Below are 57,671 nucleotides of genomic sequence, written 5' to 3'. Positions count from 1 at the left end.
GGTGAGGGTCACCGTCGCGTTGATCTCCCGGCGCGTGAGCAGCAGCCCGATTGAGCGGCCGATCGTCACGCCACGACCGACGACGACGACGTGCGCGCCGTTCAGGTCGTAGCCGTTGCGCAGCAGCAGCTCGATCACGCCGCGCGGCGTGCACGGCAGCGGAGTGGTGATCGGCGCGTTGACGTTGAGCACGAGCCGACCGAGATTCGTCGGATGCAGGCCGTCGGCATCCTTCGCGGGGTCGATCCGCTCCAGGACGGCGTCGGTGTCGAGGTGCTTGGGCAGCGGCAACTGCACGATGTAGCCGTGGCAGGTCGGATCGGCGTTGAGCGCGTCGATGGCCGCCTCGACGTCGGCCTGGGTCGCGTCGGCCGGCAGCTCGACCTGGATCGAGTTCATGCCGATCGCCTCGGACTCGCGGTGCTTCATGCCGACGTACAGCTGCGAAGCCGGGTCGGCGCCCACGAGCACGGTCGCGATGCCCGGCACGACGCCCTTCTCCGCGAGCGCCGCGACGCGCACGCGCAGCTCGTCTTTGATCTCGGCCGCTGCGGCCCTGCCGTCGAGTATGTGTGCCGTCATGGGCGTTTCCTTCCGTGAGAAACCCGCCGGCGCCTGAGAAACCCGGCATCGCCGGGTTTCTCAGGCGAGCGGGGGATTCTCGGCACGCTGCGAGCGAGCGGGCAATCGAGCAAGCGCTACTGGGTCAGGCCGGGGTACAGCGGGAACGCGGCCGTGAGCGCGGCGACACGGGCGCGGAGCGCCTCGATGTCGGCACCGGGCAGGAGCGCCAGCGCGATCACGTCGGCGACCTCGGTGAACTCGGCGTCGCCGAAGCCGCGGGTCGCGAGCGCGGGCGTGCCGATGCGCAGACCCGACGTGACCATCGGCGGACGCGGGTCGTTGGGGACCGCGTTGCGGTTGACGGTGATGTGGATGTCGTGCAGGAGGTCTTCGGCCTGCTTGCCGTCGATCTCCGCATCGCGCAGGTCGACGAGCACGAGGTGCACATCGGTGCCGCCCGAGCGCACGGCGATGCCGGCATCCTTGACGTCCTGCTGCGAGAGGCGCTCGGCGATGATGTGCGCACCGCTCAGCACGCGCTCCTGGCGCTCCTTGAACTCGGGGGTGGCCGCGAGCTTGAAGGCCGTGGCCTTCGCCGCGATCACGTGCATGAGCGGGCCGCCCTGCTGACCGGGGAACACAGCCGTGTTGAGCTTCTTGGCGAGGTCGGCGTCGTTCGTGAGGATGAAGCCCGACCGCGGGCCGCCGATCGTCTTGTGCACCGTCGACGAGACGACGTGGGCGTGCGGCACTGGCGAGGGGTGGAGCCCGGCGGCGACGAGACCGGCGAAGTGCGCCATGTCGACCCAGAGGATCGCGCCCACTTCGTCGGCGATGGCGCGGAATGCGGCGAAGTCGAGCTGGCGCGGGTACGCCGACCAGCCGGCGATGATGACCTTGGGCTTGTGCTCGATCGCGAGGCGGCGCACCTCGGCCATGTCGATGACCGAGGTCTCGGGGTCGACGCCGTACGCGACGATGTTGTAGAGCCGGCCCGAGAAGTTGATCTTCATGCCGTGCGTGAGGTGACCGCCCTGGTCGAGCGAGAGCCCGAGCAGCGTGTCGCCCGGGCGGGCGATCGCGTGCAGAACGGCCGCGTTGGCGGTCGCTCCCGAGTGCGGCTGGACGTTGGCGAATTCGGCGCCGAACAGGTCTTTCGCGCGCTGGATCGCGAGCTCCTCCGCGACATCCACCTCTTCGCAGCCGCCGTAGTAGCGGCGGCCCGGGTAGCCCTCGGCGTACTTGTTCGTCAGCACCGACCCCTGCGACTGCAGAATCGAGACAGGCACGAAGTTCTCGGAGGCGATCATCTCGAGGTAGCCGCGCTGACGCTCGAGCTCGCGCTCCAGCACCTGGGCGATCTCGGGGTCGACCTCTGAGAGGGGGGCGTTGAAGTACTGATCGGTCATGACGATCTCCTTGACGACGGCGAGGTGGTTTCGCGCACCCGCGGGTGCAGAACATCGGCCCAGGCGCGCGGTCGAATGCCGTAGTCAGCCGCTCCCCGGTGGTGGTCCACCTCAACGCCAGTCGCGACTCGTCGAGCATATCCGATGTGCCGCTGATAGGCTTTCGCCATCCCTTTTGTTAAGGATCCTTACATGAATGGTCGACGCATCGCCGCGGTCGCCGCCGTCACCCTCGCGGTGGCTCTGGCCGCGTGTGCTCCCCCCGACCAGAATGGAGACACCGTGACCGTTCCCTCCGTCGTTCCCGCCCCCGCCGCACTCGAGGCGAGCGGCGCCGCGCCGTTCGCGCTGACCGCTGCGACGTCGGTGACGGGCGATCCGGATGCCGTCTCCGCCCTCGCCGGACTGATCGGCGCGCGCACGGGCATGACGCCGGCGGGCACAGGGCCGGCGATCGAGCTGCGGATCGACCCCTCGACGGACTCAGGGACCGAGGCGGCCGCGGAGTCGTATCGGATCGTGGCCGGCGAGGCATCCGTCGCCGTGACCGGAGCCGATGCGGCCGGTCTCTTCTACGGCGTGCAGACCCTCGGGCAGCTGATCTCGCGCGACGGTGAGGGATGGTCGATCCCGGCGGTGCGGATCGACGACGCACCGCGCTTCGCGTACCGCGGGGTCATGCTCGACGTCGCCCGCCACTTCCACGGCGTCGACACCGTCAAGGCCTACATCGACCGCGCGGTGACGCTCAAGTTCAACGCGCTGCACCTGCACCTGAGCGACGACCAGGCCTGGCGGCTCCACCTGGACTCGCGCCCGGAGCTCACCGCGGTCACGGCCGGCAACGCGATCGGCGGCGACCCGGGCGGCTTCTTCACGAAGTCCGACTACGCCGAGCTCGTCGCCTACGCGTCCGCCCGCCACATGATCGTCGTGCCCGAGTTCGACACCCCCGGCCACACGCACGCCGTCGGCCTGGCGTATCCCGAGCTCGTCGAGGCCCCCGTGCTGTCGGAGCACATCGCAGAGGTCGTGCGCGTCTACGGCGGCGATCTCCCGACCGCCGGCGAGCCGTACCAGGGCATGGCGGTCGGGTTCTCCTCGCTGCGGATCCACGACGAAGCGACCTACGACTTCCTCGCCGACGTCTTCGGCGAGCTCGCCGCGATGACCCCGGGGCCCTACCTCCACGTCGGCGGCGATGAGGCACTGGGCACCGACCCGGCCGACTTCGCGCACTTCATGGAGCGCGTCACGACTCTCGTGGAGCGCCTCGGAAAGACGCCCGTCGCGTGGCACGAGGCGGGCTCGGCCCCGGGCCTCGCTCCGACCACGGTCGGGCAGTACTGGGGCTTCGTGACCCCGACCGACGGCATGGACGACAAGGCCCGGGCGTTCGTCGCCCACGGCGCGGGGCTCATCCTGTCGCCCGCCGACGCGATCTACCTCGACATGAAGCACTCCGCCGACTCTCCGCTCGGCCTCACGTGGGCGAACGGCGTCACGTCGGTCGAGCGCGCCTACGCGTGGGAGCCGTCCGACGTCATCGCCGGCATCGACGACGCCGACATCCTCGGCGTCGAGGCGCCGATGTGGACCGAGACGATCCGCGACCTCGGCGACATCGATGAGATGGCGTTCCCCCGCATCGCGGCCGCCGCCGAGGCCGGCTGGTCGCCCGCGACCGGCACCGGCGGCCTCCGCACGTGGGAGTCGTTCCGCACGCGTGTCGGCGCCCTCGGCCCCCTGTGGACGAGTCTCGGCATCGCCTTCCACCCCTCGACGGAGATCCCCTGGGAGCACGAATGACCCTCGTCATCCATTCGGTCCGCCTCGTCTCGCCCGCGGGCATCGTCGACGACGCGTGGGTGCGCGTCGACGGGGAGCGGATCGCGGCCGTCGGCACGGGACGCGGCTGGACGGATGCCGGCGCCGACGAGGTCGTCGACGGCTCGGCCCTCGCCGGGGCCGGTGCTCTGCTCGCTCCGGGGTTCATCGACATCCACGGCCACGGCGGCGGCGGGTTCGCGTTCGACGACGGGCCCGACGAGATCCGCGCGGCACGTGCGGTGCACCGCGCACACGGCACGACGCGCGCCGTCGTCTCGCTCGTCACGGCCCCGCTGGAGACGCTGGAGCGGCGGGCCGCGATGGTCGCGGACCTCACCGCGACGGATGCCGACATCCTGGGATCCCACCTCGAAGGACCGTTCCTCGATGTGGCGCGCAAGGGCGCGCACGACGCCGCGCTGCTGCGCGCACCGGCCGCACAGGCCGTGTCCCGACTGCTCGACGCGGGCCGGGGCTCGGTGCGCCAGATCACGATCGCGCCCGAGCTCGAGGGCGGGCTCGACGCGATCCGCCTCATCGTCGCCGCCGGCGCCGCGGCGGCGGTCGGGCACACGTCGGCCGACTTCGCGCAGAGCGTCGCGGCGTTCGACGCGGGCGCGACGATCCTGACGCATGCCTTCAACGCCATGAACGGCCTGCACCACCGCGATCCCGGCCCGGTCGCCGCGGCCGCCGCGGATCCGCGCGTGACGCTGGAGGTCATCGCCGACGGCGTGCACCTGCACCGCGAAGTCGTCCGCCTCGCGTATGCGGCCGCGCCCGGCCGGGTCGCCCTGATCACCGACGCGATGGCCGCCGCGGGAAGCGCCGACGGCCGGTACGAGATCGGCGCCCTCGAGGTCGACGTCGAAGGCGGCACGGCCCGGCTCGTGCACGGGGGCGCGATCGCGGGTTCGACCCTCACCCAGGATGCCGCCCTGCGGTTCGCGGTCGCCGCGGGGATCCCGCTCACGGAGGCGCTCGCGTCGCTCACGTCGATCCCCGCGCGCGCGATCGGCCGCGCGGCCGATCTGGGCGCGCTGACGGAGGGACGACTGGCGGATGCCGTGCTGCTCACCGCCGGTCTCGACGTGCGCGGCGTCTGGGCCGCCGGCGTCGCCGCCTGACGCGGCGCGGGCTCGACGCCGGATGCCGGCGGAGCGTCGACGGGGGTGGGCGGCCGCTGCATCCCCCACGGTGCAGCGGCCGCAGATTCCCCCGTTCAAGAGATGGTGGATTCGGAAGTCCCTCCCCCGAGTTCCTTCCGAATCCACCTCACGGTGTGGCGGTCTTTCGACCGAACCCCCATCCACCGCTGCTCGCCCTCAGCCCCCCGGAGAGGACGAGCATTGTCTCTTGGTGATGAGACGACGTGCCCCCCGATCTATTACGCCGTTCTTCGGAACTTTTTCGAGGAGTTTTCCGCGGATGCCGGGATCTGACCGCCGATCAGGTGATTTCACATGCGCGGCGCAGCGGACCCTGTGAGAATGGGGAGAGGCGCGTAATGAATCCCCGACATCCGCGTCTCTTGGATGACGACGGAATCGTCCGTCGCACCACCGTGCCCCGGAGTTGCTGTGACTGAACAAGACGCTGTGCCAGGAGGCCTCGGCGAGATCGCCGACGCCGATCTCGTGCTGCGCACGCGCTCCGGCGACAGTGCCGCCTTCGGCGAGCTGTGGCGGCGTCACTATCGTTCGGGCATCACGGTCGCACGATCCGTCACGACGAGTCTCGACGCCGACGACCTCGTGCAGGAGGCGTACGCGAAGATCTATCAGTCGATCCTCAAGGGCGGCGGGCCCACCGGCTCGTTCCGCGCGTACCTCTTCACCAGCATCCGCAACACGGCCGCCGGCTGGGGCCGTGCACGCCGCGAGAGCACGATCGACGAGCTCGAGACCGTCGAAGACCCGTCGACGAACGAGCAGGCGACCTCCGACGCGCTCGACCGCAGCATCACAGCCCAGGCCTTCCGGAGCCTCCCCACACGGTGGCAGGAAGTGCTCTGGTACTCCGAGATCGAGCAGATGAAGCCCGCCGAGATCGGGCCTCTCCTCGGCATGAAGGCGACCGCCGTCGCCCAGCTCGCGTTCCGCGCCCGCGAGGGCTTGCGCGAGGCGTGGATCCAGGCGCATCTGCGCTCCGTCGAGGACGGCTCCGACTGCCAGTGGACCATCGAGCGTCTCGGCGCCTACGCCCGCGACAACCTCGGACCCCGCGACAAGGGCAAGATCGATCGGCACCTCGCGGACTGTGCGCGCTGCACGATCGTCGCATCCGAGGCGAAAGAGGTCTCGAACCGGCTCGCCCTCGTGCTCCTCCCGCTCACCATCGGCATCGCCGGCACCGCCTCGTACCTGGCCACGCTGCAGGGCGGCGGCGCACCGATCGTCGCGCTGGCGGCCATGCCGTCGTCCGTCGTGCAGGGAGCCGTCACCGTGCTCCCGGGCGACGGCGGTGCGACGCTCGTCGCGGCCTCCGGCGCATCCGGCGCCGCCTCGGGCGGCGCGGGCTCCGGCGGCGCAGCCGGCTCCGGCGGCGCCGCCGCGGGAGGCGCCGGCGCGAGTGCCGGCGGCGCGGGGGCAGCAGGCGCAGCCGCCGCGGGCGCAGCCGCCGCGGGCGCAGCCACCGCCGGCGGTGTGCTCTCCGGCGCGGGGGCCACGATCGCCCTCGTCGCGGCGAGCGTGCTCGTGGTCGGCGGAGTCGTCGCGGGAGCCGTCGTGCTCCCCGGCCTGGTCTCCCCGCCCTCCGCCGTCGAAGCATCCGACGACACCGTCGCCGAAGAGACCGAGACGGTCGACGAGCCCACCACGATCCCGGATGCCTCGTCCCCGTCGCCGAGCGACATCCCGGCTCTTCCGCCGATCGTCGCTCCGGTCGTTCCGCCGGCCGAGCCGATCACGCAGCCGGAGTCGAACCCGGGGCCCGCGCCCACGACGCCGCCCGCTCCGCCCGCGCCGAGCCCGCCCGCGCCGACCCCGACGCCGACGCCGACCCCGACGCCCACCGATCCTGCGCCGACCCCGACGCCGACGCCGACCGATCCCGTCGACCCGCTGCCCGAGGGCACGCCGGGGGTCACGACGGTGACCGGGCGCTGGGTGCCGGAGGACGACGGGTTCAGCTACTGGGTCGTCGAGCTCGAGCTGACGGGCGAGCCCGGTGCGACCGTGCAGCTCTCCATCGGCGGCGACGTGCGCGACACGACCACGGCCGACGAAGACGGCACCGCGTCGTTCTCCTTCTATCCGACCTGGCCCGACGTGCGACTGGGCGTGGGCGAACTGCGGTACGCGGTCGACGACCGCACCGGCGATGCCACGACGTTCGAGATCCCGTACCCGTTCGGCGCGATCGACCCCGATCCGCCGGTCGAGGTCGTGCCGCCCGCCGACCTGGCCGCCGCCGCTGACGTCGCGGTCGAAGACACTCCTCCCGCCGACACCGCCGACCGCACGGGCGCTCCCGCCGACCCTGCAGCGCCCGCTGACGTCGCGGCGCCGGACGACGCCGCAGCTCCCGCCGACGTCACGGAGCCCACGGGCACCGCGGTCCCGGCCGACGCCGCACCTGCCGCCGATGTCGCGGGCGGCACCCCGCCAGCCGAAGCCCGCGGAGCTGCTCCCGACGCCGTCGGAGCCGAGGATGCCGCACCCTCTCCCGCGGCTCCGGAGCCCGCCACGGCCGACGCACCGGCGGCCGAACCCGCACGCCCGGTCGAGCCGCAGACACCGTGATCCTCGCCGGCGACCGCCGGTAGAATGGGCGCCATGTCCGAACTCCCCCGTGTCGCGCCGCAGGCCCCTGCCGAACCCGCACCCGGCACGCGCGCCCCGCTCTCGGGGATCGACATCCTCGCGTTCGTCTGCGAGCTCTTCGCGTTCGCGACGCTCGCCATCTGGGGCTTCGCCTCGTGGCCCTTCCCGTGGAACATCGTCGCCGGCATCGGCGCACCGCTGGCCGCCATCCTCGTGTGGGCGCTGTTCGTCTCGCCGCGTGCGGTGTTCGCCGTGCACCCGTTCGTCCGCGGCGCCGTCGAGCTGCTCGTCTACGTGTCGGCGACGATCGCCTGGTGGGCGATGGGTCAGGCGTGGATCGGCCTCGCGTTCGGTGTGATCGCCGTCACCACGGGCGTGTTCGCCGGGCGCCGCCGGTTCGCGTGACCTCCGACGTCGTCGCGCTCCTGCGCGACGCGCTCGGCACCCGTGTCGACACCACGCCGGCCTCGCTCGACGCCGCCCGCGCCGACAAGTCCGGGCACGCGGCATCCGGAACCCCCCTCGCCGTCGTGCACGCGCGCACCGTCGACGACGTGCAGCAGACGATGCGCATCGCCACCGCGACGGCGACGCCCGTCGTGACGCGCGGCGCCGGAACGGGCCTCGCCGGAGGGGCGAACACCGGCACGGGCGAGATCGCCCTCTCGGTGCGCGCCATGGACCGCATCCTCGAGGTGCGCGCCGACGACCTCCTCGCCGTCGTGGAGCCGGGCATCCTCAACGCCGATCTCAACACCGCGCTCGCCCCGCACGGTCTGTGGTGGGCTCCCGATCCCGCAAGCCGCGCGATCTCCACCGTCGGCGGCAACATCGCCACCGGCGCCGGCGGCCTGCTCTGCGCGAAGTACGGCGTCGTGCGCGACGCCGTGCTCGGCCTCGACGTCGTCCTGGCCGATGGACGCCTCGTGCGCCTCGGGCACCGCACCGTGAAGGGCGTCACCGGCCTCGATCTCACGTCGCTGCTCATCGGGTCGGAGGGCACTCTCGGCGTGGTCGTCGGCGCGACCCTCAAGCTCCGCCGGCTGGTGCCCGGCGAGGTCTGCACGATCGCGGCGGTGTTCCCCGACGTGCGGTCGGCCGCCGAGGCATCCGCCGCGGTGACCGCGACCGGGGCGCAGCCCGCGATCATGGAGCTCATGGATGCCGCGAGCCTGGCGGCCGTCCACGCGCTGCTCTCGCTCCCCGCGCCGACGCCCGGTGCGGCGCAGCTGACGATCCAGACCGACGGACCCGTCGCGGCGTCCGAGGCCGAGCTGATCGCCGACGTGCTGCGCACGCGCGGCGGCACGGTGGCCGTGTCGCACGACCGTGAAGAGGGCGAGCGGCTGCTCGCGATCCGGCGGTCGATGCATCCCGCGATGGAGACGCTCGGCACGACCCTGATCGAAGACGTCTCGGTGCCGCGCAGCGCGCTGCCGGCGATGTTCGACGAGATCGCCCGCATCGAGCGCGCGTACGGGCTGGTGATCCCCGTCGTGGCGCACGCCGGGGACGGCAACCTGCATCCGAACTTCGTGTTCCCCGGTCCCGACGTGCCGCCCGCCGTGTGGGACGCCGCCGGGGAGCTGTTCCGTGCCGCGCTCGACCTCGGCGGCACCCTCACCGGCGAGCACGGAGTGGGCGTGCTCAAGCGCCGCTGGCTGGCCGACGAGCTCGGCGACGACCAGTGGCAGCTGCAGCGTCAGATCAAGGCGGTCTTCGACCCGCTCGGCATCCTCAATCCCGGCAAGGTGTTCACCGATTGACCTCCGCGCCCACGGAATTCGGAGAATCTCACCGAATTCGGAGCCCACGTCCGCGCGGCATCCGGATTCGGTGCAGGAGTCCGAAGATCGGACCGCGTCAGATGCCCTGCCAGGCCGGCTTGTTCGCCAGCGCGTAGCGGTAGTAGTCGGCGCTCGCGAGCTGCGATGCCGCCGCCTCGTCGACGACGACCGTGGCGTGCGGGTGCAGCTGGATCGCCGAGCCGGGGAGGGATGCCGTGACCGGCCCCTCGACGGCGCCCGCCACGGCGGCCGCCTTGCCCTCGCCGAACGCGAGGAGTACGAGATGGCGCGCGCGGAGGATCGTGCCGAGCCCCTGCGTGATGCAGTGCATCGGCACATCGTCGATCGAATCGAAGTAGATCGAGTTGTCTTTGCGGGTCTGCTCGATGAGCGTCTTCACGCGGGTGTGCGACGCGAACGACGAGCCGGGCTCGTTGAAGCCGATATGCCCCGACGTGCCGATCCCGAGGATCTGCAGATCGATTCCGCCTGCCGCGAGGATCGCCTCCTCGTAGTCCTCCCCGGCGTGCTCGATGCCCTCGAGTGCGCCGTTCGGCGTGTGGATGAGCTCCGGCGTCAGGCCCAGGGGCTCGACGACTTCGCGCGTGATGACGGAGCGGTACGACTCCGGATGGGCCGGATCGATCCCGACGTACTCGTCGAGCGCGAAGCCGCGCACGCGCGACACGTCGACGCCCTCGAGCCGCGAGCGCAGGGCCTCGTACACCGGCACGGGGGTCGAGCCCGTCGCGAGCCCGAGCACGGCGTCGGGAGTGGCGCGGATGAGGCGCACGATCTCGTCGGCGACGAGGGCGCCGGCTTCGGCCTTCGACGGGACGATGATGATCTCAGCCATGGGCGAGCGCCTCCTCGGGGTCGCGGGCCGCGCCGATGAGCGCAGCTCCCAGCGCCGCCGCCGGGGATCCCGCCGGCAGCAACTCTACGCGCTCCTCCAGCGCGAGTGAACGGAGGAACGGGGATGCCGCGGCGCTCGCGGCGAGCTCCGCGCGCACGTCGTCGAGCAGTCGCGCGCCGAGCGCCGAGACGCCTCCGCCGAGCACGACGGAGTCGACGTCGGTCGTGAGCACGAGCACCCGCACGCCTGCGGCGACGCCGTAGGCCAGGCCCGCCCGCAGCTCGATCGCCCGCGGATCGCCCGCGTCGGCGGCGTCGAACACGTCGCGCACGGGAAGCGCGCCGGGCCTCCCCCACCGCGCCTCGATCGAGCCTCCGCCCGCGAACGCCTCGATGCAGCCGTGCTGGCCGCAGCGGCAGAGCGGTCCGTTCGGATCGACCGACACGTGGCCGACCTCGCCGGCCGTCCCCCGCGTTCCGCGCGAGAGCACGCCGCCGTCGACGACACCGGCTGCGATGCCCGTGCCGAGGTTGAGGTAGGCGACCGAGCCCGAGCCGCCGTGCAGCTCGTAGGCGCCGAGCGCCGCCGCCTTCACGTCGTTCTCCACGCGGACGCGCACGCCGAGCGCGGGCTCGACGGCCGCCGCCAGCTCGAGGGAGGCGACGCCGAGGTTGACGGCGTGCTCGACGCGGCCCGTGCGCACATCGACCTGTCCCGGGATGCCGATGCCCACCGAGCTGATCGCGTCCAGACCGATGCCCGCCTCCGGGCCGAGCGATCGCACGGCGGCGATGATCGTCTGGATGACGGCATCCCCGCCCCAACCGGTGGCCAGGCGCACGCGCCCCCGGATCTGCCCCGACTCGTCGACGGCGATCGCGGCGGTCTTGGTGCCTCCGACATCCAGCCCGACCCTCATCTGCCGCCCTCTCCGTGAGAAGCGGCTCGACAACGCGCGCGCATCAGCCCTTGACCGCCCCGGAGACGAGGCCGCCCGTCATCCTGCCCTGCACGATGAGGAAGAAGATGACGACGGGGATGGCGATGAGGGTCGATCCGGCCATGACGGCACCCCAGTTCGTGGCCGACGTGGCCGACTGGAAGGAGTTGAGCCACGTCGGGAGCGTGAGGTTGTAGCCCTTCATGAGGAGCAGCGCCATCGTGAACTCGTTCCACGACTGGATGAAGGCGAAGATGCCGGTGGAGACGAGCCCCGGCGCGAGCAGCGGGAAGGTGACCTTCCAGAACGCCTGCGACTTGGTGCATCCGTCGATCATCGCGGCTTCTTCGAGGTCGGCGGGGACGCCGGAGACGAATCCCCGGAGGGTCCAGATCGTGAACGGCACGACAGCGGCGACGTAGACGATGCCGAGGCCGAGCATCGTGTTCATCAGGCGCCAGTCGTCGATCATGCCGTAGATCGTGAACATCATCGCTTCGCCGGGGATCATCTGCACGATGAGCACCGCCACGATGAACCCGACGCGGCCCTTGAAGTGGAACCGTGCGACGGCGACCGCGGCCAGGAAGGCGAACAGGAGGGTGACCAGGATCACGCCGCCGGTCACGATCGACGACGTCATCAGCGCGTGCGGGAAGTCCGTCTGCCCCGGGGCGGCTTCGCGCGTCCAGGCCGTGACGTAGTTCTGGAACGTGAACTCCAGCGGGATGAGGCTCGGCGTCCGGCTGATGATCTTGTTGCTCGGCGTGAGCGACATGTTGACCATCCAGTAGACCGGGAAGACCGAGGCCACGACGACGATGAACGCGCAGATGTTGAGGACGAGCCGTCCGAGCGGCTTGCGGGGGCCGGGGCGGCGCGATCGCGGCCGGGGCGTCTCCTCGAGCTCCTCGACGCCGACGGTGCTCAGCTGGGTCGCAGCGGTGACCTGGGTGCTCACAGCTCCTCCTCCTTGAGTGTGTTGCGCACGTAGCCCCACGACATGGCCAGCAGCAGGATGACCATGACGACGCCGATGGCCGCGGTGATCCCGAACTCGCCCGGCCCTTGACGGAACAGATACGTGCCCATGACGTTGGTGTCGGCGGCGATCCCGCCGCGCGACTGCAGGGCGTACACCTGCGTGAAGATGCGGAGGTTCCAGATCACCTGGAGCACCAGCACGACCGTGAGGACGCTGCGCAGGTACGGGTAGGTGATGAACCGGAAGCGGCGGAAGCCGTTGGCTCCGTCGAGGGATGCCGCTTCGAGCACCTCTTCGGGCACCTGGCCGAGCGCGGCGTAGGTGGTGAAGGCCACGAAGGGCACCGATTGCCACACGATGATGATCGTGAGCACCATGTAGAACGACCACGGGTTGATGAGCCACGAGTGGTTCGACCAGTCGGTGGTGCCGGTGACCGTGTTGAGCAGCCAGTTGACCAGGCCGTACTGGGTGTCGAAGATCCAGCCCCAGACGACCGTCGCCGACAGCGGGGGCATCGCCCAGGCGAGGAGGAGGCCGACCGACACGGCGATGCGCCATCCGCGGCCGAGGCGGGTCATGAGAACCGCCACCAGCATGCCGAGCGTCATGTTGAGCACGGTCAGCACGACCATGAGCGCGAGGCTGCGCACGAGCACGATCGGGAAACCGGAGGTCGTGAAGACCTCGATGTAGTTGTCGAACCAGACGAAGTTCGGGAGCGTGCCCTGGACCTTGTTCTTGATCGTGTAGTCGGTGAACGACTGGATCACCATGAGCACGGCGGGGTAGCCCACCATGACGCCCAGGATGATGAGCGACGGTGCGAGCAGACCCCATCCGGCGCGGCTCTGCGCGCGGCGGCGGCGCTTCTCTCGTTCGGTCTGCACGCGCGGCGGGGTCTTCCGCGGCGCGCGACGGCGCGTGTCCGGCTCGCGGGGTTCGGCGACGGTGACGCTCATGCCGGCTCCTCGGGTGGTGTGTTCTGGCAGGGGAAGGGGGTCCCGGGTCGCCTGTGCGTCCCGGGACCCCCGGGGGATCACTTGTTGAGGATCGCTTCGATCGCCTCGTCGAGGCCGGTCGCGATCTCGGTGACGTCGCCGCCCTGGGCGATCTTCACGAGCGCGTCCGGGATGATCAGCGAGCTCTCGACCTCGGCCCAGTTCGGGCTGGTGGGCGTGAACTTCGAGTTCGCGAGCGCCGTGGCCTGCGCCTGCGTGATCGCGTCATCCGGCAGGTACTGCGCCGCCGAGATGAGCGCCGGGGTCAGTCCACCCTCGGCGAGGAGCTTCTGGTAGCCCTCGGAGAGGAGAACCTTGAGCGCGGCCTTGGCCTTCTCGGGGCTGTCGCTCTTCGTGGCGACGGCGACGTTCGAGCCGCCCGCGAAGATCGGCGCGGTCTCGCCGGCCTTCACGCCCGGGAGCGGGAACGCCGACAGGTTCTTGCCGTAGGTGTCGGGGCATCCGGGGTTCTCGGCGTCGGTCGGTGCGAGGATCGACCACTTCACCCAGCCGGGTGCGGAGAGGTACGCGACCTCACCGGCGCAGAACGGCACCTGCGGCGACGACTCGTCACCGTCGGCGGGGGCGTTCGTCGCGTTCTGGTAGACCTCCTGGAGCTTGGTCAGACCCTCGACCGACTCGCTGCTGGAGAACTGCGCGTCCCAGGTGTCGCCGTCCTGCACGGCGATCTCTCCGCCGTAGGCCCACACGTAGGCGAGGGCGTTGTACCAGTCACGGCCGGGGGCGTAGATGCCCGACACCGTGTCGGTGGTGAGCTCGACGCCCTTGGCGACGTACTCGTCGAGAGTCGCGGGGGGCGTCTCTCCGGCGATCGCGGGGTCGTAGAAGACGATGCGTCCACCGGCGTAGTACGGAGCGGCGTAGAACGTGCCGTCGTACGTGCCCGCGTCGACCAGGCCCGGGAGCAGGTCGTCGCCACCGAGATCGGCCTTGATGTCGGAGATGTCGGCGAAGAGTCCCTGGTCGGCGAAGCCGATGGCCTGCGTGTTGCCGACCTCGACCACGTCGGGAGAGTCGTTCGACGACAGGGCGGCGACGTACGCCTCACCCGTGTCGGCCCAGGTCTTCTCCTCGACCTTGAGCGTCCAGCCCTCGTTCTCGGCTTCGAACGTCTTCTTGAGGTAGTCGCGCGCCGTGTCGGGCGTGTCGGTGCCGACGAGCCAGACCGTGATCTCGCCGGTCTCGGCCTCGGGGGCCGCACCGCCACCGCCGGCGCAGCCGGCGAGGACGACGGCGGAAGCGCCGATGAGCCCGAGGGCTCCGAGCTTCTTGTTCATGGTTCTTCCTTTGCGTTCTCTTGATGGAGGGCCGGGTGACCCATCCGGGGGGAGTTGTTCACGGGAGTCCTGGTGGATGCCCCGTGGCTGCGGGCGTCGCGCTGTGGCTACGACACCCCGAGTTGTCCCGACAGGACCATGACGGCGGCTCCGCGCAGGACGATGTCCTGGCCTTGCTCCGTCATCCGAACCCGCACACCGTCGTGGAACTCGGCGAGCGTGCGTGCTCGGAGGGTCTCGACGGTCGCCTGCGCGAGTGGTCCGTCGAGAAGTTCTTGAGGGCCGGAGAGAACGATCTCCGACACGTCGAGGGCGCCGACGATGGGCGCCAGCGCGATGCCGAGGCGCTCCCCCGCGTCGCGCAGGATGCTCTCGCGCGCGGCGTCGTCGGTCGCGGCGGCCAGGCGCGCGGAGAGCGCGGGCACGGCGAGCCACGCCTCGAGGCATCCGACCTTGCCGCACACGCAGAGCGGTCCGCCGTCGGTGCCGACTGTGACGTGGCCGATCTCGCCTGCGGCGAAGTGCGCACCGCGCATGGGCTGGCCCGCGGAGAGCAGACCCGAACCGACACCGCGGCCGACCTTGACGAGCAGCACGTCGTCGCCGGCACCGCCGAAGGTGTATTCCGCGAGCACCGCGGCGTTGGCGTCGTTCGCGACGAGCACGGGAAGGCCCAGCGCCGTCTCGAGCGCGGACTCAAGGTCGAAGCCGGCCCAGCGCAGGTTGGGTGCGGTGAGGATCACGCCGCGGTCGTCGACGACACCGGGCGTGCCGACGCCGATGCCGAGCACGGGGGCGTGCGAGTCCGCCACGAGGGCGCGGGCGAGTTCGACGACGGCGTCGAGGAGCGTGTCGGCGTCGGGCACCGGCACCTCGCGGCGCACGACGATGTCGCCGTCGAGCGTGAGGACGGCACCGCGGAACGCGTCGCTGCCCGACAGGTCGAGGCCCACGATGCGGTGGCCGTCGCGGTCGAGGTCGATCAGCATGGCGGGCTTGCCGGGGCCGGATGCCTCGCGCATGCCCATCTCGGCGATGAAGCCGTCGGCGATCAGGTCGGCCACCAGGTCGGAGATCGTGACGCGGGTGAGGCCGGTCTCGCGGGAGAGGTCGGCCCGGCTCATCGCGCCCTGGTGGAAGAGAGTCTGCAGCAGGAGTGCGCGGTTGTGACCGCGGGCGTGCTCGGGCAGGACCTTGCCGCCCTGTCGCAGCGCGCGACCCGAGCCGAAGGAGCGCCCGTGGGCGGTTCCCGTCGTGGCGTGCGCAGGCTCGAGAGTGGAAGAGCCGCGCTGCACATCCGATGCCGTCATGTTTGTTAGTAGAACTTACATACAGGCGTTCCGCAAGCTCTCAGCGAGGTTTGCTCGGCGGGTTTACAAAACCGTTACATTCTCGACATCCGGTGCGAGCGGATGCCGCGCGCCGCCCACACCTCGGCACTACGGTGGGTGACGTGCCCTTCGCTCTCGCGCTCACCGCTCTGCTGGGGCTGCTGGCGGTGTTCCAGACGGCGCTCATCTTCGGCGCTCCCCTGGGCGCTTTCGCGTGGGGCGGCCGGCATCGAGTGCTGCCGGCCCGGCTGCGCATCGGCAGCGCGGTGTCGATCCTCGTGTACGCGCTGATCGCGACGATCGCCTGGGATCGCGTGGGCGCGATCGACGTCTTCGGGGGATGGTTCTCCGACGTCGCGGCGTGGGTCGTCTTCGCCTACTTCATGCTCGGCATCGTGATGAACGCGATCTCGCGCAGCAGACCCGAGCGCTACACGATGACTCCCCTGTGCATCGTCCTCGCCGGACTCTCCTTCTTCATCGCGATGGGCTACGGCGAGCTCGCATCGGCGATCTGAGCGGCCCGCCGGCGATCCCGACCCCGGCTTGCGCGTCACGAACGTTGTGCGCTCCGATACGCTCGGCAGGATTGAGTGTTACCGGGAGACAGGGAAACAATGGAGTTCGAGGATCGACTCGCGTCGCTTGCGACGAAGGTCAAGAACCAGGCCACGGCTATCGGCACTGAGGAAGCGACGAAGAACGCATTCGTTATGCCGTTCATTTCGACGATCCTGGGGTACGACGTCTTCGATCCACTCGAGGTCGTGCCCGAGTTCACCGCAGACGTCGGTACGAAGAAGGGCGAGAAAGTCTACTACGCCATCGTTCGCGATGGCGAAGTCCAGATTCTCATCGAGTGCAAGGCATCGATGGGTCAGCTGAAGATTGAGCACGCATCGCAGTTGTTCCGCTATTTCTCTGTCACCAATGCGCGGCTCGCGGTCCTGACCAACGGTGTTGTTTGGCAGTTCTACACAGACTTGGACGCGCCGAATCGGATGGACTCCAAGCCGTTCCTAGTGCTGGACCTCCTCGACATCGATGAGACGCTGATCCCTGAGATTCAGAAGCTCAGCAAGGACAGCTTCGATCTTGACTCAATCATCAATGCCGCCGAAGAGCTCAAGTACGTCGGTGCTCTCAAGCGCGAGATCGCAAAGCAATTCCGCGAGCCTTCTGACGAGTGGATCAAGTTCTTCACTGTTCGCGTCTACGACGGATCTTTCACCCAGAAGGTCCGCGAGCAGTTCACTTCTCTCGTCGGCAAGGCCTCCCGGCAGTTCTTGACAGAGAGCGTCAACGACAGGCTGAAGAGCGCACTCGGGGTGACCACGATGCCGATCGCGGATGCAACCGTAACGAGCGAACCTGTCGTGGTCGACGATCTGGACCGAGACACGGAGATCGAGACCACGCTCGAGGAACTCGAGGGATATCAGATCGTGAAGGCGATCGCCTGCGGCGAGGTGAAGCCCCAGCGCATCACTCAGAGGGACGCGAAGAGCTACTTCGCGGTACTCCTCGATGACAACAACCGCAAGCCCGTCGCACGCCTTCACTTCAACGGCAAGCAGAAGTACCTCGGACTGCTGGACCCGGAGAAGAACGAGACGCGGCATGCGCTCGACTCGCTCGAAGACATCTACCAGCACGCTGATGCCATCCGCGAGGCTGTCCGTCGTTACGCCTGACCCCGGCGCGACGACGTCTGGGAGGCGCGACACACGTGCGGCAGCGCGGCGACTTGACGAACGTCATCGCGCCGCAGGCGAGCGCGGAGATCAGGTGCGTGCACGCACCCTACGACGCGCCGAGATCCGGCACCGCCGAGTGCATTGCCACATGCGGGTGCCGGGTGCATAGTCGAGAGCGCCACCCCCCAGACAGCAGAAGAGCCGCGCCATGCAGAACACCAACAAGCCCGCAACCCCCGCGATCGAAGCACAGAATGCGGCATTGCTGTCCGCACTCCCCTTCGACGACACGAGGGACTTCGACGACGCCGATCGCGGCTTCATCGCCACGATCGAGCCCGCCGTGATCGCGACAGCCGACGGACGGACGATCTGGGACGCCGACAGCTACTCCTTCCTCCATGGCGACGCACCCACCTCGGTGAACCCGAGCCTGTGGCGCCAGTCGAAGCTCGCGGCGCGACATGGCCTGTACGAGGTGGTCGAGGGCATCTACCAGGTGCGCGGCTTCGACCTCTCCAACATCACGTTCGTCGAAGGCGACAGCGGTGTCATCGTGATCGACCCCCTCATCTCGACCGAGACGGCGGCGGCCGCCCTGGCGCTGTACCGCCGACACCGCGGCGAGCGCGCGGTGGTCGCGGTCATCTACACGCACAGTCACATCGACCATTCGGGGGCGTGTTCGGAGTCGCGAAGCAGGACGACGTCGACGCCGGCCGCATCGCCGTCATCGCCCCCGAGGGGTTCGTCGAGCACGCCGTGTCGGAGAACGTCTACGCCGGAATTGCCATGGGGCGTCGCGCGGGCTACATGTACGGTGCCGCGCTGGCCCGCGGCCCGCTCGGCGCCGTCGGCGCCGGTCTCGGGCAGACCACGTCCACCGGGGAGGTCGGGCTCATCGTCCCGACCGACTACGTCCGCACCACCGGCGAGACCCGTGTGGTGGACGGCGTCGAGATCGAGTTCCAGATGGCGCCGGGTACCGAGGCGCCCTCGGAGATGCACTTCTACTTCCCGGGCAGGCGTGCGCTGTGCATGGCCGAGAACGCCACCCACACTCTCCACAACCTGCTCACCCTGCGCGGCGCCCTCGTCCGCGATCCTCACATGTGGTCGCAGTACCTCACCGAGGCGATCGACACCTTCGGCGCCCGCACCGATGTCGCGTTCGCATCGCACCACTGGCCGACCTGGGGCCAGAAAGAGGTCATCGCCTTCCTCGCCACCCAGCGCGACCTGTACGCCTACCTCCACGATCAGACCGTCCGGTTGATCAACCAGGGATACCAGGGCGCCGAGATCGCGGCGATGATCCAGCTGCCGCCGGCCCTCACCTCGGCATGGAACGCACACGGCTACTACGGTTCGGTCAGCCACAACGTCAAGGCGATCTACCAGCGCTACATGGGGTGGTTCGACGGCAACCCCGCACGCCTGTGGCCGCACGCACCGGCGGAGCAGGCCGAGCGCTACGTCGCCGCGATCGGCGGCATCGACCGCGTGGTGGAGATCGCCCGGACCGCGTTCGACGACGGCGACTTCCGTTGGGCGGCGACGCTGCTCGACCAGGCGATCTTCACCGACGAGGATCACGCCGATGCGCGCGCCCTCTATGCCGACACGCTGGAGCAGCTCGCCTACGGCGCGGAGAACGGGACGTGGCGCAACTTCTTCCTCTCCGGCGCGACCGAGCTGCGCGAGGGCAACTTCGGCACTCCTGCCGTAGCCTCGGCGCCCGCGCTCGTGGCGCAGCTCAGCGCGGAGCAGCTCTTCGACTCCCTCGCGATCTCGGTCAACGGTCCCCGGGCCTGGGACCTCACCATCGACATCGACGTGACACTGACCGACCTCGATGCCGGCTATCGTCTGACGCTCCGCAACGGGGTCCTCGTCTACCGCTCCCGCGCAGCGTCCGGCGACGCGGACGCGACCCTCACTCTCACGAAGGCGCGCCTGATCGCCCTCGCCGGGGGCGACCTCGAGAGCCCGGGCTTCACGCTCGCCGGCGACGCCGGGGCACTTCACGCCCTGCTCGGCGTCCTCGACAAGGGCGATCCCGGGTTCAACATCGTCACGCCGTAGCAGAGTGGTCGGGAGCCTCCGCGCCGGATATCGGCAGGTACTCTGCGCCGACGTGCGAGCATACCGGCGGGGGGCCTCGCGCGGCGTGCGCAGTCGCAATAGTGTCGTGGGATGAGCGACACCGCCGTCGAGCCACGAGTCACCGTTGCACGCACGCCGTTCTGGCGCAGTCGGACAGCGCTTCTCCTCGCCGGGGTGTTCGTCGTCCCGAGCCTCCTCGCACTCGCCCTCAACAGCTACGGCGCCCTCACCGCCGACAGCGCCATCCGCATGGCCTTCGCCACGGTCGCGGGTCAGACAATCGCGATCCTCAGTGGTCTCGGGGCACTCGTGATGACGGTGGTGCGCCGGGCGCCCTGGCCCGGCATCCTGTTCTTCTCGGCGCTCGCGGTGATCATCGCCGCCTGGGCCGTCGTCGGCATGGGCGACGCAGCCGCACTTCTCCAATCGCGACTCGAGCTCGTCGCCGAGACCGACCTGCTCAACGGCTGACCGCACCCTCGCATCCGGCCCGTTCGACCGGGTGAACTCCTCCTCCTCGCGCGTCAGGCGTCGGGGAGGTCGGCGCTGGCGATGACCGTGGCGGTGTCGTCGCGGATCTCCAACCGCACCGCCTGTTCCCGCAGCACGGCGGCGTTGAGGCGGCAGTGGATCGGGACCGATGATCCGAGCATCTCGCCCGCCGCGTACTCGGTGCCGTCCTCCCCGATGAACACGACCCGGTAGGTCGCATCGACGGTGAGTCCGCGCACGTCGAGGATCGCCTCCGTGCCCCACGTGTGGGCGACGAGATCCGCCTCGAGGTCGATGCCGCTCCCCTCCTCGACCACGAGCGGCTCGTGCGCGCCGAGGGTGCCCGGCGGGCCGGACGGCGGCAGCGAGGTCACGGCGGGAACGGCTGCTCCGATCGCGAGTCCGACCACGAGGCATGCGGCGCCGACGAGCGGATGCAGCCACGCGCGGCGCAGCCGGACCACGGGTGCCGCCTGCGCCGGGATCCCCCCGAGGATGCGCTCGCGGAGCGCCTCCGTCACGACGGTGTCGGTCCATCCCGGGTGCGCGTCGCCCACCCGCGCGGCGACATCTCGGAGGCGGTCGATCTCGACCTCGATCCAGGGGTGTTCCCGGGAGAGCCGGCGCAGCTCCTCTCCCTCGCCAGCTGAGAGGTCTCCGGCCACCGCGGCCGCGATGAGTTCCTCGATGCGATCGTCAGGCGTGTGCATCGGCTTCCTCCGTTCCTTCGAGATAGCCGCGGAGTGCGCGGAGGGCATGGAAAGCGCGTGTGCGCCAGGTCGCGACGGGCACGCCGGTGGCATCCGAGAGCTCCTGATAGCTGCGCCCGTGCACATGGATCGCGACGACCACCTCGCGGTGGGGCGCGCTCAGCCGTGCAAGGCCCTCGACGATCCGCAGCCTCTCCAGGGGGTCTGCCGTGTCGGCACGGAGGCCCTCGAGCTCGTCGTCGCCGCCGATCCGGGGCATCCGGGAGCGCGCGCGAAGCGCGTCGGCGATCACATTGCGTGCGATGGCGAACAGCCAGGTGCGCTCGGTGGCCCGATCGCCATCGAAGCGATCCCGCGCGCGCCAGGCGCGCAGGAAGGTCTCCTGGACGCAGTCCTCCGCGAGGTGGCGGTCGCGCAGCGCGTTGACGGTGAAGCCGAGGAGCGCCGACGCGTGATCGTCGAACGCGCGCGTCGCGTCGAACGCGGGCGCAGAGCTCGTCCGGGCCCTGTCGGGGTCGAGCGGTCGCGGCCGTCGGGCGGCGTGCATGGCGCCTCCCAGCGTCTTCGTCGTCGACAAGGCATACGTCGGTGACGCCCGTGACGTTCATTCGAGATTCGGAACGAATCGATGAACGGATGCCGCATCCGCGACGTATGCCCCGTCAGCGGATGCATCCGGCGTCCCCGACGAAAGGTCCACTCATGCTGAAGAAGACATCGCCGCTCGCCGTCACGATCGGGGCCGCCGCAGCCTTCGGGCTGACCCTGATCGCCGCGCCCGCTCATGCCGACACCGAAGTCGACGAGCCCTCGTCGTTCACGAGCGCGTTCACCGTGATGGCCACGCCGGATGCCGTCGTCAACACCGACGGTGTCGCGACGCCCGGTGAGCCCGGAGCGACCGGCACCTTCTCCTTCCGGGTCAACTCCGACCTCGACATCATCTGCTACGACATCGAACTGACGGGTGTCTCGGGCGACTATCAGAGCCCCGCCCGCACGGCGACGCACATCCACCAGGCGAACGCCGGGCAGTCCGGCCCCCCGCGCATCGCGTTCCCCAACCCGACGCCGATCGGCGACGGCCCCCGCACGAGTTCGGGCTGCCTCCAGGGTCCGTTCACGACGGGTGTCGTCGCAAACGGCGCCGACACCGGATCCGGCTTCACGCTCGCTCAGCTCGAGGCGAACCCGGCCGGATTCTCGGCTGACTCGCACACGGTCTCGTACACGGCCGGTGTCGTGCGCGGCCAGCTCACGCAGGTGCCGGTCGGCGGCGTGGACACGGGTGCCGGCGGAACCGCCACGGCCGCGAACCCGGCGGCCGGAGCCGACATCGGCATGGGCATCGGGATCGCCGCCGGCGCCGCCGGACTCCTCGCCGCGGCGGGCGTCGGACTCCACCTGCGTCGTCGAGCCGCGACCCGATGACCCCCCTCCGCCACCCGTCTCGGCGTCGTGCGCTTCACCGCACGAGGTCGAGATGCGTGGCCCTCGCTCTGGCGGCCGCACTGCTGTCGGGGTGCGGGACGGTGGTGGCCGATGCGGCACCGACTGCTCCGCGCGAGACGCCACCGCCGACCCCCGCTGCGTCGCCGACCCCGACTCCGACCCCGACGCTCACGCCCTTTCCGATCGGCGTCCCTCCGGCCCGCGTGGCGATTCCCCGGATCGATCTCGACTCACCTCTGATCGATCTCGGACTCGCCGCCGACGGCGGCATGGAGGTGCCTTCCGACTTCGACGACGTCGGGTGGTACGCACCCGGCGGGCGCCCGGGCGGGCGTGGACCGACCGTGATCGCGGGTCACGTCGATTCGGCGACCGGTCCGGCGATCTTCATGCGGCTCCGCGAGCTCGACGTCGGCGACACGGTGAGCGTCACCGACACAAACGGCACGGTACACACCTATCGCGTGACCAAGGTCGCCGATTACGCCAAGGCGGCTTTCCCGACGATGCCGGTGTTCGGTGCCACGACGGCCGACGAGCTGCGGCTCATCACGTGCGGCGGAGAGTTCGACTCCTCCGTCGGTTCGTACGAGGACAACCGCGTCGTCTTCGCCGTGCGCGCCTGACGGACGCCGTCGAGGTCCGCCCTTCACCGATCCTGCGAGCCGACGGCCCGGGTTGAGGGCCTGCACACGCTGACGTAGCCTCGAAGAATGGCGAACCCCCTGGTGCCCGCGGCGTACGACGTCTGGTGGTCGGTCGCGGTCTTCGTGGTGCTCGCGCTGCTCGGGGCGGCGCTCGTGTCGATCGCCCGCACCTCGAAGTCGCTCACGCCGGTGGTCGTGCTGGTGTGGACCCTCGTGGTGCTCTTCGTGCCGGTCGTGGGGCCGGTGAGCTGGTTCGCCATCGGTCGCCCGTCGGCTCTCACCAAGAATCCGACCGACCTGACGCACTGACGGACGGATGGCCGGGATGCGGGCACTCTCCGCGGCGGTCAGCGCAGCGTCATCACGGAGTGCGCGCCGGTCTCCGTGTCGCACGTCGTTATGCGCCATGCGGGCGCGTCGCGCTCCATGACGCGCGTCATCTCGATGATGAGCGGTGTGGGCCAGGTCTCGCCGGAGAGCTGAGCCGCCTCGAGGGCGCCGATCCCGGCGGTCTGCTGCTCCGCCTCCGTCAGTTCGATCTGGCGGCTGGCGACGAGTCCGAGGGTCCGGACGTCGACGATCGACTCCTTGCCCACGCTCGGATCATCCACAGCCTCACCGAACGCGTCACGCGCGGTGTCGGCGCTCCTCAGCCGCCACACCCACGCGGAGTCGCTGTACTCCAGGCGCAGGCCGACGATGCGCCCCCCGACCGCGCGGGACTCCCCCGGCAGCGACTCCAGGAAGTCCGTCGGCCATGACAGCTCCGCCGGCAGGCATGTTCCGGGGTAGCCCTCCCCGACCACGTCGGGCGCACCGGGAACCGTCGAACAGCCGGCAAGAGCGAGCGCCACCACCATGGCGAGCGCACCGCGCAGCACGCGACGCTCCATGCCCACCCTCCCCCCGCGATCCGGGAGACGAGCCTAACCCGGGGCGGCGGCGGATGCCGGGCGCTCCTCCCCGCCGCGGGGGAGGAGGATCAGCCCACGGGGGGATGCCGCGTCGGAGCAGATCGGGTTGCCTGGAGCGATGGATGCTTCACGATCAACTCTGACCGCGACCACCCCGACCCGACGGCGCACCGCCGCGGCGCTGGCCAGCGCCGCGATCGCGGTCGGCCTCCTCGCCGGATGCTCACCCGCTCCGGCCGCGACGCCGACGGCATCGGCCAGCGCCGTCGCCCCGTCGGTGGCGCTTCCTGACAGCGTGCTCGGCGAGCAGGCGCAGTGGGTGCTCGACTCGATCAACGGTGAGGTGGACGACCCCGCTTCCGAATCGAGCGGGCGCCTCTCCCCCGTTCTGCTCGAGCAGATCAGCGCGGCGGACCTCGCCGCGGTCTTCGCCCAGCTCGCACCGCAGGGCCCCTGGGTGCCGACCGCTGTCCAAGATGCCGGAGACTCGGCGCTGATCACGATCAGGCCGGCGTCGGGCGACGCGCTCGATATGCAGATCGCGGTCGATGCCGACGGGCTCATCGCCGGGCTGCTGTTCTCCGCCTCCGCCGCCGACCGTGTCCCCGCAGCCTCCTGGTCGGAGCTCGAAGACGCCGTGGAGGGCTTCGCCGCCGACACGACACTGACCGTCACGGATGTCACCGACGGGGCAGCCGACCGCGTCGCCGCAGCCGGGGCGGGAAGTGCCGTCGGCGACACCTCCGCGAAGCCGTCGGGTTCGATGTTCAAGCTCTACGTGCTCGGCGCGGTGGCGCACGCGGTCGCTGACGGAGAGCTCACCTGGGACACGCCCCTCACGGTCACCGACGACCTCAAGAGCCTGCCGTCGGGGGAGCTGCAGAACGTGCCGTCCGGCACGACGGTGACGGTGCAGGAAGCGGCGGAGCAGATGATCGCGATCAGCGACAACACCGCCACCGACATGCTGATGGCCGCGGTCGGACCCGACGCCCTGGAGCAGTCTCTCGTCGACCTCGGTCACCATGATCCGGCGCTCAACACCCCGATGCCGACGACGCGTGCGCTCTTCCAACTCGGCTGGGGCGAGGGCGGTGACGGCGGACAGGCCCGCGTCGCGTGGAATGCCGCGACGACCACCGCCGAGAAGCGCGCCGTGCTCGGCGCGCTTCCGGCCGGGCTGCTGGATGTGCCGGTCTCGGCGGTCACCACCCCCGTCTGGCAGGACGGACTCGACTGGTTCACGACACCCGACGACCTCGCCGCCGCACACCTCGCACTGCAGGAACTGACGAAGACGGATGCCGGCGCGCCGATCCGCGACATCCTCGCCGCCAACAACGGTCTCGGCGACCTCGGCGACGAGTGGACCTACGTCGCGTTCAAGGCCGGCAGCTCGATCGGGGTGCTGGGCGGTTCGTGGTACCTCGAGCGGGCAGACGGGCGCGCGTTCGTGATCACGATCCAAGGGGCGACAGCGCAACCGGGCGAACTCGGCGATCAGGCGACCTTCTTCGGCCAGGTCGCCGACGCGGTCGCGCTGCTTGCCGACGAGTGAGAGGGATCAGTGCGGGTCGTCCCGGACGCGTCAACTGCAACGTGACGCATCCGGGGCGACTTCCGCAATGAAGCGGAGAAGTGAATGGCCCCAGGCCCTTCCCCAGTGGAGTGACAGCGGCTGACCTTCCCCAAGATCCCCAGCGCCGTTCTCAGCTCCGAGTACGAACATAGCCGTCCCCCACATGGTGGACAACGCACTAAAGCGCGTCTTGAGCGGATCCTGAGGATTCGTGTCGCAGAGCCGCCGGAGAGGTGCTCGACGCGGCGACGCCCGGACCCGACGGTCACGTACGGTGGAAGGCAGGAGGCCTCGTCATGAACCGCAGAATCACCGCACTCACGCTCGCCGCCGTCGCGCTGTTCGGGCTCACCGCCTGCACGGCTCCGACCGTGTCGCCCACGACGAGCACGAGCGCGGGCGCCGGAACGGATGGCGGCTCCTCGGGCGACGGGCAGACCGTGGCCGAGGCGTGCGCGCTCGTGCAGCAGACGATCACCGAGGCGACGAGCGAGTTCGAGAGCGCCGCGAGCGCCGATCCGGCCTCGGTCGTCGAGGCGATGCGCAATGCCGCCGACAGCATCGCCGGCGCGGCGTCGCAGGTGTCGAACGACGAGGTCGCAGCCCTCCTCCCCTCGCTCCAGGAGATGTTCGGCAAGACGTCCGAGATCATGCAGGCGCTCGTCGACGGCGACGTGTCGAAGCTCGGCGAGATGGCGGAGATCGGTCAGAGCTTCCAGGAGACGACCGAGACGTTCCAGGAGCTCTGCGCGGGCTGACGCCCCGTCGCCCGGCGAACGCGTTTCGCGAGAGCGTCACGCGACCGTTACCTGGCAGCGCTGTTGCGGCCGACCCATCCCTTACCATGGAGTGACGTGTTTCGCTGAATTCCGGGGGGTGATGGCGTGACTGATCTGGCAACGAGACCTGGCGCCGACGATGCGGCATCCGATGCCGCCGATACGGCGGTCATCGCCGACGGCGCGGGCTCGCCTCCTGTGGAGTGGGCACCTGCCGAGCCGAAGCCGAAGAAGCGCCGCCGCTGGCTGTGGATGGCGGTTCCCGCCGGCATCGCCGTCGTGGGCCTCGTCGCCGCGTCGCTCATCCTGATCGCCCCCGGCACCGCCGTCGCCGGCGTGCAGGTCGGCGGACTGACCGCCGGTGCCGCAGCCGACGCCATCGAGCAGCGCCTGGCCGAGACCACCGTCGTGCTCACGGGCGACGGCGGAGACGTCTCGCTGACCGGCGCCGAGTTGAGCGCATCGGTCGATGCGCGCGCCCTCGCCGACGCCGCCTTCGCCCAGCACCCGATGTGGAACGTCGGCGCCTGGAACGCCGATGCCGCACCCGCCGTCGTCGCGATCGACGCCGAGAAGGCGACCGAAGCCCTCCGGGCGGCCGCACCCTCGCTGTACGTCGACCCGGTCGACGCGACCGTCGACTTCGACGCCGCCACCGCGGCCTACGTCGCCACGCCCGCCGTCGAAGGCACCGGCGTCGACGTCGATGCCCTGCAGGCGGCACTCCAGAGCGCGTTCGTCGCCGGCGACACGACGGTCGACTTCGACGTCGTCGCCGCGCCTGTGGAGGCCCTCACGACCACGGCATCCGCCGACGCCGCCGTCGCACAGCTCAACGGCATCCTCGACAGCGTGGGCTTCTACGTCGGCACCGAGCGCACGGTCCCCGTCGACCGCACCGTCGCCGCATCGTGGCTGACCGTCGCAGCCGACGACGAGGGCGTGTTCGAGATCTCCGCCGACCAGGCCGCGATCCAGGCCGTCGTCGACGGTCTGCCCGCCCTCGTCGACCGCGCTCCCGTCAACTCGATCGTGATCGCCAACAAGGGCGGCGACATCCTGAGCACCCCCACGGTGGGCGTGACGGGACGCACCCTCGACTCGACGAGCGGCATGGCCAACTCGTTCGCCGACCAGCTCGAGACCGGCATCGGCGTGTACCAGCTCCCCCTCACCGAGGTGCCGTTCACGACCGCCACCGTCATCCGCGTCGTCGAGGTCGACCTGAGCGACCAGATGCTGTACCTCAAGGAGAACGACGTGGTCGTCGACAGCTGGAAGATCTCCAGCGGAAAGTCGAACACGCCGACCTTCACGGGCAACTACACCGTCGGCTGGAAGTCGCCGCTGCACACGATGAACGGCACGGAGCGCGACGCCGCGGGCAACCCGATCGGCACGTACTCGACCCCGAACGTCAAGTGGTCGTCGTACTTCAACGGCGGACAGGCGTTCCACGGTGTCTACTGGCACAACAACTTCGGCAACCGCATGAGCCACGGCTGCGTCGGCATGCCGGAGTGGCGGGCCGAGCAGGTCTACAACTGGGCCCCCAAGGGCACCGACGTCTACATCCACAACTGACGCCTCACCGCGAGGCTCACACGACGAAGGGGCGGATGCCGAAGCATCCGCCCCTTCGTCGTGTCCCGCCTACAGGGCGTCGATGATCTCGTTGAACGTCTGCGACGGGCGCATCACGGCCGTCACCAGGGCGACGTCGGGGCGGTAGTAGCCGCCGATCGGGGCAGGCGATCCCTGCACGGCGATGAGCTCGTCGACGATCTGCTTCTCGTGCGCGGCCAGGGCCTCGGCGACGGGCGCGAAGGTCGCCGCGAGCTCGGCGTCGGCCGTCTGCTTCGCGAGCTCCTGCGCCCAGTACAGCGCGAGGTAGAAGTGGCTCCCGCGGTTGTCGATCGTGCCGAGGGCCCGCCCGGGCGACTTGTCCTCTTCGAGGAACGTGCCGGTCGCGGCATCCAGCGTGTCGGCCAGCACCTTGGCCTTCGCGTTGCCCGTGTACTCGGCGACGTGCTCGAGCGAGGCCGCGAGCGCGAAGAACTCGCCCAGCGAGTCCCAGCGGAGGTAGTTCTCCTCCACGAGCTGCTGCACGTGCTTGGGGGCCGAGCCGCCCGCGCCCGTCTCGAAGAGTCCGCCGCCGGCGAGCAGCGGGACGATCGAGAGCATCTTGGCGGACGTGCCGACCTCGAGGATCGGGAACAGGTCGGTCAAGTAGTCGCGCAGCACGTTGCCGGTCACCGAGATGGTGTCGAGGCCGTGGCGCATGCGGGCGAGCGTGTACCGCGTCGCCTCGGCCGGCGCGAGGATCGAGATCTGCACGTCGTGGGTGTCCATCGTCGCGAGCGCCTGGTAGACCTTCGCGATGACCTGCGCGTCGTGCGCGCGGTTGACGTCGAGCCAGAAGACCGCGGGCGAACCCGTCGCCCGGGCCCGGCTGACCGCGAGGCGCACCCAGTCCACGACCGGGAGGTACTTGGTCTGCGTCGCACGCCAGATGTCGCCGGCCTCGACGTCGTGCTCGATGACGACCTCGCCGTCACCGTCGACGATCTGCACGACGCCGGCGGCGGCGATCTCGAACGTCTTGTCGTGGCTGCCGTACTCCTCGGCCGCCTGGGCCATGAGTCCGACGTTGGGCACGGTGCCGATCGTGGCGGGGTCGAGCGGACCGTTCGCAATGACGTCGTCGATGACCGCCTGGTAGACACCGGCGTACGAGGAGTCGGGGATCACGGCGAGCGTGTCGTCCTCGCCGCCGTCGACGCCCCACAGCTTGCCGCCGTTGCGCACGAGCGCGGGCATGGAGGCGTCCACGATGACATCGGAGGGCACGTGCAGGTTGGTGATGCCCTTGTCGGAGTTGACGTACGACAGGCGCGCGCCGTGCTCGAGATCGGCGGCGATCGCCGCGGCGATCTCGTCTCCGCCTTCGACGGCGCCGAGGCCGGAGAGGATCGAGCCGAGTCCGTTGTTGGGCGTGAGGCCCGCCGCCGCGATGCGGTCGCCGTAGCGCGCGAACACGTCGGCGAAGTAGGCCTTCACGACGTGGCCGAAGATGATCGGGTCGCTGACCTTCATCATCGTGGCCTTGAGGTGCACCGAGTACAGGAGGTTCTCGGTGCGGGCGGTTTCGAGGGTGTCGGCGAGGAAGGCGTCGAGGGCGGATGCCGACAGGAACGTCGCGTCGATGATCTCGCGCGGCAGCACCTTCAGGCCGCTCTTGAGCACCGTGACCGTGCCGTCGGCGGCGGTGTGACGGATCGTGAGCACGTCGTCGTGGGCCGCGACCCACGACTTCTCGTTGCTGCGGAAGTCGTCGTGGCCCATCGTGGCGACACGCGTCTTCGAACCCGCCGGGAAGGCCTTGTTGCGGTGCGGGTGCTTGCGCGCGTAGTTCTTCACCGAGAGGGGCGCGCGGCGGTCACTGTTGCCCTCACGGAGCACCGGGTTGACGGCCGAGCCCTTGATGCGGTCGTAGCGGGCCTGGATGTCCTTGTCCTCGAGCGACTGCGCGTCGTCGGGGTAGTCGGGGATGTCGAAGCCCGCGGCCTGCAGCTCGGCGATCGTCGCCTTGAGCTGCGGGATCGATGCCGAGATGTTCGGCAGCTTGATGATGTTCGCCTCGGGAAGGGTGGCGAGGCCGCCGAGCTCGGCGAGCGCGTCGTTCACCTGCTGCTCGGGGGTCAGCTTCTGCGGGAAGGCCGCCAGCACGCGGCCCGCGAGCGAGATGTCGCGGGTCTCGATGTCGACCCCCGCCTGCCGGAGGACCGCCTGCACGATCGGGAGGAAAGAGGCGGTCGCCAGGGCCGGCGCCTCGTCGGTGTAGGTGTAGATGATGGTCGAATCGGTCACCAGTATCGCCTTCGTTCGGAGTCGTGAACCAGCCTAACGCACCGGTGAAAGTATCTCGACGTCAAGATATTTCGGCATCGAGCAGATCGCGTGCCCACCGGGCCTGGGCCTCCCACTGGAAGCCCTGCCCGCCCTCGTGCTGATTGAAGGGGAACACCTCGACCTGGACGTCTGCGCCGTAGTGGTTCGCGGCCGCGAAGACCGTCGACGGCGGGCAGACCTGATCGTGCAGCGCTGTGCTGATGAGCGCCGGTGCCGTCGCCCGCCGGGCGAAGTTGACGCCGTCGAAGTACGACAGCGTGCGGAACGTCTGGGCGACGAGATCGCGGTGCACCGACAGGTACTGCACGATCTCCTGGTAGGGGTAGGCCTCGGTGAGACCGACGGCGCGCTCGAAGTGGCAGAGGAACGGGACATCCGCCATCACTCCCCGGAGCCCCTCGCACAGGCCCGCCGCGGCGAGCGCGATGCCGCCACCCTGGCTCCCGCCCGTCACGAGCACCCGCTCCGGATCGACGAGTTCGAGCCCGCGCACCTCGTCGATGAGCCGCACGGCGTCGGTGAAGACGCGTCGGTAGTAGTAGCCGCGGGGGTCGTCGATGCCCCGCGTCATGAAGCCGGGGGCCGACGGCCCCGTGCCGTGCGGATCCGCGGTCGCCCCGCCGGTGCCCCAGACGCTCCCCTGTCCGCGCGTGTCCATGAAGACGTATGCGTACCCGCTCGTCGCCCACTGGATGCGCTCGTGCGGGAGGCCGCGGCCGCCGCCGTAGCCGTTGTACTCCACGATCGTCGGGAGCGGACCGGATGCCCCGGCGGGCGCGAGGTACCACGCGCGCACCTCGTCTCCCCCGAAGCCCGTGAACGTCAGGTCGTGCACGTCGACGAGGGTGAGCGGCGAGTCGATCCGGACGATGCGCGTGGGTGCTGCCAGCGCACGGGACTGCGCGAGGGTCTCGGCCCAGAACGCGTCGAAGTCGGCCGGCTCGGCCACCTCGGGTCGGTAGGTGCGCAGCTGCTCCAGGGGCAGATCGAAACGCGGCACGGCTTCTCCTTCTTCTCAGGTGTGCGGGATGCCCCGGGCGGGGGCGATCAGGGTCGGATCCGCTCCGGCCTCCGGCGCGGGCAGGCGCTCGCCCGTGCCGCGTTCGATGATCCAGGTGGGCAGGGTGATCTGCTGGATGAAGCCGGACGGGTCGGCGATGCGCTCGATGGCGAGGCGTCCGGCCCGCCGCCCGAGCTCGAGCGGGTCGTAGGAGATCACCGACACCCCCAGCACGTCCGCGGTGTCGAAGTCGTCGAAGCCGATCAGTGCCGTGCGTCCGTCGTCGCCGCGCTCGCGGAGGGCCTGCAGCGCGCCGATCGTCATGCGGTTGTTGCCCGTGATGATCGCGGTCGGCGGGAGCGGCGTGTCCATGAGCTCGCGCATGAGGTCGAGCGCGGGCAGCGACAGGTCGTCGCGCAGCACCTCCCACGCGGAGGTGTCTGCCACCCCTCCCTCGGCCATGGCCTGGCGGTAGCCGCCGAGGCGCTCCACCTGAGTGTAGACGGATGCCGGGTTGCAGACGTAGGCCACGCGGCGATGACCGAGCCTCACCAGACGCCTCGTCGCCTCGAGGACGGCGGTCCGGTTCTCCAGCACGATCGAGTCGGCTGCGAGGTTGCGCGCCGGACGGTCGATCGAGATCACGGGGGTGCCCAGCTGTCGCTCGCCCTCGAGGTAGGACTGGTCCTCACCCACGGGCACGAGCAGCAGCGCCCCGACGCGCTGAGCGAGCAGGGCGTCGGCGACGCGGCCCTCGCCCTCCTCGGTGTCGTCGGTCGTGGCCACGACGAGGCTGTACCCGTGCGCCGACAGCTCCTTCTCGAGACCCGCCGCGACCTTGTAGTAGAAGGGGTTGCTCAGCTCGCCGATGATGAAGCCCACCGTCTTGGTGCCGCCTCCGCGCCGCAGGCCCTGCGCCAGCGTGTTGGGTCGGAACCGCAGGCGCTTCGCTGCGCCCAGAACACGCTCCACCGTCTGGGGGGCCACGAGCTCGCGCTGCGTGAAGACGCGCGACACCGTCTTCGAGCTGACTCCCGCGAGTCGGGCGACGTCATCGAGCGTCGCGCGCTGTTGAACCGTCATCGGTCCTCCTGTCACGCTCAGAATACCAGCGGATCGTCGAAATGACGACGTAGGACATTCGCGAGACATCTGGCGATCGATTGACGGGGAATCGAGAATATAAAGCCCAGTCCAAGCCGATTTTCATCGAATCTGGGAGTCATCGGACAGGGTCAGACAGCGTTGACATCGGGGCCTTGTCAAGCCGCTACGAGCGGGGTTACTGTGGGCCGCGCGGGCCCCCCTCGACGATGGAGCAGGCGCGGCGCGTAGCGGTTTCAAGGGTGAACCTGACAAGGAGAAAGAACATGGCACGCACACGACTCGCAGGCCTGGCGGTGCTCGCCGTCGCGGGTGTCGCACTCGCCGGATGCTCCGGCGGCGGCGGGGGCGGCGACGCCTCCAACACGATCGACGGCGAGGTGACGGGCGACATCAAGGTCGTCACCTGGCGCACCGATCTCGTCGAGGACGGCACCTTCGACAAGTACGCCGAGGAGTTCAACAAGAAGTACCCCGACGTGAATGTCACGTTCGAGGGCATCACCGACTACGCAGGCGAGATGCTCACCCGGATGTCGACCACCAACTACGGCGACGTGATCGGCATCCCCGCCATCAAGCCCGACCAGTTCGAGCAGTTCCTCGAGCCTCTGGGCGAGACGGCCGACTTCGCCGACACGTACCGCTTCCTGCCGGCCGCGAGCTTCGACGGCACGCAGTACGGCATCGCGTTCGGCGGCAACGCGAACGGCATCGTCTACAACAAGAAGGTCTTCGAAGAGGCCGGGGTCACCACGCTGCCCACGACCGAGGACGAGTGGCTCGACGCACTTCAGAAGGTCGCCGACAACACCGACGCGATCCCGATGTACACGAACTACAAGGACGGCTGGCCCCTCACCCAGAGCTTCGGCAACCTGGGCGTCGTGACCGACGACCCCGACGCGCCGATCACGATGGCCGAAGACCCGGCACCGTGGACCGAGGGCACGGATGTCTACGCGATCGACTCGCTGCTGTACGACACCGTCGCTGCGGGCCTCACCGAGCCCGACCCGCTCACCACGAACTGGGAGCAGTCCAAGGTCGATCTCGGCACGGGCAAGATCGCGACGATGCCCCTCGGCTCGTGGGCGATCTCGCAGATGCAGGCCGCGGCGGAGGAGAACGGCGGCTCGGCCGACGACATCGGCTACATGGCCTTCCCGGCCAACGTCGACGGCACGCAGTTCGCGGTCATCGGCGGCGACTACAACCTGGCCGTCAGCAAGCACTCCGCCTCCAAGGCGGCAGCGTGGGCGTGGATCCAGTGGGTCGTGGAGGACTCGGGCTACACCGAGGCCCAGGGCATGATCTCGCCGGTGCTCGACAAGGAGCTCCCGCCGAACCTCGCCGGCTTCACCGACGCCGGTGTCGAGCTCATGGAGATCAACCCCGCCCCCGCGGGCAAGGAGGGTCTGATCAACTCGATCGCCGACGACTCGCAGATCGACCTCTACGGCCCGATCTACCGTCAGAAGCTCGTCGACATCGCCCGCGGCGCCGCCGACGGCGACAAGGAGAGCTACTTCGCCGAGCTCAACGAACGCTGGGGCGCTTCCGCCGCGAAGCTCGCCGGCTGATCACGTACGACGAAAGGACGCGAACGATGGCGATCGCAGCACCCGGATCCGCACCCGCGGATGCCCCTGCGGTCCTGTCTGCACCCGTCCGGGCCGGTCGGCTGCGCGGTTTCCGCCGCGCAGCCGGCCGCTCCGGCCGAGGAGCACGCGGGACAGCAGGACGCTCGTTCCTGCAGAAGCTGACCCCCTGGCTCTTCCTGGCCGGAGCCGTCGGGCTCCTCCTGCTGTTCACCTACTGGCCGGCGCTGAACCTGTTCTATTACAGCGTCACCGACTGGGACGGCATCGACCTGACGAAGAACTTCGTCGGACTCGACAACTACATCCAGGTGTTCACCGATCCGCGCATCTTCAGCGTGTTCTGGGTGAGCCTGTACTACTTCGTCGCGTCGTTCGTGCAGATGGCGATCGCCCTCTACTTCGCGGCGATCCTCAGCTTCTCGACGCGGTTCTCGAGCCTCTTCCGGGGCATCCTGTTCTTCCCGTACCTCATCAACGGCGTCGCGGTCGGCTTCGTCTTCCTCTACCTCTTCCAGCCGGGCGGCACCCTCGACACCGTGCTGGCGTGGTTCGGCGTGGCCGAGCCGCCCCAGTGGCTGGGCAACCCCGACATCGTCAACTGGTCGCTCGCCGGCACTTCCGTGTGGCGCTACACCGGCCTCAACTTCGTGCTGTTCCTCGGTGCGATCCAGTCGATCCCGCACGAGCTGTACGAAGCGGCGGAGCTCGACGGCGCCAACAGGTGGCAGCAGTTCTGGGCGATCATCTTCCCCGGCATCCGTCGCATCATCGGACTGTCGTTCATCCTCGCGATCGCCGGAAGCCTGTCGGTGTTCGAAGTGCCCTTCATCATGACCGGCGGCGCGAACGGATCGGCGACGTTCGTGATCCAGACGCTGCAGACCGCCTTCAGCTTCCGGCAGGTCGGGCTCGCGTCGGCGATGGCCGTCGTGCTGCTGGCGATCGTGCTGATCGTGACCGTGATCCAGCGAAAAGTCTTCCCCGACGAGAAGGTGGATCTGACATGACCGCCACGTCCCTGCCCCCGCGCCGCGTCGCGAAGGGCCGCTCGGTCGGCGAGCGCCTGGGCGGCATGACCGCCACGACGGCGAAGTACGTCAGCCTCGTCATCGCCGCGATCGTGACCCTCCTGCCGCTCTCGGTGCTGCTGTTCGCGAGCCTCAAGACCAAGACCGAGTACGCGCAGACCGGACCGTTCGACCCGCCGTCGGACTGGCTCAACTTCGACAACTTCGTCACGGCCTTCACCAGCGGCAAGATGCTGGAGGGGTTCTTCAACACCACGATCGTGCTCGCCGTCTCGATCGTCGGCACGATCTTCCTCGGCACGATGGCCGCCTACGCCCTCGATCGCTTCGCGTTCCGCGGCAAGAAGCTCGTGTTCGGCCTGTTCCTCCTGGCCACGCTCATCCCCGGCGTCACGACGCAGGTGGCGACGTTCCAGCTCGTGAACGGTCTCGGCCTGTACGACACGAAGGCCGCGCTGATCCTGCTCTTCATGGGCACCGACATCATCGCGATCTACCTGTTCATCCAGTTCATGCAGGGCATCCCGATCTCGCTCGACGAGGCCGCGATGATCGACGGAGCGAACCGCTGGACGATCTACTGGCGCATCGTACTTCCCCTCCTCAAGCCCGCCATCGCGACCGTCGTGATCATCAAGGGCATCGCGATCTACAACGAGTTCTACGCCCCGTTCCTCTATCTGCCGTCCGAGGGACTCATCTCGACGTCCCTCTTCCGATTCAAGGGTCCGTTCGGGGCGCAGTGGGAGGTGATCGCCGCGGGCACGATCGTCGTGATCATCCCGACGCTGATCGTGTTCCTGCTGCTGCAGCGCTGGATCTACAAGGGCCTCACCGCAGGAGCCGTCAAGTGACCTCTCTCTCCACCCGCACGCTTCACGACGGATGGACCGTGCGCGCCGCCGCGGGTCCGGCTCCCGCCGAGATCGCATCCGCCGTCGTTCCGGCGACGGTTCCGGGCACGGTGCACGTCGATCTCCTCGCCGCCGGACTCATCCCCGATCCCTTCCACGGGGTGAACGAAGCCGCCGTGGCGTGGATCGGCTTGGTGGACTGGACCTACCGCACAACGTTCACGTGGGAACCCGACGGCCGCACACGCCAGGACCTCGTGTTCGAGGGACTCGACACCGTCGCCGCGGTGCGGCTGAACGGAACGCTGCTCGGCGAGACCGCCAACCAGCACCGCTCGTACCGCTTCGATGTCGGAGCTCTGCTGGTCGACGGCGACAACGAGCTCGAGATCGCGTTCTCCGCGCCCGTGCCGTACGCGAACACGCAGAGCCTCGCCCTCGGCGCCCGCCCACGCCCGTATCCCCTGCCGTACGAGGCGATCCGCAAGTCGGCCTGCAACTTCGGCTGGGACTGGGGCATCGCGACGTTCACGAGCGGTCCGTGGCAGCCCGTGCGCATCGAGTCGTGGTCGGGCGCCCGACTCGCCGAGGTGCGGGTGACCGCCACGCCCGAGGGCGACGGAGGGTTCGTCGAGGTCGACGTCGTGATCGAACGGGATGCCTCGGACGCCGACGTGTCGGTGTCGCTCGCCGCGAACGGCCCCGGTCTCGACGCGGATGCTCTGCCCAGCGCGGCCGTGCACGTCGACGGCGACCGCGCGCGCGTGCGTCTCGACCTCGCAGTAGTCGAGCGCTGGTGGCCCGTCGGCTACGGCGAGCCGGTGCGCTACGTCGTCGACGTGCGCCTCCATGCGGACGACGTGATCGACGCGACGCACCGCGCGGTCGGGTTCCGCACCGTCGAGTGGGATCAGAGCCCGGATGCCGCCGGCAACGCGTTCACGCTCGTCGTCAACGACCAGCCCGTCTTCGTGAAGGGCGTCAACTGGATCCCCGACGACGCCCTGCCCGTGCGCGTCGACCGCGCCCGCGTGGAGCGCCGCTTCCGCCAGGCCCTGGACGCGAACCTGAACCTCATCCGGGTGTGGGGCGGAGGGCTCTACGAATCCGACGACTTCTACGACCTGGCCGACGAGCTGGGCCTGCTGACCTGGCAGGACTTCCTCTTCGCGTGCGCGGCCTACCCCGAGGAGGAGCCGCTGCGCTCGGAGGTCGAGGCCGAGGCGCGCGAGAACATCGTGCGCCTGGCCTCCCACCCCTCGCTCGTGCTGATGACCGGCAACAACGAGACGCTCGAGGGGTTCGCCGATTGGGGCTGGCAGCGCCGACTCGACGGCAGGACGTGGGGCGCGCACTACTACTACGAACTGTTCCCCGCCCTGATCTCCGAGCTCGCACCGCACGTGCCGTACATCCCCGGCAGCCCGTTCAGTGCCGGCATGGGCTGGGACCCCACTCTGTCGGCCGACGCGCCGAGCGGCACCCAGACAGGGCCGCACCCCCTCGATCCGGGCTCGGGCACCGTGCACCTCTGGCGCCAGTGGAACGACCGCGACTGGACGACCTACCGCGAGCACACGCCGCGCTTCGTCGCAGAGTTCGGCTGGCAGGGCCCCCCGACGTGGACGACGCTGACGGAGTCGCTCGACGACGACCCGCTGACGCCCGAATCGCCGGGCATGATCGTGCACCAGAAGGCGATGGAGGGGAACGTCAAGCTCACCAACGGCCTGCTGCCGCACTTCCGCCTGCCCGACGACATGGAGACCTGGCACTGGGCGATGCAGCTGAACCAGGCGAACGCGGTCGGAGCCGCTCTCGACCACTTCCGCTCATGGGCGCCGCACACGATGGGCGCCATCGTGTGGCAGCTCAACGACTGCTGGCCCGTGACCTCGTGGGCGGCGATCGACGGCGCCGAGCGGGCGAAGCCGCTGTACCACGCACTGCGCAACGCGTTCGCGCCCCGGGTGATCACGGTCCAGCCCCGCGACGGCGGCCTGGCCGTCGTCCTGGGCAACGACACCGGCGACACGTGGAGCGGCCGGCTCGAGATCCGGCGCCTGTCGTTCGACGGGCGGGCCCTCGCGGGCATCGTCGTCGAGGTCTCGGTGGCGCCGCGCAGCACGCTCGTCGTGCCGATCGAGGCGGGCGTCGCCGCCGCGGGCGATGCGGCGGGCGAGCTGCTCGTGGCCGAGGCATCCGGAGTCCGCGGGTTCTGGTTCTTCGCCGAGCCGCGCGACTCCGCTCTGCCCGCGCACGACCTCGCGCTGACCACGACGGCCGTGCCCGGCGGCACGGAGGTCACGATCTCGGCCCGCGTGCTGACCCGCGACGTCGCCCTGCTCGTGGACAAGGTGCACCCCACGGCGCACGCCGAGGACGGACTCCTGACTCTGCTCCCCGGCGAGTCGGTGCGCGTCCTCGTGCACCACGACGGCGAACTGGATGCGTCGTCGCTCGCCGATCCGCGGGTGCTGCGCAGCGCGAACCAGCTGGTGACCTCGTGAGCGCCCTCGACGCACCCGTATGCGGGATGACGTGGGGGTGGACCGGAGTGCGAGGCACCTGGGCGACGCCCGGAGCCGCGGACTCGATGGCGAAGATGGCCGATCACGCCGTGACGTGGACGGCGATCTCATACGCCGCCCTGCAGGCGACCGCGTTCTCCACAGACATCCCGTACGGCGACGCTCCGACCGTGACCGACGATGAGGTCGTATGGGCGATCCGCGAGGCGCGCGCTCTCGGCATGAAAGTGTGCCTGAAACCCGTCGTGAACGTCGCCGACGGAACATGGCGCGCGCACATCGGCTTCTTCGACTGGGATGTGGCGAACGAGCCCAGCTGGACGCAGTGGTTCGCGGCGTACCGCGCGTTCATCCTGCACTCGGCCCGGATCGCCGAGGCCGAGGGCGGCGAGATGCTCTGCATCGGCTGCGAGATGGTGCGCGCCGACGGGCAGGATGCGCACTGGCGAGCGCTCATCGCCGACGTGCGGGCGGTGTACTCGGGCCTCGTGACGTACAACTGCGACAAGTACCAGGAAGACCACGTCACGTGGTGGGACGCCGTCGACGTCATCTCGTCGAGCGGCTACTACCCCCTCGGCACGTGGGAGGAGCACCTCGACCGCATCGAGCGCGTCGTCGAGGCGCACGGGAAGCCCTTCGTGTTCCTCGAGGCCGGATGCCCGTCGCGGGAGGGCTCGCCGGCGATCCCGAACGACTGGAGCCTGCCGGGCGACCCCTCGGGTGCCGCGCAGCTCGCCTGGTACGAGGACATGTTCGCCGCGTGCGCGCGCCGCCCGTGGGTCGGAGGGTGGTTCCTGTGGGACTGGCCGCCGCGCCTCTACGACCTCGCCGACGCGGAGACGAACGACGACTATTGCCCGTACGGCAAGCCCGCGGGAGCATTCCTGCGCACCACCTATTCCGCGCTGGGAGCAGGACGCCCCCGCGCACGAGCCGAGGAGCAGTCGTGACCCCGAGGAGCGTGCTCGCGATCGACGCGGGCCAGACGGGCATGAAGGTGCGCCTCCAGACGCCGGGAGGCCGCGACGACCTCGTGTTCCACGGCATCGACACGCACGAGTCACTCCTCCCCCAGTTGGCCGCCGTCGTGCGCGCCTCGCTCGAGCGCACGCACGCGACACCCGAGATCCTCTCCGCCGGCATCTCCGGGCTCACGGCGCGGGATGCGGATGCCTCGGCGCTCCTGTCACTCGTGCACGACACGGGCCTGCGGGGGGTGACGCTCGCGCACGACTCCACGACGTCGTTCCTCGGCGCGCTGGGCGACCGTCACGGCGCCGTCGTCGCAGCCGGCACCGGGGTCGTGACCCTCGCCGTCGGACCGCACGAGATCTCGCGCGTCGACGGCTGGGGCTACATCATGGGCGACGCCGGAAGCGGCTACTGGATCGGACGCGAGGCCCTCGACGCCGTGATGCGCGCGTACGACGGCCGTGGACCGGCCACGGGCCTGACCGACATCGTTCGGGCCACGTGGCCCGATCTCTCGCAGGCCTACATGGCGCTGCAGGCCGACGAGAACCGCGTGCGCATCGTCGCCGGATTCGCGGCCGACGTCGCCGTGCTGGCGGCCGACGGCGACGAGGTCTCGCTCGCGATCACGCGTCGCGCCGCGGCCGAGCTCGCGACCAGCGCGTCGACGGCGATCGGCCGGGTGCGCGCCGACGACGAGGTGTTCGCCGTGTGCGCGATCGGCGGTGTGTTCCGCTCGAGCGCGCTGCGCGCTGCGTTCGCCGAGGAGCTCACCGCCGGGCGCTCCGACGTCGAGATCGTGGCGCCGCGGGGGGCCGGGATCGACGGGGTCGTGGCGCTCGCCGACCTGGCTCCGACGCATCCGCTCACCACGGCAGTGCAGCGGGCCGGCACGGCATGACGGGCCGGCGCCTGCTCTTCGGCGGCGACTACAACCCCGAGCAGTGGGACGAGGATGTCTGGAGTGAGGACATCGCCCTCATGCGCGATGCGCACGTCACCACGGTCACCCTCGGGGTGTTCGCCTGGGGCTTCCTCGAAGTCGACGACGACGTCTGGGACTGGGACTGGTTCGACCGCATCATCGGGATGCTGGCCCATGCCGGAATCGGCATATACCTCGCCACCCCGACCGCCGCTCCCCCGACCTGGCTCCACCGGGCCCACCCCGAGATCATCCCGGTCGATCGCCGCGGGATCCGCTTCCATGCGGGCGGGCGCCTGGGCTGGTGCGCGAGCCACCCGACGTGGCACGAGTACTCCACCCGCATCGCACGTCGGCTGGGCGAACGGTACGCACGGCATCCCGCCGTCTCGATGTGGCACGTGGGCAACGAGTTCGGCGGCGGCAACCGCCTCTGCTACTGCGAGGAGTCCAGCGCGGCGTTCCGCGCCTGGTGTCGCGCGCGCCACGGCACCATCGATGCGCTGAACCGCGCGTGGGGCACGGCCTTCTGGGGCCTGCGGTACCGCTCGTTCGACGACGTCAGCGCGCCGCTGGCGAGCGAGTCGGGCACGAACCCGTCTCTGCTCCTCGCCTACGACCGCTTCGCCTCCGATGAGCTGCTCGGACAGTTCCGCCGCGAGCGCGACGCCCTCCGCTCGGCCGGCGCGACGCAGCCCATCACTACGAACCTCATGCTCGCGGTCGGCGGCAGCGTCGCGGACTACGCCCAGTGGACAGACGACCTCGACGTCGTCGCGATCGATCACTACGCGCAGGCCGCCGACCCGCACCGTGAGCGCGAGATCGCCTTCGTCGCCTCGCGCGCCCGAGGGCTCGACCGTTCGGCGCCCTGGCTGCTCATGGAGCACGCGGCATCCGCGGTGAACTGGCAGCCGCGCAACACCCCGAAGGCGCCGGGCGAGATGGCACGCCACAGCCTGCAGCACATCGCGCACGGATCCGACGGAGCCCTCTTCTTCCAGTGGCGGGCCTCCGCCGCCGGGGTCGAGCAGTTCCACTCGGGGATGGTGCCTCACGCCGGCACCGACACGCGGCACTGGCGCGACGTGGTGGCGCTGGGGAGCCTCGTGGACCGCCTCGGTGAGGTCGCGGGAAGTCTCGTCGCCCCCACGCGCACCGCGATCGTCGCCGACATCCCCGCGAAGTGGGCCTGGGAGGAGGCGCAGCCTCCGCTCCCCGGCCTGCCGATCGAGGCGGAGAGCCGACGCTGGCACGAAGCACTGTCGGCACGGGGCCTCGTTCCCGACGTCGTGGCGCCGCAGGCGGATCTCATGGCCTATGAGCTGCTCATCGTGCCCGGCATGTACGCCGTGTCGGATGCCGTCGCGGATTCCATCGCGGATGCCGCGACGCGCGGTGCGACGGTCGTCATCGGGCCTCTGTCGGGCATCGTCGACGAGGAGAACCGCGTGCGTGTCGGCGGGTATCCCGCAGCCTTCCGTGCGCTGCTGGGCGTGTTCGGCGAAGAGCTCCACCCGCTGCAGGAGGGCGATGCCGTCACCCTCAGCTCGGGGGCGGTCGTCGCCGACTGGGCGGAGCGGCTGCGGGTCGTCGACGCCGAGGTGGTCGACCGCTACGCCTCCGGCGTGCTCGCCGGATGGCCCGCGATCACCCGCCGCAACGTGGGCGACGGTTCGGCCTGGTACGTGTCCGGCCTCGTCGTCGAGGGCTTCGACGATCTCGTGGGCGCCGTCGTGTCCGCCTCCGGCGTCGGCGCCGCCGTCCCGGTGCTCGACGGCGTCGAGGCGGTGCGGCGCGTCGGCGACGGGGCATCCTGGCTCTTCCTGATCAACCACTCCGCAGCCCCTGCCCGCGTGCCCGCCGTCGGCGTCGACCTCGTCTCCGGCGACCGTGTGGAGGGCGACATCACCCTCGCCGCCGGGGCCGTCGCGGTGGTGCGCGAGGATGCGACGTCGTGAGCGCTCCGCGCACGGGTCGGATCTCGCTCGTCGATCCCGAGGGCCTCCTGACCGCGAGCATGCGGCGGTCGCAGCCGCTGCGCTCGCTGCTGCGGATGCTGCGCCCCCACCGCATCGGCATGTCGCTCGCCGTCGGCGCCTTCGTCATCAAGGACAGCGCGGTCTGGGTGCTCCCGCCCGTCACCGCGGCGATCATCGACATCGTCGTCGCCGGCGGCCCGGTGACGAACATCGGGTGGTGGGCGCTCGTCGCCGTCGCCGTGCTCGCCCTGAACTACCCGTTCAACATGATCGTCGTCCACCTCACGAGCACGGCGAACCGCAGTCTCGCCTACACGGTGCGCGCCGGGCTCGCCGCCAGGCTGCAGCGACTCTCGCTCGGCTTCCACAACAGGCAGAGCGCCTCGATCGTGCAGACGAAGATCGTGCGCGACGTCGAGAACCTCGAGCTCATGCTCGCGCAGCTGTTCCCCACGGTCGTCTCGGCGCTGTCGACGCTCGTCGGGGCGGTGCTCATCACGGCGCTGACCGTTCCGCTCTTCGTCGGCGTCTTCGCAGTCGCGATCCCCATCGCGGCATCCCTCATCGTGTACATCCGCCGCCGCGCGGCCACCCGCAACGAGGCGTTCCGGCTCGAGGTCGAGCAGCTCTCGGCCCACGTGAGCGAGATGGCCGCGCTCATGCCGATCACCCGCGGCCACGGGCTGGAAGACGTCGCCACGGCACGGATCGCCGAGCGCGCCGACTCCGTGCGACGAGCCGGACGCGACCTCGACGTGCTCAACGGCCGGTTCGGCGCGCTCTCGTGGATCTCGTACCAGGTGCTGGGGCTCCTCTGCCTCGTCGGTGCGGCGACGCTCGCCGTGAGCGGCATCGTGCCGATCACCCCCGGTCAGGTCGTGCTGCTCAGCACCTACTTCGGGATGCTGACGAACGCCATCGTGATGCTGATGAACGCGGCGCCGATCTTCACACGCGGGATGGACGCGATGCGCTCGATCGCCGACGTCGCCGAAGAGCTCGACGTGGAGGACAGCCGCGGCAAGGCGGAGGTCACCCGCGTCCGGGGAGACCTTCGGCTCGAGCACGTCGTGGTGCGCTACGCCGGCGACGAGCATCCCGCCCTCGACGGCGTCGACCTGGAGATCGCCGCCGGGCAGACCGTCGCCTTCGTCGGCCCGTCAGGATCGGGCAAGTCGACGATCCTGAACACCGTGCTGGGGTTCGTGCGCCCGGAGTCCGGAGTCGTGCGCGTCGACGGCCGCGATCTGGCCGAGCTCGATCTGCGGTCGCTCCGGCGCTTCGTGTCGATCGTGCCGCAGGAGACGGTGCTGCTCGCCGGCTCCGTGCGCGAGAACGTCGCCTACGGAGCCCCGGACGTCACCGACGTCGACGTGTTCGCCGCCCTCGCCGAGGCCAATGCGCTCGACATCGTCGCGGGCTCGCCGGACGGGCTCGACACCGTCGTCGGCGAGCGGGGCTCCCGGCTGTCCGGCGGCCAGCGGCAGCGCCTGGCGATCGCGCGGGCGCTCATCCGCGACCCCCGCATCCTCGTGCTCGACGAGGCCACGAGCGCCCTCGACGCGCACTCCGAAGCCCGCGTCACCGAGGCCCTCGACCGCGCCCGCCGCGGACGCACGACGCTGATCGTCGCACACCGACTGTCGACCGTGCGCGGGGCCGATCTCATCGTCGTGGTCGAGGACGGGCGCGTCGTGGAGACCGGGTCGCACGCCGAGCTCACCGCCGCCGGTGGCCTGTACTCGCGGCTGGCCCTGCTCCAGGCCGGATCGTGATTGTCCCGGCCGCGGACAGCGGGCAGAGGTCCGGATTCCGGGATACCCTGGGCGCTATGGGTGAACTGCGACTGGTCGAACTGTCCGCCGCGACGATCGTCGCGGTCAACAATCTGTCACTCAAGCCCGGGCAGGAGCAGTACCTCGCCCCCGTCTCGTACGCCCTCGCCGGCACCGTCGCGAACCCCGTGACGGCCTGGCAGCGCGTCGTCCTCGACGGCGACGAGGTCGTCGGGTTCGTCAGCGCGAACTTCGACGACGATGCCCCGCAGGAGCATTTCCGCTCCGTGCTGTGGCGCATCAACGTCGACGCCGACGACCAGGGCCGCGGCGTCGGCCGCTTCGCGGTCAGCAGTCTTCTCGACGAGGCCAAGAGCCGCGGCAAAGACCACGTCGACGTCATCTACGAAGCGGGCGACGACGGCCCCGGGGCCTTCTTCCAGCGGGTGGGCTTCACGCCGGTGGGAGAGACCGAGTACGGTGAGGTCATCGCGGAGATCCGCCTCTAGCGGACCTGGGGACGCGAAGCGCAGCTGATCGGCCGCTCGCGGCCCACTCGATCCGGCGGCGGGGCCTCGGATTCCCCTCCCCCACCGAGGCCTCGTCGCCTTCGGTGTGGCAGCGCGGGTTCGGCGCGGTCTCGACCCTCGCCTCGATTTCGGAGAATCGCACAGTTCTCGGATCGAGAGCAGCTCGACATCCGAAATTCGTGCGAAACTCCGACTTCCCGAGGCGTCGCGCGTCCTCCCCACGCGCGGACGAACAGTGGTTGTGCACGGGAGGCCAGATGCCGGTCAGCGCGCGCGGCTCATGGGGGATCATCGAGCGATGCGGACGCACCTCTCCCTCCCCGGCTGGATCTCAGCCAGCGGGGGCATCGCGCATCGGCAGGCTGCCCTCGCGGCGGGTTTCACGATCGCGGCGCAGCGGGCCGCCGTACGCGCCGAGCAGGTCGCACGCCTACGACGGAACTGGCTGGCGACGGATGCCGCGCCGCCTGATCTGCGCGCCGCCGCGCTGAGCGGAGGACGGTTGGCCTGTGTCTCCGCCGCGCGCCGGCGTCGCTGGTGGATTCCCGAGACGGCTTCCGCTGAGCTGCACCTTCACGTCGATCCTCACGGCGCATCACCCGTCATGCCCCCCACCGACACGGACACGCCACCGATGGTCCATTGGACCAGGGCGATCGCCCCTCCGCCCGGATACGGATTGCTGGAGTCGGTCGAAGACACCCTGGCGCACGTCGCCGTGTGCCTCCCACCCGAAGACGCACTCGTCGTCTGGGAGTCGGCGGTGCGCAGCGAGCGGCTGGATGTCGAGGCCCTCCGGCGGGTCCGCTGGAACTCGCTGCCCGCCCGTGCTTGCGCCGACGCCGTGCGGGGTCTGTCCGACTCGGGCCTGGAGACGATCTTCGTTACTCGTTTGTTCCGCTGGCAGCTGACCATCGTGCATCAGGTCATGATCGCCGGGCATCACATCGACTTCCTGATCGGCACCCGTCTCGCGGTTCAGATCGACGGCTACGCATTCCATTCGAGCGCGACCCAGCGCTCCCGCGACGTCGCTCTCGACGCCGAGCTCACGCTGCGCGGCTACACGGTTCTGCGATTCACCTACGCGCAGGTGGTCCACGACTGGCCCGCTGTGGAGCGGGTGCTCGCGCGAGCGGTCGCGATGGGCGCGCACCTCGCGTGACACCTGAGCACCGCTGCCCGAGGCATCCGAAATTCGGACAATCACTCGAAACTCGGAGGAATCCCTTCCACAGCTCCGAGGATCGTGCGAATCTCCGATATTCGGATGCGATCGCGCGATGCCGGGGCTAGACGAGCGACTCTCGCCAGGCCGCGTGCAGCTGGGCGAATTTGCCCGTGCCGCTGATGAGCGCCTCGGGGGTGTCGTCCTCGATGATGTCGCCGTGCTCCATCACGAGCACGCGATCGGCGATCGCGACCGTCGAGAGGCGGTGCGCGATGATGATCGCCGTGCGGTCGGCGAGGAGCGTCTGCAGGGCATCCTGGATCTGACGCTCCGACGGGATGTCGAGAGAGGCAGTCGCCTCGTCGAGGATCAGCACGGCGGGATCGGCGAGGAACGCCCGGGCGAACGAGATCAGCTGACGCTGCCCCGCCGAGACCCGGCCGCCGCGCTTGTTGACGTCTGTGGCGTAGCCGTCGGGCAGAGCCTCGATGAAGGCATCCGCCCCCACCGCGCGGGCCGCGGCCTTGATCTCCTCCAGCGTCGCGTCGGGCTTGCCGAGCGCGATGTTGTCGGCGACCGTGCCGCTGAACAGGTAGGCCTCCTGCGTCACCATGACGATCGCGCGGCGGAGGTCCTTCGGGTGCAACAGGCGCAGGTCGACGCCGTCGAGCGACACCGAGCCGCGCGACGGGTCGTAGAACCGCGACACGAGCTTGGCGAGCGTCGACTTGCCCGCCCCCGTCGTTCCGACGAGCGCGATCGTCTGACCTGCGGGGATGTCGAGCGAGAAGTGCGGGAGGATCGTGCGCCCCTCGGCGTATCCGAACGTCACGTCGCGGAACTCGACGTGCCCCTTCGCCGCCCAGAGGTCGACCGGCTGCGTGGGATCCGGCACCGTCGGCCGCTCCTCGAGCACGCCCGACACCTTCTCGAGCGCGGCCGTGGCGGACTGGTACGAGTTGAGGAAGAACGCCACCTCCTGCATCGGAGAGAAGAAGTTGCGCACGTAGATGACTGCGCCCAGCAGCACGCCGACCATGAGCGAGCCGTCGGCGATGCGGATGCCGCCCCACAGCACGATGAGGGCGAGCGCCAGCGACGCCGTGGCCATGAGCCCCGGCTCGAACGTGCCGAACAGCCGGATCGAGCGGACGTTCACGTCGCGGTACTGGAGGGCGAGGTCGCCGAACTCCTCGTCGTCGCGCTGCTCCTTGCGGAACGCTTTGACGGCGCGGATGCCCGTCATCGTCTCGACGAACTTGACGATGACCTTCGCACTCACGACTCGCGACTCGCGGTACACCGTCTGCGAGCTGAGGTAGAACCACCGCATCAGGAAGTACAGCGGGATCCCGGCCGCGGTCAGGATGAGGCCGGACTGCCAGTCGAGCAGGTACAGCATGATGAGCGTGAAGAGCCCGAAGAGCACGCCGGAGACGAGCTCGTTGAGGCCGCCGTCGAGGAGCTCGCGGATCGTGTCGAGGTCGCTCGTCTGACGCGAGATGATCCGTCCCGACGTGTAGGACTCGTGGAACTCCAGGCTGAGGCGCTGCGTGTGCACGAAGATGCGCTTGCGCAGCTCGAGCATGATCGCCTGCGTGAGGCGGGCGGCGACGACGACGTACCAGCCGATGAGACCGGCACCGCCGATGCCCGTGAGCAGGTACACCACGACGACGCCGATGGTCGGCATCCAGTCCATGCGTTCGACCGCGGCCGGGAGGGCCGTGTCGATGCCGTACGCGATCAGCGCAGGCCCGACGACCCGCAGGGCGGTCGACACGACGAGCACGACGGCGGCGAGCACGAGCTGCCAGCGCACCGGAGAGGCGAGCGAGCCCAGCAGGCGCAGCGAACGACGGCGGATGGCGCGGCTCTCGTCGCGCGTGTAGTCCGAGCGGTCCTCGCCGCTCGTTCCGGAGACAGTCGCGGTGCTCACAGGTTCACCTCCCTCTCCCGCATGCGGGCTTGCTCGACCTCGAGGCTCGAGATCACGTGCCGGTAGTGGTCGTTCGTGCGCAGCAGCTCGGAGTGCGTCCCGACGGCCGTGATGCGACCGCCCTCCATGAGCGCGACGCGGTCGGCGAGCATGACCGTCGACGGGCGATGGGCCACCACGAGCGACGTCGTGTCGCGCATGATGTCGCGCAGCGCGTCTTCGACCAAGGTCTCCGTCTCGACGTCGAGCGCCGAGAGCGGGTCGTCGAGCACGAGCACCGCGGGGCGGGCCGCCACGGCGCGGGCCAGAGCGAGGCGCTGGCGCTGACCGCCCGAGAGCGACAGGCCCTCCTCGCCGATGACGGTGTCGACGCCGTCGGGGAGATCCTCGACGAAGGAGGCCTGCGCCACGGCGAGCGCCTCGCGCATGACGCGCTCCGCCTCGGCGCTCCCGGGCTCGAGGTCTTCCCGCCCGAGCAGCACGTTCTCCCGCACGGTCTGCGAGAACAGGGTCGAATCCTCGAACGCCATGCCGATGTGACCGCGCAGCTCGCTCAGACTCAGGTCGCGCACGTCGACGCCGTCGAGCATCACGCGACCGCCGGTGACGTCGTACAGACGCGTGGGCAGCGTCGTGAGGGTCGTCTTGCCGCAGCCGGTGAGCCCCACGAGGGCCATCGTCTCGCCCGAGCGGAGTGCCAGGTCGACCCCGTTGATGAGGTCGCGTTCGGATGCCGCGGCATCCGGGTAGCGGAAGTGCACGTCCTCGAACACGAGCTCCCCCCGGGGCTGCGCGATCGACACGGGCTCCGCCGGATCGACGATCGTGTTCTCCTCGTCGAACACCTCGAAGAGGCGGTCGGTGGCGGTGCGCGCGTCGAGCATGAACGAGAACAGGAAGCCGATCGACTCCATCGGCCAGCGCAGCACGGTCGCCATGACGAAGAACGCGGCGAGCTCGGAGGGCTGGAGCTGCGAGGCGGCGGTCAGGTAGATCCCGACGCCGAGGCACAGTGCGAAGGCGATGTCGGGCAGGAGGACGAGCCAGAACCAGATCAGACCGACCGCGCGCGCCTTGCTGAGCTCGGTCTCGCGCAGCGTCTCGGCCTGGCGCGTGAACTTCTGCAGCGCGTGCTTGCCGCGACCGAACGCCTTGAGCACACGGATGCCGTGCACGCTCTCCTCGACCGAGGTGGCGAGGTCGCCGGCCTGGTCCTGGCTCTGACGCGCGAGGGTGCCGTAGCGCTTCTCGAACCGGGAACCGGCGAACCACAGCGGGATCGACACGACGAGGAAGGTCGTACCCAGCAGCCAGTGCCAGCGGAACAGCAGCACCGCGCCGACGACGATCGTCAGGACGTTCACGACGAGCAGCACGAGGCCGAACGCCATCCACCGGCGCAGCATGCTGATGTCCTGCATCATGCGGCTGAGCAGCTGACCGGACTGCCACTTGTCGTGGAAGGCCACGGGGAGACGCTGCAGGCGCGCGTAGAACGACGTGCGGATCTCGTACTCCACCATCGTCGCGGGACCGAGCACGAACCAGCGCCGGAGCCACACCATGACGGCCTCCGCGAGGCCGAGCCCGAGGATCGCGACCGCGCCCCAGACGAGCAGGGTCTGGTCGCCCGACGCGATCGGGCCGGCGATGACCGCCTCGAGCACGAGCGGGATCGCCAGGGCCAGCAGACTCGCGACGAGCGCGCTGAGGGCGCCGAGGGCGAGTCGTGGGAGGACCGGCTTGGCGAACGGGAGGAGGCGGGCGAGTGCCCGGAGAGTGGAGAGTCTCTCGGTGGATGACGTGGTCATGATCCTTGAGGAGGGTGGAGCGGATGCCGCACAGCGGCGAGACGGAGAAGTGGTGACGGCGCGCGGAGGAGCCTGCGAAGGCCGGGGGCCTCGACGGGGAGAACGCGGGAGCGGACGGAACTATGCCGTCCGGGAGTGGACCCCTCGGATCATCCCTCGCGCGTCGTGCGCCCGAACGGGGCGAGGACGGCTGCCGGCTTCGTGGCGATGACGATGGCCTGGTACATGGCAACCTCCTGGTTCGTGGTGTGACGCGGTCGAAGGTCTCCCGGAGGCGACGCGACAGCCCTCCAGACTATGTCTGTGAGACTGCGGGGCGCAAGCCCCGTGTACGCGGACGTACGGGGGCTGCGCGCCACAGATGGGCCGTGAGATAGCTCCGCCAGGGCGACGTGCGCTCCGCCCACGTGGCGAAGCCCTTCGGATCGGCGGGGATGCCGATCGCGGCGGCTCCCGCCCGCACGACGACGTCTCCCGGAAGCGTGACATCGGTGTCTCCGAGCACGCGCATGCGCACGTAGTCGGCGGTCCACGGCCCGATTCCGGGCATCGCGAGCAGGGCCGCGCGCTGCTGCGCCCCCTCATCGGCGTTCGTGAGCGTCAGCGATCCGTCTGCGAGACTGCCGGCCGCTCCGATGAGCGCCCGAACGCGGGCGGCGGGGCCGCGCAGCACGTCGTGGCCGTGCGCCGCGATCGCCTCCATCGTCGGGAAGAGCCGGTCGGTGCCCTCCACCTCGGGGATGCGCTCCCCCAGCGCCTCCGTCAGGGCCGCGAGCGCCGTGCGCGCGGCGGCGACCGTGATCTGCTGCCCCACCATCGCCCGCACGAGCATCTCATGCGGGTCTGCGGCGCCTGGAACGCGGATGCCGGGCATCGCGGCGACGAGAGGGGCGAGTTCGAGGTGCTGGGCGAGCGCCTCGTCGACCTCGAGCGGATCGTGGTCGAGATCGAACAGGCGCCGAGCCCTGACCTCCACCTCGACGAGATCGGCCGAGGTGGCGGCGCGCGCACGCAGCCGGAGTCCTCCCGCCGGTGCGCGTGTGAGCTCGAACCACGCCGGGCCGCCGTCGAGGCGCAGGGCCCGGGCATAGCGCTCCGGGGTGGCGACCTCCACGCCGGGGATCGCGCGCGCGACCATCCATGCGAACAGCCCGTCGAGGTCGATGGGCTCGCGATGCGCGAGCGCGATGTCGAGCTCGACTCCCGGTGTCAGCATCCCGCCACCCTCGCACGGACCTGCGACAGTCGCTGCCGTGCTCAGTGGAAGAAGTGACGCTCCCCCGTGAAGAACATCGTGACGCCCGCGGCCTGCGCCGCCTCGATGACCTCGGCGTCGCGGACCGATCCGCCGGGCTGCACGATCGCGGTGATCCCGGCATCCAGCAGCACCTGCGGGCCGTCGGCGAAGGGGAAGAAGGCGTCGGATGCCGCGGCCGAGCCCGCCGCGCGGTCCCCCGCGCGCTCGACGGCGAGGCGGCACGAGTCGACGCGGTTGACCTGGCCCATGCCGATGCCGACGGTCGCGGAGTTCTTCGCGAGCACGATGGCGTTGGACTTGACCGCGCGGCACGCCTTCCACGCGAAGATGAGGTTCGTCATCTCCTCGTCGCTCGGGCGCTCGCCGGTGACGAGCTGCCAGTCCTTCGCGACCGTGGCGATTTCGTCCGGGAACCGGTCGGCGTCCTGCAGCAGGAGGCCTCCCGAGACGAGCCGGACGTCCATGCGCTCCTGCTGCCAGTCGGCGGGGAGCTGGAGGACCCGGAGGTTCTTCTTGAGCTTGAAGACCTCGAGCGCCTCGCGCTCGAAGGCCGGCGCCACGATCACCTCGGTGAAGATGTCGCGGAGGTTCTCGGCCATCTTGAGCGTCACGGTGCCGTTCGTGGCGATCACGCCGCCGTACGCCGAGACGGGATCGCACTCGTGCGCACGCAGGTGGGCGCTGGCGATCGGGTCGAGCGCGTTCGGGGCGGTGACGGCGATGCCGCACGGGTTGGCGTGCTTGATGATGGCGACGGCGGGGAGCACCATGTCGAACGCGGCGCGAAGGGCGGCATCCGCGTCGACGTAGTTGTTGTACGACATCTCCTTGCCCTGCAGCTGGGTCGCCTGCGCGATGCCGTGACCGCCGGTGCGGGTGTAGATCGCGGCCCGCTGGTGCGAGTTCTCGCCGTATCGCAGCGTCGCCTGGCGCTCGGCCTTGATGGTGAGGTGCTGGGGCAGGTCCTCGCCCTCGGCGAGGGTGCCGTCGGCGAACCACGTCGCGACGGCCCGGTCGTAGTTCGCGGTGTGGGCGAAGGCGCGGGCGGCCAGCTCGCGACGCTGGGCGAGCGTCGTGCCGCCGGTGCCGAGCGACTCGATGATCGCGGGGTACGACTCGGGCGAGACCACGATCGCGACGTTGGCGAAGTTCTTCGCCGACGCGCGCACCATCGCCGGGCCGCCGATGTCGATCTGCTCGACGATGTCGTCGGCCGCGGCGCCGGAGGCGACCGTCTCGACGAACGGGTAGAGGTTGACCACGACGAGCTCGAACGGCGCGATCTGGAGGTCGGCGAGCTGGCGCTCGTGGTCTTCGAGGCGGAGGTCGGCGAGGAGGCCGGCGTGCACGCCGGGGTGCAGGGTCTTCACGCGGCCGTCGAGCGACTCCGGGAAGCCCGTGACGTCGGCGACGTCGACGACCGTGAGGCCCGACTCGCGGAGGAGCGCTGCCGACCCGCCGGTGGAGACGATCTCGACCCCCGCGGCGGCGAGCGCCTGGCCCAGTCCCAGGAGGTCGGACTTGTCGCTGACCGAGACGAGCGCCCGCTTGATGGGGACGCTGTCGCGGTCGCGGTACAGGGACGGGTCGTGGCTCGGTCCGGCCATGGGGAGGGCTCCTCGTGTGGGGGTCAGTGGGCGTGTGCGGCCGATACGGCGGCGAGGTCGACCTCGCCGGTCGCGATGCGGCGCACGACATCGATCAGAAGTCGGCGTTCGACGGGCTTGATCCGCTCGTGCAGGGCGTGTTCGTCGTCGCCCGGGAGCACGGGGATGCGCTCCTGGGCGAGGATCGGTCCGCTGTCGACCCCGCTGTCGACGATGATGACGCTCGCGCCGGTCTGCGCGACGCCCGCCGCCAGCGCGTCGCGCACGCCGTGGGCGCCGGGGAACTCGGGCAGGTACGCCGGGTGCGTGTTGACGACGCGGGGTGTCCACCTGTCGACGAGGCCGGCGGGCAGCAGACGCATGAGACCGCTCAGCACCACGAGGTCGGGCTTCCACACGTCGAGCTGCGCTCCCAGCTCGTCGCCCCACTCCTCGCGCGAGGCGAAGCGGGCGTAGGGCACCGTGAAGCTCGGGATGCCGAAGTCCTCGGCGTGCGCGAGCCCATCGGCGTCGCGGTCGGCGCCGACGACGACGACGCGCGCGGGGTAATCGGGGTCGGCCGCCGCCTCGAGCAGAGCCCTCAGATTCGACCCCGTTCCCGAGATCAGGACGGCAACCGTGAACACGCGGCTAGTCTACCGGCGGGCTCGGTCGCTCCGATGTGCCCGGCAGCTCGATGGGCGCCGTCACCGCATCCGGCTCCGCGATCGTGGACGCGGCGGACGCGGGCGTGGGCTTCTTCGCCGCGCGGGGCTTCTTCGCAGGCGTGGGCGTCTTCACAGGTGTCTGCTTCTCGGCAGGCCTCTGCTTCTTCGCAGGCTTCTCGGCAGGCTTCTGCTTCTTCGCAGGCTTCTCCGACAGCGCAGGCTCCGTCGTCACCACGGGGGGCACGACCCGCGCGGTGTCCGCGTCTCCCGCCGCGCGCAGCTCGAACGCGTTCGGCGAAGCGACCGGCACCGCCGCGAACACGTCGATGTCGGCCTCACGGGCCTCGGGGCTCGATCCGCGACGACGCGGCGACAGCAGCAGGATGGCCGCGCCCACGAGCACCTCGAGCCCGACCGCGAGCGCCACCGGGCCCGGTGCCGGCCCGACGTCCGCGAGACGACCCGGACCGAGCGAGCCCGATGCGACCCAGGAGAGGAGGGCCACGCCGCCCGCGGAGACGAGCGCGATGCCGACGGCGATCCCGAGACGCGCGGAGACGGGTTCGTGCTCGCCCTCCGCGTCGGCGGTCCACGGCCGGTCTTCGGGAGGCGACGTCTGCTCGCCGGACGGTCCGGCCGCGACGAGCCGCGAGCGCACGACCCATCCCGCGAACGCCCCCAGTGCCAGCGGCAGCAGCGCGAGCAGCAGCATCCAGGGCGACTGCTGCTCGGGCAGGATGCCGAGGATCGGCACGCCGGGCACGATACCCAACTGCGTCCCGCCCGGCGAGACCGATGATCCGGCGCCGAGGGCGAACCCGGGTCCGGCCACGTAGGAGACACCCCACACGACGAGCGTCGGAATGTAGACGAGCTGACCCAGCGCGAGCACGATCACCCCGACCAGGTCGACGTTCGCGGCTTCGAACAGCGCGATCACCTCGCCGCCGCCCAGGATGATCGCCACGGCGACCCCGAGCGCCCCGACGCCGATGAGGCCGGCGAGCACGACGCCGCTCCCCCGCACGACCATCCCCGGAGCCTCGCCCCAGCCGCGTGGAGCGGCCTCGATGCGGTCGCGCACGCGAGCGATGAGGCCCGATCCCGCCTCGCGCCACTCCGTCACGACCGCACCGAGCAGCGCCGGCACCGCGAAGACGAGGGTCGGGAACAGGACGGCCTGCCACAGATGCACCGCGGCGACGGGGTTGCGCGCGGTGAGGGCCGCTCCCGCGGTCAGGCCACCGAAGACGAGGCTGCCGACGACCACACCCGTCATCCAGGCATCCGCCCGCGACGCGCGTGCCCCCGAGCGCGCCGCGAACACCGCCGTGAAGCCGGCGAACGCGAGCGGCGCGAGGGAGAGCAGGAACGCCGCCTCGCTCTCGCCGATGCCCGCGACGGCGAGGTACTCGGGAGGAAGCCGGATGTGCAGCGGCACGAGGTTGCCGAGCTGCCAGACGCTCACGGCGGCGGGCCAGAGCACGTCCCACGGGGCCGATCCGCCGAAGCCGAAGATCCACAGCAGCGTCAGCGGAGCCAGGACCGCGGCGATGCCGACGGCCGCCGCGATGACGGAGTCGAAGGCGGCGAGGAAGGCGACGATGAAGCGGTGCATGCCTCCACGACCCTACGACGCGCGCCGCCCGGTCACCCCCGGGCGCGCCCGGTGGCCCGGAGGGTTCTGCGCCTGAGAGAATGCTGGGAACGAGCTCTTCTCGATTCCCCCGGAGACCTTCATGACCACTGCCCCCACGTCCGCCCCCGACTCGGTAGACGACTCCTCGCGGAGCGGCTTCGACCGGTTCTTCGAGATCACGAAGCGCGGCTCCACGCTCGGGGCGGAGGTGCGCGGCGGCGTCGTCACCTTCATCACGATGGCCTACATCGTGATCCTGAACCCGATCATCCTCTCGGGGAGCCCGGATATCGCGGGCGACAGCCTGGTCTTCCCGCAGGTCGCCGCCGTCACGGCGCTGACCGCGGGAGCCATGACGATCCTCTTCGGGCTCGTGACGCGCCTGCCGTTCGCGTTCGCCGCGGGCCTGGGCATCAACTCGTTCCTCGCCGTGTCGGTCGTCGGGCAGGTCACGTGGGCCGAGGCGATGGGCCTCGTCGTCATCAACGGCCTCATCATCGTGCTGCTGGCGGCGACCGGCCTCCGGCGCATGATCTTCGACGCCGTCCCCCTCGCCCTCAAGACGGCGATCACCGTCGGCATCGGCCTGTTCATCGCCTTCATCGGCTTCGTCGACGCAGGATTCGTCACCGCGACCGGCGTGAGCTCGCCGCCGGTGGGTCTGGGCGTGCAGGGATCGGTGGCCACCGTCCCCGTCCTGCTGTTCGTCTTCACCCTTCTCCTGTGCGGCGTGCTCATGGCGCTGAAGATCAAGGGCGGGCTGCTGATCGGTCTTGTCTCGGGCACCGTCGTGGCGGTCATCGTCGAGGCGATCTGGAAGCTCGGCCCCAAGTTCGCCGACGACGGAACCGTGAACCCGGGTGGGTGGGGCCTGTCCGTGCCCGAGCTTCCGAGCCAGTGGGTGAGCCTTCCCGACCTGAGCCTCATCGGCCAGTTCGACCTTCTGGGCGCCTTCCTGCGCATCGGCGCCCTCGCGGCGATCATGCTCATCTTCACGCTCGTCTTCACGAACTTCTTCGACGCGATGGGCACCCTCACGGGCCTCTCCCGCGAAGCCGGTCTCGCCGACCAGAAGGGCGACTTCCCGCGCCTGAAGTCCGCGCTGATCGTCGAGGGGATCGGCGCCGTCGCCGGCGGGGCGACCTCGTCGTCGTCGAACACCGTGTTCATCGAGTCGGCCTCGGGCATCGGCGAGGGCGCTCGCACGGGTGTCGCGAACCTCGTGACCGGCGGACTGTTCCTGCTCGCGATGTTCTTCACACCGCTCGTGTCGATCGTGCCGACCGAGATCGCCGCGGCCGCGCTCGTCATCGTCGGTGCGCTCATGATGTCGCAGATCCGCCACGTCGATCTGACCGACCTCTCGGCGCTCATCCCGGTGTTCCTCACGGTGACGGTCATGCCCCTCACGTACTCGATCGCGAACGGCATCGGCGCCGGCTTCATCAGCTGGGTCGTCATCCGCTCGCTGTCGGGCAAGGCGAAGGAGATCAGCCCGCTGCTGTGGATCGTCGGCGCCGGCTTCGTCGTCTACTTCGCCCGCGGACCCATCGAGTCGCTGCTGGGCGGCTGAGCCCGCCGCCCGGCTACTGCGGGGCCGAACGCCAGGCGCCTGCGGCCGGGGGCGATCCACCGAAGAGCTGGTCGATCGTCGCGAGGGTGAAGCCGCGATCCTGGAGGCCGGCGAAGACGGTGGGGCCGACACGCACGGAGCGCTCGTGGATGTCGTGGAACAGCACGATGCCACCGGGTTTCGCCTGGTCGACGCCGGCGCGGATCAGCACGTCGTCGGCGGGCCCTGCCCAGTCGCGGGTGTCGACGCTCCACAGGATCGCGGGGATCCCCGCGATCGCGAGGTCGCGCGCCGTGTACTCGCCGTAGGGCGGACGGAAGGTCGAGATCGGCTGTCCGCTGAGCTGCTGCAGGAGGCCGCGCGAATCGCCGATCTCCCGCGCCACGGCTGCATCGTCGAGGGTGGGGAGCCGGGGATGGTTCCACGTGTGCGTGCCGATCTCATGGCCTTCGCGACTCACCCGTGCGACGGTGTCGGGCCGGCCGCGGGCGACGCCGCCGAGCATGTAGAACGTGGCCGCGGCATCCGCCGCTGCGAGCTCGTCGAGCAGCGCCGGCGTGTAGCCCGAGGGGCCGTCGTCGTAGGTCACGGCGACGCACGGCACGAGCCGGCAGTTCACCCAGTCGATTCCGGCCGGCACGTCGGCCGGACCCGTGTAGGGCAGGGTGGATGCCGCGAGCAGAGCGCGGCCGGCATCCGTGAGCAACGGCGCCGCGATGTCGGCGGGCACCTCGACCGTCAGCGGCGTGATCGTCTCCGCGAGGCCGAGCTCGGTGAGCTCCGGGTTCGTGAATCCCGACGCGATCGTGAAGACCAGCGTGCCCTCGGCGGTGGGCAGGGTGGTCGACAGCGCTGCGCGGACGGCGTCGAGCTGCGCGCCCCCTCCCCCGTCGGACGCGGTGTTGCTCAGCGCACCGGCATCGCGCCGCAGCGCCTCGACGACGTCGGCGCCGAGGACGGCGGCGGCGGCATCCGTCCACAGTTCCGCTCCGGTCGTGGTGACGCCCGTCGCGGTGTCGGCGAAGAGGATCGTGGACACGTCGGAGGTGACGCCGTCGGGACCGCCGGAGACGACCCGGACACGCTCGCCGAGGATGCTGCCCGCCGCCGTCACGATGTCGCAGACGACGGCGGCACCCGCGCCTCCCGCGGGGCCGAGGTCGGGGTCGGCGAGGATCCGGGATGCCGGCAGCAGCGTCGACCCCACCACGCACCCGCGGTCGCCGAGACCCGCGCCGGCGGAGAAGACGGACGGCTGATAGACCGCACCGACGGATGCCGCCCGCGAATCGACGACCGTGCGCACGGCCGCATCGAGCGCACCGTTGAACGCTGTGACGGACGCAGACGTGCCGGGGAGGTACGCGAACCGCGCCTGCACGCCGACCCCGTCGTGGCGGAGCCGCTGACCAGCGAGACCCGGGACGGCCGCGGGATCGAGCGGGGCGGGCGGGGCGGTCACGACACGCAGCTCGGCGGCCGGCCACTGCGGCGGCGTCCAGGCGGCGTCGACGGCGGGGGCGCAGCCCGCGATGACAGACGCGACGGTGAGTGCCCCGAGCGCGCCGAGGAGACGCGTGCGGCCGCTCATGCGCGCACCCCGTCCAGAAGGAGGCCGAGCGCGGCTCGATACGTCTGGAGTGCGCGGCCGTCGGCGGTCGTCGC

48 protein-coding genes, 1 pseudogene and 1 riboswitch (2 of these 50 only partly in view) are annotated in these 57,671 nt (G+C 70.3%); of the genes and pseudogenes, 27 read left to right on the top strand and 22 right to left on the bottom strand.

The window, feature by feature from the left end; all coding sequences use genetic code 11:
* A protein-coding gene (locus B0B14_RS14710) for a bifunctional methylenetetrahydrofolate dehydrogenase/methenyltetrahydrofolate cyclohydrolase (RefSeq protein WP_076683213.1) crosses the window boundary here: on the bottom strand, window positions 1–582 show its 5' portion. It extends 300 nt beyond the left edge of the window; 582 of the gene's 882 nt are visible here — the first part of the coding sequence; the start codon lies at window positions 580–582; its stop codon lies beyond the left edge, outside the window.
* A gap of 116 nt (window positions 583–698) precedes the next feature.
* Window positions 699–1,973 (bottom strand): serine hydroxymethyltransferase, encoded by a 1,275-nt coding sequence (glyA, locus tag B0B14_RS14705; RefSeq protein ID WP_076683211.1) that lies wholly within the window; start codon window positions 1,971–1,973, stop codon window positions 699–701.
* Window positions 1,974–2,023: 50 nt separating this feature from the next.
* Window positions 2,024–2,108: riboswitch (ZMP/ZTP riboswitch) on the bottom strand.
* A 57-nt stretch (window positions 2,109–2,165) separates the two neighbouring features.
* On the opposite strand from glyA, the gene B0B14_RS14700 reads away from it, so the two are divergent.
* The 5 genes from B0B14_RS14700 to B0B14_RS14680 all read left to right on the top strand — a co-directional run bounded on the left by B0B14_RS14700 (window position 2,166) and on the right by B0B14_RS14680 (window position 9,333).
* Complete coding sequence (locus B0B14_RS14700; RefSeq protein ID WP_083710639.1) at window positions 2,166–3,782, top strand: beta-N-acetylhexosaminidase; 1,617 nt, start codon at window positions 2,166–2,168, stop codon at window positions 3,780–3,782.
* Entirely contained in the window at window positions 3,779–4,930 is a 1,152-nt protein-coding gene (locus B0B14_RS14695; protein WP_076683209.1) for an N-acetylglucosamine-6-phosphate deacetylase, read from the top strand. The genes B0B14_RS14700 and B0B14_RS14695 overlap by 4 nt, the downstream gene beginning before the upstream one ends.
* 471 nt (window positions 4,931–5,401) lie before the next feature.
* Window positions 5,402–7,546, top strand: a complete 2,145-nt coding sequence (locus B0B14_RS14690) for a sigma-70 family RNA polymerase sigma factor (protein ID WP_076683207.1) — start codon at window positions 5,402–5,404, stop codon at window positions 7,544–7,546.
* A gap of 33 nt (window positions 7,547–7,579) precedes the next feature.
* On the top strand, window positions 7,580–7,972 hold the full coding sequence (locus tag B0B14_RS14685) for a YrdB family protein (protein WP_076683632.1): 393 nt from the start codon (window positions 7,580–7,582) through the stop codon (window positions 7,970–7,972).
* Window positions 7,969–9,333, top strand: coding sequence for an FAD-binding oxidoreductase (locus B0B14_RS14680; protein WP_076683205.1), 1,365 nt, complete (start codon window positions 7,969–7,971; stop codon window positions 9,331–9,333). The genes B0B14_RS14685 and B0B14_RS14680 overlap by 4 nt, the downstream gene beginning before the upstream one ends.
* 97 nt (window positions 9,334–9,430) lie before the next feature.
* Here the strand turns inward: B0B14_RS14680 and B0B14_RS14675 are convergent, their stop codons facing one another.
* From B0B14_RS14675 to B0B14_RS14650, 6 genes are all read right to left on the bottom strand, one after another.
* A complete protein-coding gene (locus tag B0B14_RS14675; RefSeq protein WP_076683203.1) occupies window positions 9,431–10,210 on the bottom strand; it encodes a glucosamine-6-phosphate deaminase in 780 nt (259 codons plus the stop codon).
* Complete coding sequence (locus tag B0B14_RS14670; protein ID WP_076683201.1) at window positions 10,203–11,129, bottom strand: ROK family protein; 927 nt, start codon at window positions 11,127–11,129, stop codon at window positions 10,203–10,205. The genes B0B14_RS14675 and B0B14_RS14670 overlap by 8 nt, the downstream gene beginning before the upstream one ends.
* 43 nt (window positions 11,130–11,172) lie before the next feature.
* Complete coding sequence (locus B0B14_RS14665; RefSeq protein ID WP_076683199.1) at window positions 11,173–12,111, bottom strand: carbohydrate ABC transporter permease; 939 nt, start codon at window positions 12,109–12,111, stop codon at window positions 11,173–11,175.
* Window positions 12,108–13,097 carry a carbohydrate ABC transporter permease gene (locus B0B14_RS14660; protein ID WP_076683197.1) on the bottom strand — a complete coding sequence of 330 codons (990 nt, stop codon included), beginning with the start codon at window positions 13,095–13,097 and terminating at the stop codon, window positions 12,108–12,110. The genes B0B14_RS14665 and B0B14_RS14660 overlap by 4 nt, the downstream gene beginning before the upstream one ends.
* Before the next feature lie 77 nt (window positions 13,098–13,174).
* Window positions 13,175–14,434: an extracellular solute-binding protein gene (locus B0B14_RS14655; RefSeq protein WP_076683195.1), complete on the bottom strand. Its 1,260-nt coding sequence runs from the start codon at window positions 14,432–14,434 to the stop codon at window positions 13,175–13,177.
* Window positions 14,435–14,541: 107 nt separating this feature from the next.
* Window positions 14,542–15,744 (bottom strand): ROK family transcriptional regulator, encoded by a 1,203-nt coding sequence (locus tag B0B14_RS14650; protein ID WP_076683193.1) that lies wholly within the window; start codon window positions 15,742–15,744, stop codon window positions 14,542–14,544.
* A gap of 143 nt (window positions 15,745–15,887) precedes the next feature.
* On the opposite strand from B0B14_RS14650, the gene B0B14_RS14645 reads away from it, so the two are divergent.
* The 5 genes and pseudogenes from B0B14_RS14645 to B0B14_RS14630 all read left to right on the top strand — a co-directional run bounded on the left by B0B14_RS14645 (window position 15,888) and on the right by B0B14_RS14630 (window position 20,039).
* Window positions 15,888–16,283, top strand: coding sequence for a hypothetical protein (locus tag B0B14_RS14645; protein ID WP_076683630.1), 396 nt, complete (start codon window positions 15,888–15,890; stop codon window positions 16,281–16,283).
* A gap of 99 nt (window positions 16,284–16,382) precedes the next feature.
* The gene (locus tag B0B14_RS14640) at window positions 16,383–17,459 is read left to right on the top strand and encodes a type I restriction enzyme HsdR N-terminal domain-containing protein (protein ID WP_076683191.1); all 1,077 of its coding nucleotides are present in this window, start codon (window positions 16,383–16,385) and stop codon (window positions 17,457–17,459) included.
* A gap of 211 nt (window positions 17,460–17,670) precedes the next feature.
* Window positions 17,671–18,084 (top strand): annotated as a pseudogene (locus B0B14_RS16835) (MBL fold metallo-hydrolase); the annotation flags it as partial.
* Between the two features lie 59 nt (window positions 18,085–18,143).
* Window positions 18,144–19,547, top strand: coding sequence for an alkyl/aryl-sulfatase (locus tag B0B14_RS14635; RefSeq protein ID WP_256714402.1), 1,404 nt, complete (start codon window positions 18,144–18,146; stop codon window positions 19,545–19,547).
* 111 nt (window positions 19,548–19,658) lie between these two features.
* On the top strand, window positions 19,659–20,039 hold the full coding sequence (locus tag B0B14_RS14630; RefSeq protein WP_076683189.1) for a hypothetical protein: 381 nt from the start codon (window positions 19,659–19,661) through the stop codon (window positions 20,037–20,039).
* A gap of 53 nt (window positions 20,040–20,092) precedes the next feature.
* Here B0B14_RS14630 and B0B14_RS14625 read toward each other — a convergent pair whose 3' ends face one another.
* Both B0B14_RS14625 and B0B14_RS14620 read right to left on the bottom strand, forming a co-directional pair.
* Window positions 20,093–20,770 carry a hypothetical protein gene (locus B0B14_RS14625; protein ID WP_076683187.1) on the bottom strand — a complete coding sequence of 226 codons (678 nt, stop codon included), beginning with the start codon at window positions 20,768–20,770 and terminating at the stop codon, window positions 20,093–20,095.
* Window positions 20,757–21,317 carry an RNA polymerase sigma factor gene (locus tag B0B14_RS14620; RefSeq protein ID WP_076683628.1) on the bottom strand — a complete coding sequence of 187 codons (561 nt, stop codon included), beginning with the start codon at window positions 21,315–21,317 and terminating at the stop codon, window positions 20,757–20,759. The genes B0B14_RS14625 and B0B14_RS14620 overlap by 14 nt, the downstream gene beginning before the upstream one ends.
* 155 nt (window positions 21,318–21,472) lie before the next feature.
* Between B0B14_RS14620 and B0B14_RS14615 the strand changes: the two genes are divergently transcribed.
* From B0B14_RS14615 to B0B14_RS14605, 3 genes are all read left to right on the top strand, one after another.
* A complete protein-coding gene (locus B0B14_RS14615; protein WP_076683185.1) occupies window positions 21,473–22,201 on the top strand; it encodes a CHRD domain-containing protein in 729 nt (242 codons plus the stop codon).
* 56 nt (window positions 22,202–22,257) lie between these two features.
* The gene (locus B0B14_RS16825) at window positions 22,258–22,848 is read left to right on the top strand and encodes a class F sortase (RefSeq protein WP_306169509.1); all 591 of its coding nucleotides are present in this window, start codon (window positions 22,258–22,260) and stop codon (window positions 22,846–22,848) included.
* 87 nt (window positions 22,849–22,935) lie between these two features.
* Complete coding sequence (locus B0B14_RS14605) at window positions 22,936–23,178, top strand: PLDc N-terminal domain-containing protein (RefSeq protein WP_076683181.1); 243 nt, start codon at window positions 22,936–22,938, stop codon at window positions 23,176–23,178.
* A gap of 38 nt (window positions 23,179–23,216) precedes the next feature.
* On the opposite strand, the gene B0B14_RS14600 is transcribed toward B0B14_RS14605, so the two are convergent.
* A complete protein-coding gene (locus B0B14_RS14600) occupies window positions 23,217–23,762 on the bottom strand; it encodes a hypothetical protein (protein WP_076683179.1) in 546 nt (181 codons plus the stop codon).
* Between the two features lie 139 nt (window positions 23,763–23,901).
* On the opposite strand from B0B14_RS14600, the gene B0B14_RS14595 reads away from it, so the two are divergent.
* The 3 genes from B0B14_RS14595 (at window position 23,902) to B0B14_RS14585 (ending at window position 27,725) form a co-directional block, all read left to right on the top strand.
* Entirely contained in the window at window positions 23,902–25,341 is a 1,440-nt protein-coding gene (locus B0B14_RS14595) for a serine hydrolase (RefSeq protein ID WP_076683177.1), read from the top strand.
* Between the two features lie 317 nt (window positions 25,342–25,658).
* Entirely contained in the window at window positions 25,659–26,120 is a 462-nt protein-coding gene (locus B0B14_RS14590) for a hypothetical protein (RefSeq protein ID WP_143733738.1), read from the top strand.
* A 126-nt stretch (window positions 26,121–26,246) separates the two neighbouring features.
* The gene (locus tag B0B14_RS14585) at window positions 26,247–27,725 is read left to right on the top strand and encodes a L,D-transpeptidase family protein (protein ID WP_083710637.1); all 1,479 of its coding nucleotides are present in this window, start codon (window positions 26,247–26,249) and stop codon (window positions 27,723–27,725) included.
* Window positions 27,726–27,794: 69 nt separating this feature from the next.
* On the opposite strand, the gene B0B14_RS14580 is transcribed toward B0B14_RS14585, so the two are convergent.
* From B0B14_RS14580 to B0B14_RS14570, 3 genes are all read right to left on the bottom strand, one after another.
* A complete protein-coding gene (locus B0B14_RS14580; protein ID WP_076683171.1) occupies window positions 27,795–30,011 on the bottom strand; it encodes an NADP-dependent isocitrate dehydrogenase in 2,217 nt (738 codons plus the stop codon).
* 61 nt (window positions 30,012–30,072) lie between these two features.
* On the bottom strand, window positions 30,073–31,053 hold the full coding sequence (locus B0B14_RS14575; protein ID WP_076683169.1) for an acetylxylan esterase: 981 nt from the start codon (window positions 31,051–31,053) through the stop codon (window positions 30,073–30,075).
* 15 nt (window positions 31,054–31,068) lie between these two features.
* Window positions 31,069–32,136, bottom strand: coding sequence for a LacI family DNA-binding transcriptional regulator (locus tag B0B14_RS14570; RefSeq protein ID WP_076683167.1), 1,068 nt, complete (start codon window positions 32,134–32,136; stop codon window positions 31,069–31,071).
* A gap of 287 nt (window positions 32,137–32,423) precedes the next feature.
* Between B0B14_RS14570 and B0B14_RS14565 the strand changes: the two genes are divergently transcribed.
* From B0B14_RS14565 to B0B14_RS14520, 10 genes are all read left to right on the top strand, one after another.
* Window positions 32,424–33,740, top strand: a complete 1,317-nt coding sequence (locus tag B0B14_RS14565; RefSeq protein ID WP_076683165.1) for an ABC transporter substrate-binding protein — start codon at window positions 32,424–32,426, stop codon at window positions 33,738–33,740.
* A 26-nt stretch (window positions 33,741–33,766) separates the two neighbouring features.
* A complete protein-coding gene (locus B0B14_RS14560; RefSeq protein WP_076683163.1) occupies window positions 33,767–34,768 on the top strand; it encodes a carbohydrate ABC transporter permease in 1,002 nt (333 codons plus the stop codon).
* The gene (locus tag B0B14_RS14555; protein ID WP_076683161.1) at window positions 34,765–35,643 is read left to right on the top strand and encodes a carbohydrate ABC transporter permease; all 879 of its coding nucleotides are present in this window, start codon (window positions 34,765–34,767) and stop codon (window positions 35,641–35,643) included. The genes B0B14_RS14560 and B0B14_RS14555 overlap by 4 nt, the downstream gene beginning before the upstream one ends.
* The gene (locus B0B14_RS14550; protein ID WP_076683159.1) at window positions 35,640–38,153 is read left to right on the top strand and encodes a glycoside hydrolase family 2 protein; all 2,514 of its coding nucleotides are present in this window, start codon (window positions 35,640–35,642) and stop codon (window positions 38,151–38,153) included. The genes B0B14_RS14555 and B0B14_RS14550 overlap by 4 nt, the downstream gene beginning before the upstream one ends.
* A 26-nt stretch (window positions 38,154–38,179) precedes the next feature.
* The gene (locus B0B14_RS14545) at window positions 38,180–39,127 is read left to right on the top strand and encodes a glycoside hydrolase family 113 (RefSeq protein ID WP_076683156.1); all 948 of its coding nucleotides are present in this window, start codon (window positions 38,180–38,182) and stop codon (window positions 39,125–39,127) included.
* Window positions 39,124–40,050 (top strand): N-acetylglucosamine kinase, encoded by a 927-nt coding sequence (locus tag B0B14_RS14540; protein ID WP_143733737.1) that lies wholly within the window; start codon window positions 39,124–39,126, stop codon window positions 40,048–40,050. Before B0B14_RS14545 ends, B0B14_RS14540 begins: the two co-directional genes overlap by 4 nt.
* Window positions 40,047–42,035 (top strand): beta-galactosidase, encoded by a 1,989-nt coding sequence (locus tag B0B14_RS14535; RefSeq protein ID WP_076683154.1) that lies wholly within the window; start codon window positions 40,047–40,049, stop codon window positions 42,033–42,035. Before B0B14_RS14540 ends, B0B14_RS14535 begins: the two co-directional genes overlap by 4 nt.
* Entirely contained in the window at window positions 42,032–43,831 is a 1,800-nt protein-coding gene (locus B0B14_RS14530) for an ABC transporter ATP-binding protein (protein ID WP_306169508.1), read from the top strand. The genes B0B14_RS14535 and B0B14_RS14530 overlap by 4 nt, the downstream gene beginning before the upstream one ends.
* Window positions 43,832–43,887: 56 nt before the next feature.
* On the top strand, window positions 43,888–44,340 hold the full coding sequence (locus B0B14_RS14525; RefSeq protein ID WP_076683152.1) for a GNAT family N-acetyltransferase: 453 nt from the start codon (window positions 43,888–43,890) through the stop codon (window positions 44,338–44,340).
* A 319-nt stretch (window positions 44,341–44,659) separates the two neighbouring features.
* On the top strand, window positions 44,660–45,526 hold the full coding sequence (locus B0B14_RS14520; protein ID WP_076683150.1) for an endonuclease domain-containing protein: 867 nt from the start codon (window positions 44,660–44,662) through the stop codon (window positions 45,524–45,526).
* 127 nt (window positions 45,527–45,653) lie between these two features.
* Here the strand turns inward: B0B14_RS14520 and B0B14_RS14515 are convergent, their stop codons facing one another.
* The 6 genes from B0B14_RS14515 to B0B14_RS14490 form a co-directional block, all read right to left on the bottom strand.
* Window positions 45,654–47,471 (bottom strand): ABC transporter ATP-binding protein, encoded by a 1,818-nt coding sequence (locus tag B0B14_RS14515; protein ID WP_076683148.1) that lies wholly within the window; start codon window positions 47,469–47,471, stop codon window positions 45,654–45,656.
* Window positions 47,468–49,282, bottom strand: a complete 1,815-nt coding sequence (locus B0B14_RS14510; protein ID WP_076683146.1) for an ABC transporter ATP-binding protein — start codon at window positions 49,280–49,282, stop codon at window positions 47,468–47,470. The genes B0B14_RS14515 and B0B14_RS14510 overlap by 4 nt, the downstream gene beginning before the upstream one ends.
* A gap of 295 nt (window positions 49,283–49,577) precedes the next feature.
* Window positions 49,578–50,498, bottom strand: a complete 921-nt coding sequence (locus B0B14_RS14505) for a DNA-3-methyladenine glycosylase family protein (protein ID WP_076683144.1) — start codon at window positions 50,496–50,498, stop codon at window positions 49,578–49,580.
* 41 nt (window positions 50,499–50,539) lie between these two features.
* Complete coding sequence (purH, locus tag B0B14_RS14500; protein ID WP_076683142.1) at window positions 50,540–52,147, bottom strand: bifunctional phosphoribosylaminoimidazolecarboxamide formyltransferase/IMP cyclohydrolase; 1,608 nt, start codon at window positions 52,145–52,147, stop codon at window positions 50,540–50,542.
* A 23-nt stretch (window positions 52,148–52,170) separates the two neighbouring features.
* On the bottom strand, window positions 52,171–52,773 hold the full coding sequence (purN, locus tag B0B14_RS14495) for a phosphoribosylglycinamide formyltransferase (protein WP_076683140.1): 603 nt from the start codon (window positions 52,771–52,773) through the stop codon (window positions 52,171–52,173).
* 4 nt (window positions 52,774–52,777) lie between these two features.
* The gene (locus B0B14_RS14490; RefSeq protein ID WP_076683138.1) at window positions 52,778–54,412 is read right to left on the bottom strand and encodes a cell division protein PerM; all 1,635 of its coding nucleotides are present in this window, start codon (window positions 54,410–54,412) and stop codon (window positions 52,778–52,780) included.
* Between the two features lie 121 nt (window positions 54,413–54,533).
* On the opposite strand from B0B14_RS14490, the gene B0B14_RS14485 reads away from it, so the two are divergent.
* Entirely contained in the window at window positions 54,534–56,006 is a 1,473-nt protein-coding gene (locus tag B0B14_RS14485) for an NCS2 family permease (RefSeq protein ID WP_076683136.1), read from the top strand.
* A gap of 13 nt (window positions 56,007–56,019) precedes the next feature.
* Here B0B14_RS14485 and B0B14_RS14480 read toward each other — a convergent pair whose 3' ends face one another.
* Window positions 56,020–57,597, bottom strand: a complete 1,578-nt coding sequence (locus B0B14_RS14480) for a polysaccharide deacetylase family protein (protein WP_076683134.1) — start codon at window positions 57,595–57,597, stop codon at window positions 56,020–56,022.
* Window positions 57,594–57,671 carry the 3' end of a hypothetical protein gene (locus tag B0B14_RS16630; protein ID WP_179085343.1) on the bottom strand. The gene runs 471 nt beyond the window's last position, so only the last 78 of its 549 coding nucleotides appear in the window; its start codon lies off the right edge, out of view — the gene reads right to left on this strand; the stop codon is at window positions 57,594–57,596. The genes B0B14_RS14480 and B0B14_RS16630 overlap by 4 nt, the downstream gene beginning before the upstream one ends.

Source organism: Microbacterium sp. RU33B (assembly GCF_900155915.1).
Taxonomy (GTDB): domain Bacteria; phylum Actinomycetota; class Actinomycetes; order Actinomycetales; family Microbacteriaceae; genus Microbacterium.
This window is presented reverse-complemented; position numbering and strand designations above follow the sequence as displayed.

Coding starts and splice junctions, on each gene's coding strand:
- B0B14_RS14675 (WP_076683203.1), bottom strand. CDS start 10,210: ATGGCTGAGATCATCATCGTCCCGTCGAAGGCCGAAGCCGGCGCCCTC.
- B0B14_RS14605 (WP_076683181.1), top strand. CDS start 22,936: ATGGCGAACCCCCTGGTGCCCGCGGCGTACGACGTCTGGTGGTCGGTC.
- B0B14_RS14570 (WP_076683167.1), bottom strand. CDS start 32,136: ATGACGGTTCAACAGCGCGCGACGCTCGATGACGTCGCCCGACTCGCG.
- B0B14_RS14590 (WP_143733738.1), top strand. CDS start 25,659: ATGAACCGCAGAATCACCGCACTCACGCTCGCCGCCGTCGCGCTGTTC.
- B0B14_RS14485 (WP_076683136.1), top strand. CDS start 54,534: ATGACCACTGCCCCCACGTCCGCCCCCGACTCGGTAGACGACTCCTCG.
- B0B14_RS14625 (WP_076683187.1), bottom strand. CDS start 20,770: ATGCACACGCCTGACGATCGCATCGAGGAACTCATCGCGGCCGCGGTG.
- B0B14_RS14560 (WP_076683163.1), top strand. CDS start 33,767: ATGGCGATCGCAGCACCCGGATCCGCACCCGCGGATGCCCCTGCGGTC.
- B0B14_RS14640 (WP_076683191.1), top strand. CDS start 16,383: ATGGAGTTCGAGGATCGACTCGCGTCGCTTGCGACGAAGGTCAAGAAC.
- B0B14_RS14615 (WP_076683185.1), top strand. CDS start 21,473: ATGCTGAAGAAGACATCGCCGCTCGCCGTCACGATCGGGGCCGCCGCA.
- purH (WP_076683142.1), bottom strand. CDS start 52,147: ATGGCCGGACCGAGCCACGACCCGTCCCTGTACCGCGACCGCGACAGC.
- B0B14_RS14660 (WP_076683197.1), bottom strand. CDS start 13,097: ATGAGCGTCACCGTCGCCGAACCCCGCGAGCCGGACACGCGCCGTCGC.
- B0B14_RS14480 (WP_076683134.1), bottom strand. CDS start 57,597: ATGAGCGGCCGCACGCGTCTCCTCGGCGCGCTCGGGGCACTCACCGTC.
- B0B14_RS14555 (WP_076683161.1), top strand. CDS start 34,765: ATGACCGCCACGTCCCTGCCCCCGCGCCGCGTCGCGAAGGGCCGCTCG.
- B0B14_RS14700 (WP_083710639.1), top strand. CDS start 2,166: ATGAATGGTCGACGCATCGCCGCGGTCGCCGCCGTCACCCTCGCGGTG.
- B0B14_RS14620 (WP_076683628.1), bottom strand. CDS start 21,317: ATGCACGCCGCCCGACGGCCGCGACCGCTCGACCCCGACAGGGCCCGG.
- B0B14_RS14655 (WP_076683195.1), bottom strand. CDS start 14,434: ATGAACAAGAAGCTCGGAGCCCTCGGGCTCATCGGCGCTTCCGCCGTC.
- B0B14_RS14535 (WP_076683154.1), top strand. CDS start 40,047: ATGACGGGCCGGCGCCTGCTCTTCGGCGGCGACTACAACCCCGAGCAG.
- B0B14_RS14630 (WP_076683189.1), top strand. CDS start 19,659: ATGAGCGACACCGCCGTCGAGCCACGAGTCACCGTTGCACGCACGCCG.
- B0B14_RS14510 (WP_076683146.1), bottom strand. CDS start 49,282: ATGACCACGTCATCCACCGAGAGACTCTCCACTCTCCGGGCACTCGCC.
- B0B14_RS14505 (WP_076683144.1), bottom strand. CDS start 50,498: ATGCTGACACCGGGAGTCGAGCTCGACATCGCGCTCGCGCATCGCGAG.
- B0B14_RS14525 (WP_076683152.1), top strand. CDS start 43,888: ATGGGTGAACTGCGACTGGTCGAACTGTCCGCCGCGACGATCGTCGCG.
- B0B14_RS14695 (WP_076683209.1), top strand. CDS start 3,779: ATGACCCTCGTCATCCATTCGGTCCGCCTCGTCTCGCCCGCGGGCATC.
- glyA (WP_076683211.1), bottom strand. CDS start 1,973: ATGACCGATCAGTACTTCAACGCCCCCCTCTCAGAGGTCGACCCCGAG.
- B0B14_RS14520 (WP_076683150.1), top strand. CDS start 44,660: ATGCGGACGCACCTCTCCCTCCCCGGCTGGATCTCAGCCAGCGGGGGC.
- B0B14_RS14595 (WP_076683177.1), top strand. CDS start 23,902: ATGGATGCTTCACGATCAACTCTGACCGCGACCACCCCGACCCGACGG.
- B0B14_RS14650 (WP_076683193.1), bottom strand. CDS start 15,744: ATGACGGCATCGGATGTGCAGCGCGGCTCTTCCACTCTCGAGCCTGCG.
- B0B14_RS14685 (WP_076683632.1), top strand. CDS start 7,580: ATGTCCGAACTCCCCCGTGTCGCGCCGCAGGCCCCTGCCGAACCCGCA.
- B0B14_RS14545 (WP_076683156.1), top strand. CDS start 38,180: ATGACGTGGGGGTGGACCGGAGTGCGAGGCACCTGGGCGACGCCCGGA.
- B0B14_RS14670 (WP_076683201.1), bottom strand. CDS start 11,129: ATGAGGGTCGGGCTGGATGTCGGAGGCACCAAGACCGCCGCGATCGCC.
- B0B14_RS14490 (WP_076683138.1), bottom strand. CDS start 54,412: ATGCACCGCTTCATCGTCGCCTTCCTCGCCGCCTTCGACTCCGTCATC.
- B0B14_RS14565 (WP_076683165.1), top strand. CDS start 32,424: ATGGCACGCACACGACTCGCAGGCCTGGCGGTGCTCGCCGTCGCGGGT.
- B0B14_RS14600 (WP_076683179.1), bottom strand. CDS start 23,762: ATGGAGCGTCGCGTGCTGCGCGGTGCGCTCGCCATGGTGGTGGCGCTC.